Origin of the sequence: Streptomyces sp. C10-9-1 (assembly GCF_024497955.1) — a bacterium.
Classification (GTDB): Bacteria; Actinomycetota; Actinomycetes; order Streptomycetales; family Streptomycetaceae; genus Streptomyces; species Streptomyces sanyensis.
Map to the genome: position 1 here is coordinate 56,965 of NZ_JANHKP010000012.1, position 54,250 is coordinate 111,214.

Annotated in this window: 64 protein-coding genes and 4 tRNA genes (2 of these 68 running past the window's edge); 54 read left to right on the plus strand and 14 right to left on the minus strand. The window is 70.3% G+C overall.

Going from position 1 to position 54,250, the window contains the following annotated elements:
* The 4 genes from NPS70_RS18425 to NPS70_RS18440 form a co-directional block, all read right to left on the minus strand.
* Positions 1-512: the 5' end (the start) of an APC family permease gene (locus tag NPS70_RS18425; protein ID WP_256525406.1), read on the minus strand. The gene continues 736 nt to the left of window position 1, outside the view; 512 of the gene's 1,248 nt are visible here — the first part of the coding sequence; its start codon is at positions 510-512; its stop codon lies off the left edge, out of view.
* A gap of 58 nt (positions 513-570) precedes the next feature.
* On the minus strand, positions 571-1,230 hold the full coding sequence (locus tag NPS70_RS18430; RefSeq protein WP_256525407.1) for an alpha-ketoglutarate-dependent dioxygenase AlkB: 660 nt from the start codon (positions 1,228-1,230) through the stop codon (positions 571-573).
* Positions 1,227-1,733, minus strand: a complete 507-nt coding sequence (locus NPS70_RS18435; protein WP_256525408.1) for a methylated-DNA--[protein]-cysteine S-methyltransferase — start codon at positions 1,731-1,733, stop codon at positions 1,227-1,229. The genes NPS70_RS18430 and NPS70_RS18435 overlap by 4 nt, the downstream gene beginning before the upstream one ends.
* A gap of 184 nt (positions 1,734-1,917) precedes the next feature.
* Positions 1,918-2,406 carry a YajQ family cyclic di-GMP-binding protein gene (locus tag NPS70_RS18440; protein WP_256525409.1) on the minus strand — a complete coding sequence of 163 codons (489 nt, stop codon included), beginning with the start codon at positions 2,404-2,406 and terminating at the stop codon, positions 1,918-1,920.
* Between the two features lie 272 nt (positions 2,407-2,678).
* Between NPS70_RS18440 and NPS70_RS18445 the strand changes: the two genes are divergently transcribed.
* A tRNA-Tyr gene (locus NPS70_RS18445) sits at positions 2,679-2,760 on the plus strand.
* 350 nt (positions 2,761-3,110) lie between these two features.
* Here NPS70_RS18445 and NPS70_RS18450 read toward each other — a convergent pair.
* Entirely contained in the window at positions 3,111-3,341 is a 231-nt protein-coding gene (locus NPS70_RS18450; protein WP_256525410.1) for a winged helix-turn-helix domain-containing protein, read from the minus strand.
* 425 nt (positions 3,342-3,766) lie between these two features.
* Between NPS70_RS18450 and NPS70_RS18455 the strand changes: the two genes are divergently transcribed.
* Positions 3,767-4,096, plus strand: coding sequence for a hypothetical protein (locus NPS70_RS18455; RefSeq protein ID WP_256525411.1), 330 nt, complete (start codon positions 3,767-3,769; stop codon positions 4,094-4,096).
* 143 nt (positions 4,097-4,239) lie between these two features.
* Here the strand turns inward: NPS70_RS18455 and NPS70_RS18460 are convergent, their stop codons facing one another.
* The 4 genes from NPS70_RS18460 to NPS70_RS18475 form a co-directional block, all read right to left on the minus strand.
* Entirely contained in the window at positions 4,240-4,650 is a 411-nt protein-coding gene (locus NPS70_RS18460; protein WP_256525412.1) for a RidA family protein, read from the minus strand.
* Between the two features lie 116 nt (positions 4,651-4,766).
* Positions 4,767-5,387, minus strand: coding sequence for a hypothetical protein (locus tag NPS70_RS18465; protein WP_256525413.1), 621 nt, complete (start codon positions 5,385-5,387; stop codon positions 4,767-4,769).
* A 287-nt stretch (positions 5,388-5,674) separates the two neighbouring features.
* Positions 5,675-6,331: an SDR family oxidoreductase gene (locus NPS70_RS18470; RefSeq protein WP_256525414.1), complete on the minus strand. Its 657-nt coding sequence runs from the start codon at positions 6,329-6,331 to the stop codon at positions 5,675-5,677.
* Positions 6,332-6,423: 92 nt separating this feature from the next.
* The gene (locus NPS70_RS18475) at positions 6,424-7,653 is read right to left on the minus strand and encodes an amidohydrolase family protein (protein ID WP_256525415.1); all 1,230 of its coding nucleotides are present in this window, start codon (positions 7,651-7,653) and stop codon (positions 6,424-6,426) included.
* 264 nt (positions 7,654-7,917) lie between these two features.
* Here NPS70_RS18475 and NPS70_RS18480 point away from each other — a divergent pair.
* The 8 genes from NPS70_RS18480 to NPS70_RS18515 all read left to right on the plus strand — a co-directional run bounded on the left by NPS70_RS18480 (position 7,918) and on the right by NPS70_RS18515 (position 12,799).
* Positions 7,918-7,990, plus strand: a tRNA-Thr gene (locus NPS70_RS18480).
* Positions 7,991-8,032: 42 nt separating this feature from the next.
* Positions 8,033-8,105: transfer RNA gene (locus NPS70_RS18485), tRNA-Met, on the plus strand.
* Positions 8,106-8,195: 90 nt separating this feature from the next.
* On the plus strand, positions 8,196-8,360 hold the full coding sequence (gene rpmG / locus NPS70_RS18490; protein WP_003956487.1) for a 50S ribosomal protein L33: 165 nt from the start codon (positions 8,196-8,198) through the stop codon (positions 8,358-8,360).
* A 152-nt stretch (positions 8,361-8,512) separates the two neighbouring features.
* Positions 8,513-8,965: a MaoC family dehydratase N-terminal domain-containing protein gene (locus NPS70_RS18495; protein WP_256525416.1), complete on the plus strand. Its 453-nt coding sequence runs from the start codon at positions 8,513-8,515 to the stop codon at positions 8,963-8,965.
* Positions 8,965-9,393 (plus strand): MaoC family dehydratase, encoded by a 429-nt coding sequence (locus tag NPS70_RS18500; protein WP_256525417.1) that lies wholly within the window; start codon positions 8,965-8,967, stop codon positions 9,391-9,393. Before NPS70_RS18495 ends, NPS70_RS18500 begins: the two co-directional genes overlap by 1 nt.
* Before the next feature lie 88 nt (positions 9,394-9,481).
* Positions 9,482-10,048, plus strand: coding sequence for a TetR/AcrR family transcriptional regulator (locus tag NPS70_RS18505; RefSeq protein ID WP_256525418.1), 567 nt, complete (start codon positions 9,482-9,484; stop codon positions 10,046-10,048).
* 85 nt (positions 10,049-10,133) lie between these two features.
* The gene (locus NPS70_RS18510; protein ID WP_256525419.1) at positions 10,134-11,627 is read left to right on the plus strand and encodes a DHA2 family efflux MFS transporter permease subunit; all 1,494 of its coding nucleotides are present in this window, start codon (positions 10,134-10,136) and stop codon (positions 11,625-11,627) included.
* A 116-nt stretch (positions 11,628-11,743) separates the two neighbouring features.
* Complete coding sequence (locus NPS70_RS18515; RefSeq protein WP_256525420.1) at positions 11,744-12,799, plus strand: UDP-N-acetylmuramate dehydrogenase; 1,056 nt, start codon at positions 11,744-11,746, stop codon at positions 12,797-12,799.
* A gap of 27 nt (positions 12,800-12,826) precedes the next feature.
* Here the strand turns inward: NPS70_RS18515 and NPS70_RS18520 are convergent, their stop codons facing one another.
* Positions 12,827-13,855, minus strand: coding sequence for an adenosine deaminase (locus tag NPS70_RS18520; RefSeq protein WP_256525421.1), 1,029 nt, complete (start codon positions 13,853-13,855; stop codon positions 12,827-12,829).
* Between the two features lie 200 nt (positions 13,856-14,055).
* Entirely contained in the window at positions 14,056-15,282 is a 1,227-nt protein-coding gene (locus NPS70_RS18525; protein ID WP_256525422.1) for a pyridoxal phosphate-dependent aminotransferase, read from the minus strand.
* 217 nt (positions 15,283-15,499) lie between these two features.
* Here NPS70_RS18525 and NPS70_RS18530 point away from each other — a divergent pair.
* From NPS70_RS18530 to NPS70_RS18575, 10 genes are all read left to right on the plus strand, one after another.
* Positions 15,500-15,572 (plus strand) — tRNA-Trp (locus NPS70_RS18530).
* A 109-nt stretch (positions 15,573-15,681) separates the two neighbouring features.
* The gene (gene secE / locus NPS70_RS18535; RefSeq protein WP_256525423.1) at positions 15,682-15,966 is read left to right on the plus strand and encodes a preprotein translocase subunit SecE; all 285 of its coding nucleotides are present in this window, start codon (positions 15,682-15,684) and stop codon (positions 15,964-15,966) included.
* 74 nt (positions 15,967-16,040) lie between these two features.
* The gene (gene nusG, locus NPS70_RS18540; RefSeq protein ID WP_256525424.1) at positions 16,041-16,904 is read left to right on the plus strand and encodes a transcription termination/antitermination protein NusG; all 864 of its coding nucleotides are present in this window, start codon (positions 16,041-16,043) and stop codon (positions 16,902-16,904) included.
* A gap of 178 nt (positions 16,905-17,082) precedes the next feature.
* On the plus strand, positions 17,083-17,517 hold the full coding sequence (rplK, locus tag NPS70_RS18545; protein WP_256525425.1) for a 50S ribosomal protein L11: 435 nt from the start codon (positions 17,083-17,085) through the stop codon (positions 17,515-17,517).
* A 103-nt stretch (positions 17,518-17,620) separates the two neighbouring features.
* Positions 17,621-18,349 (plus strand): 50S ribosomal protein L1, encoded by a 729-nt coding sequence (gene rplA, locus NPS70_RS18550; protein ID WP_256525426.1) that lies wholly within the window; start codon positions 17,621-17,623, stop codon positions 18,347-18,349.
* A 207-nt stretch (positions 18,350-18,556) separates the two neighbouring features.
* Positions 18,557-19,504 (plus strand): hypothetical protein, encoded by a 948-nt coding sequence (locus tag NPS70_RS18555; RefSeq protein ID WP_256525427.1) that lies wholly within the window; start codon positions 18,557-18,559, stop codon positions 19,502-19,504.
* Positions 19,505-19,952: 448 nt separating this feature from the next.
* Positions 19,953-20,486: a 50S ribosomal protein L10 gene (rplJ, locus tag NPS70_RS18560; protein ID WP_256525428.1), complete on the plus strand. Its 534-nt coding sequence runs from the start codon at positions 19,953-19,955 to the stop codon at positions 20,484-20,486.
* 110 nt (positions 20,487-20,596) lie between these two features.
* Positions 20,597-20,986: a 50S ribosomal protein L7/L12 gene (gene rplL, locus NPS70_RS18565; RefSeq protein WP_256525429.1), complete on the plus strand. Its 390-nt coding sequence runs from the start codon at positions 20,597-20,599 to the stop codon at positions 20,984-20,986.
* Positions 20,987-21,527: 541 nt separating this feature from the next.
* The gene (gene rpoB / locus NPS70_RS18570; protein WP_256525430.1) at positions 21,528-25,013 is read left to right on the plus strand and encodes a DNA-directed RNA polymerase subunit beta; all 3,486 of its coding nucleotides are present in this window, start codon (positions 21,528-21,530) and stop codon (positions 25,011-25,013) included.
* A 95-nt stretch (positions 25,014-25,108) separates the two neighbouring features.
* Positions 25,109-29,011 (plus strand): DNA-directed RNA polymerase subunit beta', encoded by a 3,903-nt coding sequence (locus tag NPS70_RS18575; protein ID WP_256525431.1) that lies wholly within the window; start codon positions 25,109-25,111, stop codon positions 29,009-29,011.
* Between the two features lie 104 nt (positions 29,012-29,115).
* Here the strand turns inward: NPS70_RS18575 and NPS70_RS18580 are convergent, their stop codons facing one another.
* Together NPS70_RS18580 and NPS70_RS18585 are read right to left on the minus strand one after the other, a co-directional pair.
* The gene (locus tag NPS70_RS18580; RefSeq protein WP_256525432.1) at positions 29,116-30,216 is read right to left on the minus strand and encodes a hypothetical protein; all 1,101 of its coding nucleotides are present in this window, start codon (positions 30,214-30,216) and stop codon (positions 29,116-29,118) included.
* Positions 30,213-30,503 carry a hypothetical protein gene (locus tag NPS70_RS18585; RefSeq protein ID WP_256525433.1) on the minus strand — a complete coding sequence of 97 codons (291 nt, stop codon included), beginning with the start codon at positions 30,501-30,503 and terminating at the stop codon, positions 30,213-30,215. Before NPS70_RS18585 ends, NPS70_RS18580 begins: the two co-directional genes overlap by 4 nt.
* 1,203 nt (positions 30,504-31,706) lie before the next feature.
* On the opposite strand from NPS70_RS18585, the gene rpsL reads away from it, so the two are divergent.
* From rpsL to tuf, 4 genes are all read left to right on the plus strand, one after another.
* Positions 31,707-32,078 carry a 30S ribosomal protein S12 gene (rpsL, locus tag NPS70_RS18590; RefSeq protein WP_003948652.1) on the plus strand — a complete coding sequence of 124 codons (372 nt, stop codon included), beginning with the start codon at positions 31,707-31,709 and terminating at the stop codon, positions 32,076-32,078.
* Positions 32,079-32,080: 2 nt separating this feature from the next.
* On the plus strand, positions 32,081-32,551 hold the full coding sequence (rpsG, locus tag NPS70_RS18595; RefSeq protein WP_006347241.1) for a 30S ribosomal protein S7: 471 nt from the start codon (positions 32,081-32,083) through the stop codon (positions 32,549-32,551).
* Between the two features lie 38 nt (positions 32,552-32,589).
* On the plus strand, positions 32,590-34,716 hold the full coding sequence (gene fusA / locus NPS70_RS18600) for an elongation factor G (protein ID WP_256525434.1): 2,127 nt from the start codon (positions 32,590-32,592) through the stop codon (positions 34,714-34,716).
* Positions 34,717-34,865: 149 nt separating this feature from the next.
* The gene (tuf, locus tag NPS70_RS18605) at positions 34,866-36,059 is read left to right on the plus strand and encodes an elongation factor Tu (protein ID WP_256525435.1); all 1,194 of its coding nucleotides are present in this window, start codon (positions 34,866-34,868) and stop codon (positions 36,057-36,059) included.
* Positions 36,060-36,241: 182 nt separating this feature from the next.
* Here tuf and NPS70_RS18610 read toward each other — a convergent pair whose 3' ends face one another.
* Positions 36,242-36,964 (minus strand): trypsin-like serine protease, encoded by a 723-nt coding sequence (locus NPS70_RS18610; RefSeq protein ID WP_256525436.1) that lies wholly within the window; start codon positions 36,962-36,964, stop codon positions 36,242-36,244.
* A gap of 479 nt (positions 36,965-37,443) precedes the next feature.
* Between NPS70_RS18610 and NPS70_RS18615 the strand changes: the two genes are divergently transcribed.
* The 30 genes from NPS70_RS18615 to rpsK form a co-directional block, all read left to right on the plus strand.
* Positions 37,444-37,659 carry a hypothetical protein gene (locus NPS70_RS18615; protein WP_256525437.1) on the plus strand — a complete coding sequence of 72 codons (216 nt, stop codon included), beginning with the start codon at positions 37,444-37,446 and terminating at the stop codon, positions 37,657-37,659.
* Positions 37,660-38,254: 595 nt separating this feature from the next.
* The gene (locus NPS70_RS18620) at positions 38,255-38,977 is read left to right on the plus strand and encodes a YoaK family protein (protein WP_256525438.1); all 723 of its coding nucleotides are present in this window, start codon (positions 38,255-38,257) and stop codon (positions 38,975-38,977) included.
* Between the two features lie 523 nt (positions 38,978-39,500).
* Positions 39,501-39,809 carry a 30S ribosomal protein S10 gene (gene rpsJ / locus NPS70_RS18625; protein WP_003948644.1) on the plus strand — a complete coding sequence of 103 codons (309 nt, stop codon included), beginning with the start codon at positions 39,501-39,503 and terminating at the stop codon, positions 39,807-39,809.
* Between the two features lie 14 nt (positions 39,810-39,823).
* Complete coding sequence (gene rplC / locus NPS70_RS18630) at positions 39,824-40,468, plus strand: 50S ribosomal protein L3 (RefSeq protein ID WP_256525439.1); 645 nt, start codon at positions 39,824-39,826, stop codon at positions 40,466-40,468.
* An 8-nt stretch (positions 40,469-40,476) separates the two neighbouring features.
* Positions 40,477-41,130 (plus strand): 50S ribosomal protein L4, encoded by a 654-nt coding sequence (gene rplD, locus NPS70_RS18635; protein ID WP_256525440.1) that lies wholly within the window; start codon positions 40,477-40,479, stop codon positions 41,128-41,130.
* Complete coding sequence (gene rplW, locus NPS70_RS18640; RefSeq protein ID WP_256525441.1) at positions 41,130-41,453, plus strand: 50S ribosomal protein L23; 324 nt, start codon at positions 41,130-41,132, stop codon at positions 41,451-41,453. The genes rplD and rplW overlap by 1 nt, the downstream gene beginning before the upstream one ends.
* A gap of 51 nt (positions 41,454-41,504) precedes the next feature.
* Positions 41,505-42,341: a 50S ribosomal protein L2 gene (gene rplB / locus NPS70_RS18645; RefSeq protein ID WP_256525442.1), complete on the plus strand. Its 837-nt coding sequence runs from the start codon at positions 41,505-41,507 to the stop codon at positions 42,339-42,341.
* Between the two features lie 12 nt (positions 42,342-42,353).
* Positions 42,354-42,635 carry a 30S ribosomal protein S19 gene (gene rpsS / locus NPS70_RS18650; protein WP_003956461.1) on the plus strand — a complete coding sequence of 94 codons (282 nt, stop codon included), beginning with the start codon at positions 42,354-42,356 and terminating at the stop codon, positions 42,633-42,635.
* Between the two features lie 43 nt (positions 42,636-42,678).
* Entirely contained in the window at positions 42,679-43,026 is a 348-nt protein-coding gene (gene rplV / locus NPS70_RS18655; protein WP_009327087.1) for a 50S ribosomal protein L22, read from the plus strand.
* Entirely contained in the window at positions 43,026-43,850 is an 825-nt protein-coding gene (gene rpsC / locus NPS70_RS18660; RefSeq protein ID WP_256525443.1) for a 30S ribosomal protein S3, read from the plus strand. Before rplV ends, rpsC begins: the two co-directional genes overlap by 1 nt.
* 5 nt (positions 43,851-43,855) lie before the next feature.
* Positions 43,856-44,275, plus strand: a complete 420-nt coding sequence (gene rplP / locus NPS70_RS18665) for a 50S ribosomal protein L16 (protein WP_256525444.1) — start codon at positions 43,856-43,858, stop codon at positions 44,273-44,275.
* On the plus strand, positions 44,275-44,499 hold the full coding sequence (gene rpmC, locus NPS70_RS18670; RefSeq protein WP_017949657.1) for a 50S ribosomal protein L29: 225 nt from the start codon (positions 44,275-44,277) through the stop codon (positions 44,497-44,499). The genes rplP and rpmC overlap by 1 nt, the downstream gene beginning before the upstream one ends.
* Entirely contained in the window at positions 44,499-44,783 is a 285-nt protein-coding gene (gene rpsQ, locus NPS70_RS18675; RefSeq protein ID WP_256525445.1) for a 30S ribosomal protein S17, read from the plus strand. The genes rpmC and rpsQ overlap by 1 nt, the downstream gene beginning before the upstream one ends.
* Before the next feature lie 100 nt (positions 44,784-44,883).
* Positions 44,884-45,252, plus strand: coding sequence for a 50S ribosomal protein L14 (gene rplN, locus NPS70_RS18680; RefSeq protein WP_003956455.1), 369 nt, complete (start codon positions 44,884-44,886; stop codon positions 45,250-45,252).
* Between the two features lie 2 nt (positions 45,253-45,254).
* Positions 45,255-45,578, plus strand: coding sequence for a 50S ribosomal protein L24 (gene rplX / locus NPS70_RS18685; protein ID WP_005313570.1), 324 nt, complete (start codon positions 45,255-45,257; stop codon positions 45,576-45,578).
* Positions 45,578-46,135, plus strand: a complete 558-nt coding sequence (gene rplE / locus NPS70_RS18690) for a 50S ribosomal protein L5 (RefSeq protein WP_256525446.1) — start codon at positions 45,578-45,580, stop codon at positions 46,133-46,135. The genes rplX and rplE overlap by 1 nt, the downstream gene beginning before the upstream one ends.
* Before the next feature lie 5 nt (positions 46,136-46,140).
* The gene (locus NPS70_RS18695; RefSeq protein ID WP_003956452.1) at positions 46,141-46,326 is read left to right on the plus strand and encodes a type Z 30S ribosomal protein S14; all 186 of its coding nucleotides are present in this window, start codon (positions 46,141-46,143) and stop codon (positions 46,324-46,326) included.
* A 207-nt stretch (positions 46,327-46,533) separates the two neighbouring features.
* Positions 46,534-46,932: a 30S ribosomal protein S8 gene (gene rpsH, locus NPS70_RS18700; protein ID WP_188337378.1), complete on the plus strand. Its 399-nt coding sequence runs from the start codon at positions 46,534-46,536 to the stop codon at positions 46,930-46,932.
* Between the two features lie 21 nt (positions 46,933-46,953).
* Positions 46,954-47,493, plus strand: coding sequence for a 50S ribosomal protein L6 (gene rplF, locus NPS70_RS18705; protein ID WP_256525447.1), 540 nt, complete (start codon positions 46,954-46,956; stop codon positions 47,491-47,493).
* Between the two features lie 3 nt (positions 47,494-47,496).
* Positions 47,497-47,880, plus strand: a complete 384-nt coding sequence (rplR, locus tag NPS70_RS18710) for a 50S ribosomal protein L18 (RefSeq protein ID WP_256525448.1) — start codon at positions 47,497-47,499, stop codon at positions 47,878-47,880.
* Positions 47,881-47,923: 43 nt separating this feature from the next.
* The gene (gene rpsE, locus NPS70_RS18715; RefSeq protein WP_256525449.1) at positions 47,924-48,529 is read left to right on the plus strand and encodes a 30S ribosomal protein S5; all 606 of its coding nucleotides are present in this window, start codon (positions 47,924-47,926) and stop codon (positions 48,527-48,529) included.
* Positions 48,529-48,711, plus strand: coding sequence for a 50S ribosomal protein L30 (gene rpmD, locus NPS70_RS18720; RefSeq protein ID WP_005313525.1), 183 nt, complete (start codon positions 48,529-48,531; stop codon positions 48,709-48,711). Before rpsE ends, rpmD begins: the two co-directional genes overlap by 1 nt.
* A gap of 1 nt (position 48,712) precedes the next feature.
* Entirely contained in the window at positions 48,713-49,168 is a 456-nt protein-coding gene (gene rplO / locus NPS70_RS18725) for a 50S ribosomal protein L15 (protein WP_256525450.1), read from the plus strand.
* Between the two features lie 537 nt (positions 49,169-49,705).
* The gene (gene secY / locus NPS70_RS18730; protein WP_256525451.1) at positions 49,706-51,025 is read left to right on the plus strand and encodes a preprotein translocase subunit SecY; all 1,320 of its coding nucleotides are present in this window, start codon (positions 49,706-49,708) and stop codon (positions 51,023-51,025) included.
* Positions 51,025-51,690 (plus strand): adenylate kinase, encoded by a 666-nt coding sequence (locus NPS70_RS18735; RefSeq protein ID WP_256525452.1) that lies wholly within the window; start codon positions 51,025-51,027, stop codon positions 51,688-51,690. The genes secY and NPS70_RS18735 overlap by 1 nt, the downstream gene beginning before the upstream one ends.
* A 96-nt stretch (positions 51,691-51,786) precedes the next feature.
* Positions 51,787-52,629 carry a type I methionyl aminopeptidase gene (map, locus tag NPS70_RS18740; protein ID WP_256525453.1) on the plus strand — a complete coding sequence of 281 codons (843 nt, stop codon included), beginning with the start codon at positions 51,787-51,789 and terminating at the stop codon, positions 52,627-52,629.
* Positions 52,630-52,821: 192 nt separating this feature from the next.
* On the plus strand, positions 52,822-53,043 hold the full coding sequence (infA, locus tag NPS70_RS18745; protein WP_003956442.1) for a translation initiation factor IF-1: 222 nt from the start codon (positions 52,822-52,824) through the stop codon (positions 53,041-53,043).
* A gap of 57 nt (positions 53,044-53,100) precedes the next feature.
* Positions 53,101-53,214: a 50S ribosomal protein L36 gene (rpmJ, locus tag NPS70_RS18750; RefSeq protein ID WP_003956441.1), complete on the plus strand. Its 114-nt coding sequence runs from the start codon at positions 53,101-53,103 to the stop codon at positions 53,212-53,214.
* A gap of 193 nt (positions 53,215-53,407) precedes the next feature.
* Positions 53,408-53,788, plus strand: a complete 381-nt coding sequence (gene rpsM / locus NPS70_RS18755; protein WP_159688557.1) for a 30S ribosomal protein S13 — start codon at positions 53,408-53,410, stop codon at positions 53,786-53,788.
* A 99-nt stretch (positions 53,789-53,887) separates the two neighbouring features.
* Positions 53,888-54,250, plus strand: the 5' portion of a protein-coding gene (gene rpsK, locus NPS70_RS18760; protein WP_017949643.1) for a 30S ribosomal protein S11. Its footprint extends 42 nt past the window's final position; 363 of the gene's 405 nt are visible here — the first part of the coding sequence; its start codon is at positions 53,888-53,890; its stop codon lies off the right edge, out of view.

Sequence of the window (54,250 nt, forward strand, 5' to 3'; positions counted from 1 at the left end):
CGCGCCGGGTCCGCGGCGTCCGAGACCGCGAGCGTCACCGCGAGCGCGGCCAGCACGGCCAGCACCACGGCGACGATCACCCGGGTCACCAGCGCCGACTTCCGCACACCCCCGTAGTCGACCGCCGTCAGCACCACCACCGCGGCCACCGCCACGGCACGGGAGTGCTCCGGCCATGCGTAGCTGCCCACCGTCAGCGCCATCGCGGCGCACGACGCCGTCTTGCCGACGACGAAGGCCCACCCCGCCAGATAGCCCCAGAAGTCGCCCAGCCGCTCCCGGCCGTAGACGTAGGTGCCCCCCGACGAGGGGTACAGCGCCGCCAGCCGGGCCGAGGACATCGCGTTGCAGTAGGCCACCGCGGCGGCCAGGGCCAGCGCGACGAGCAGCCAGGACCCGCCCGCGGCGGCCGCCGGGCCGAGCGCCGCGAAGATGCCCGCGCCGACCATCGAGCCCAGACCGATCACGACGGCGTCGAAGACCCCCAGGGTCCGGCGCAGTTCCGGTGTCATGCGCCGAACCCTACTGAGCCGCGCAGGCGGGGCCGAGGGCACCCTGCCCGACAGGCCGTCAGCGGAGCCCCGTCTCCCGCAACGTGATGTTGAGCCGTCCGCGGGGCAGCCCCGCCGACGGGTCGCCGGACTCCGCCAGCACCCTCGGCACCCCGTGGTACGCCAGCCGGGAGGGGCCTCCGAAGACGAACAGGTCGCCGGAGCGCAGCTCCACGTCGGTGTAGGGCCGCCCCCGGTTCGCGGTGTTGCCGAAGCGGAAGACGCAGGCGTCCCCGATGCTGAGCGACACCACCGGCGCCGGGGAGCGCTCCTGGCGGTCCTGGTGCATGCCCATCCGCGCGGCGGGGTCGTAGAAGTTCACCAGGGCGGTGTCCGGCGCGTAGCGGCGGCTCTCCGGTCCGTCCCCGTAGGCCGCCGCGAGCGCCTCGCGCCCCAGCTTGGCCAGCCACCCGGGGAAGTCCGCCACCCGGGCGCCGTTCACGTCGTCCGCGGTACGGGAGTAGCGGTAGGGCTGCCAGTGCCAGCCCACGCACAGTGTCCGCACCGACATCGCACCGCCGCCCGGCAGCACGGTGTGCCGCAGCGGCACCGGGCCGCGGGCCCAGGCGCGGCAGGCGTCCACCAGGGCCCGGCGCCGCTCCGGCGGCAGCCAGTCGGGGACATGGACCGCGCCGTCCGCGACCACCTCCCGATCCCGGGGGAAGAGCGTTCCGCTCACTCCGCGAGCGCTCCCTCCAGCCGCAGCAGCGCGGCCTTGGCCGCCAGCCCGCCCGCGTACCCGCGCAGGGCACCGTCCGCGCCGACCACCCGGTGGCAGGGGCGTACCACCAGCAGAGGGTTGCGGCCGATGGCCGTGCCGACGGCGCGCACCCCTGTGCCCGGGGCGCCGACCCGGGCCGCGATCTCCCCGTAGCTGGTGGTCCGTCCGAACGGGATCTCCTCCAGCGCCTGCCACACCCGGCGCTGGAAGTCCGTGCCCGCGGGAGTGTGCGCCACCGAGAAGCGGGTCAGCCCGCCGGAGAAGTAGGCCGAGAGCTGCTCGCCGATCGCCCGGAAGGCGCCGGGATCGCGACGGGCGCCCTCTCCCACGACCGCCCCGCCCTTCTGGCCGGGGAGCGAGAGCGAGGCGAGGGCCGTCCCGCCCGGTGCCGAGGGCGACTCCTCGCCGACCAGCAGCAGCTCGCCCAGCGGGCTGCCGACGATGTCGTAGACGGTGGCCATGACCGGTGTCCTCCTCGGTGCCGTGGTGCGGGGCGTTCGGCTCGCCCCGAGGTCGAGTGTGCCCCTCCCGGGGCCCCACGGCTGGCGGGAATCCGACATGGCAACCGGACGGCCGGTGCCCGGCGAAGCCTCTGGGGGCGGGACGGCCCGGCCGTCCCGCCCCCAGGGCATCCGCGTGGGTGGGTCAGCGGTAGTTGACGAACTGGAGCGCGAAGTCGAAGTCCTGCTCGCGCAGCAGCGCCTGCACGGCCTGGAGGTCGTCGCGGCTCTTCGAGCTCACGCGCAGCTCCTCGCCCTGCACCTGCGCCTTGACGCCCTTGGGGCCCTCGTCGCGGATCACCTTCGCCACCTTCTTGGCGTTCTCCTGGGAGATGCCCTCCTCGATCGAGGCGAAGATCTTGTACTCCTTGCCGGACAGCTGGGGCTCGCCCGCGTCCAGCGCCTTGAGGGAGATGCCGCGCTTGACCAGCTTCGTCTGGAAGACGTCCAGGATCGCGTTCACGCGCTCCTCGGAGTTCGCCTGCATCAGGATCTTCTCGCCGGACCAGGAGATCGAGGCGCCGACGTTCTTGAAGTCGTAGCGCTGGGTGATCTCCTTGGCGGCCTGGTTGAGGGCGTTGTCGACCTCCTGCCGCTCGACCTTCGAGACGATGTCGAAACTGGAGTCGGCCATGTCCTGTGGCTCCTTGTATCGGGTCGTGTGGGGTGTCCGGCGGACCGGACGGCAGGCCCCAGCCTAAGGGCTCCGCCGCCGCCTCCCGGAGGGTGCGGCGGGGGCCGCGCACCCTCCGGGAGGCCGCGTGCGCCGGGCCGGTCCGGCCCTCCGTGGCCACCGGTCGCCCCCTGATCAACCGGGTGGCGAAGCACCCCGGTGCATCAGGTATCGTTTACGTCGTTGCCAGGGAGCAGCGCCCCACCGGGGCGGGTTTCCGGCGGCAATCCCATGGCGGTGTGCCCGAGTGGCCAATGGGAGCGGACTGTAAATCCGTCGGCTTAGCCTACCCAGGTTCGAATCCTGGCGCCGCCACGCGATGGAACGGCCCCTGATCTGCGGAAACGCGATCAGGGGCCGTTCTGCGTGCACGGGATCGAGGCTCGCCGAGAACGCACTGGACAACCGGGGCCCTGTCCGCGGCGGTGAGAGTGGTCGCGACTCCCGGTCGGCGCGGCCGTGAGGCACCCGCGCCGAGGAACCCAACTGGTCGAAGGTGGCGGGAGTCCCGGGGGCACACCGGGGCCCTGCGCGGGTGGGAGCCTCCCGTGCTGCTCCGCCGCTGCGGTGCGGGCAGGGTCGAACGCCGAGCTGTGGAGGCGGTGTACGCCCCGACCGGCAGGCGCTGGTCGCGTCCCATGCCGGCCCGGCCTGCGGCGCTTCTGCTACGCGTCATCCTTCACGAACGAGCCCTGTCCGAGGATCGTGTAGAGCCGTCCCTCTCTCCGGAGAGCGGCCACGGCCTTCTGTGCCGTGGACTGGCTCACGTCGAACTCGGCGGCGATGTCCACCGTGCCGGGGAAGCGCTCACCAGGCTTGTACCGCCCAGCGTCCAGCCGTCGGCGCAGCTCATCCGCTACCTGCGGCCACACGGGAACGGAGCGATCAAGATCCATGGTCTCAGGGTGCGCGGTTTCGCGTCATCCAGCTATCGCGGTAGTGCGGTAGTGCGTATTCGCGATGTCGCGTAATCTCGGTGGTGCAGAGCACAGCAGAAGACCCCGGCGGCCGATGCAAGCGGCCCCGGGGCACGGTCCGCACTGACAAGGAGCGCAGACGTGCGAATTCTATTGGCCCTCATCCTCTTGTGGCTCACGCCCGCTCAGGGCGTGCGCCGTGCCGGTTCTGAGCAAGCGTCGATGGCGTCGACGGCTGGTGTGGAGCCGGACGTACCTGTCCGGCTCCTGATCGACGCACGCCGTCCTCCCCGTCCTCCCCGTCTGCCTGAGTTCGTGCGTGGGGAGGACGTGGCGCTCGTCCGCCCGTATGTCATCGACTACGAGCGAACGCCATGCCTCTACTGCTCCCAGGGGGCGGCCGCATGACCACCCCTCCCGCGCACGTCCGGCTCCTGCCCTGGCCGGGGCCCGAGGGCAAGCCTGCACACCTGGTGACGGACGGGACTCGGACCTTCCTCTCCCGGCTCGCCGACACCGTCGAGAGCCGCCAGGTCGATGCGGCGGCCGTGATCCTGAGCCTGGCCAAGCCGATGGTCGAGGACGGTGCGGACCTGACGGCTCCTGAGCTCCGCTGGATCGCGCGCCGTCTCGTCGAGAGCCTGGCGGACGTTCTGAACATCGCCGAGTCGCGCGGCCTACGCCTCCCGTCGTACGAGGCCGAGGCGGAGGGGGAACAGCCACCGCGCTCCTGAGAGCACGAGAGCACGAGAGCACGGCCGCTCGGGGCGAGTGCCGGGCTTCTCCGCCGGGTTCGGGCACCGTCGCGGAGCGGACGCGTGCGCGCCGGCGCCCCGGGTCGAACCCGCCGCCCGCAGGGCCCGGCCGGCGGGCTTCCTCAGGCGTCGAGGACGGCGGCGACCGCCTCGATCTCCACCAGCTGGTCGTCGTAGCCGAGGACCGTGACGCCCATGAGGGTGCTGGGGACGTCGTGTGCGCCGAAGGCGTCCCGTACCACCTCCCATGCCGCCACCAGGTCGGCCTGGCGGTCGGAGGCGACGAGCACACGGGTGCTGATGACGTCCCGCAGATCGGCGCCCGCGTCCTTGAGCGCGGTGCGCAGGTTCTCCACCGACTTGGCGGCCTGCCCGGCCACGTCGCCGACGGCCACGGTGGAGCCGTCCTCGGCGAGCGGGCAGGAGCCGGCGAGGAAGATCAGCCGGGACTCGGCCGGAGCGGTGGCGGCGTAGGCGTACTCGGCCACGTCCGACAGGGACGCGGAGCGGATCAGGGTGACGGCTCGGGGCACGGGGTTCGTTCCTTCCGGAGGGAGACCGTCACACCCTCTCAACGATCTCTTTCGGGTGGGAAACGGATTCTTCCGGAGCACGGGCCGCATCGGCTCCGGGGCGGCCGGCCCGAGGCTCAGTCCTCCTCCCCGGTCCTGCCGCCCGGCCCCTCCGGCAGGCGCGGCAGCCCGGCCCGGCCCAGGACCACCGGGTCGTAGCCGGGCAGCGTCGCACGGGCCGTCATGGCCTCGGCGAGCGCCAGGGCGTAGGCGCCTCCCTCGCGGGCGACCTCGATCCGGGTACGGGAGCGCATCGCCTCGATGCGCTCCGCATGCCCGTGGTCCTCGCGCTTCTCCGTCATCCGCCGCTCGAAGGCCGTCGAGGCGCGGCGCTCGGCACGCCAGTGGCGCACCGCGAGCGCGTAGGCCACGGCCGTGGCGACGGCCCACAGCAGCAGCGGCAGCGACAGACCGTCGGCGTAGCCCGCGACACCGGCCAGGGCCAGGCCCCCGGAGGTGGCGAAGGCGAACCCCGCGAGGACGCCGTCCCCCGCCCGCCCGAGGACGGAGCAGACCCCGGCCGCGGCAGCGGCGGTGGCCAGAACGGTCATCAGGACGGCGTTGCCGAGGGAGTGTTCGGCGCCGTTGGCGTTCCAGACGCGCCCGAGGACGAGGAGGGCGGTGGTGGCCAGGGCGGGCGCGATACGCGGGGCGGCGACGGCGAGCGGATGGCGGACCGTGAGCGGCGGCTGGTTCATCGGGCACTCCTGGACGCAGACCGTGCGGATCTGCCTCGATGACAGCGCCGCCGGTCCTCCCCGGTCCGTCGGCCGCGCCGGTGGGGGCGCGGGAAGAACCCGAATGCGGCAGGTCTCCGGCTGCCCCGCCCGTGCGCTCCCGTACCGCGTGCCGCCTCGCCGCCACGCCCCCGACGCCGGCCCCGGGGGCCGGCTCCGGCCTGCCGGCCGGTGCGGGCGGGGGCGTGAACGCCCTTGCCGGACCCGCTCGCCGGGACCGCTCACCGCGGACCCGCCTACCGGAACCGTCAGTTGCCCGCCACGTCGCGCACGGCCACCGCGACCGGCACGCCGCCGGACACCAGTTCCAGGGTGAGACCCGCCGTCGCGTCGGACTCCGCCAGCTCCGCGAGCACCGCGGCCACGTCATCGCGCGACACCGGGCCCCGTCCCGTGGACGCCTCCAGCCGCACCAGACCGGTCCCGAGTTCGTCGGTCAGCTGGCCGGGGCGCAGCACGGTCCACCGCAGGCCGGACTTGCCGCGCACGTGGTCGTCGGCCGCGCCCTTGGCCCGCAGGTAGACGTCGAACACCTCGTCGCCCGGGTGCCCGGCGTCGGCGCCCATCGACGACACCGCGATGTACCGGCGCACGCCCGCCCGTTCGGCCGCGTCGGCGAACAGGACCGCCGCGCCGCGGTCGACGGTGTCCTTGCGGGCGGTGCCGCTCCCCGGGCCGGCCCCGGCGGCGAAGACCGCGGCGTCGGCGCCCTCCAGCACGGCCGCGACCTCCTCCAGGGAGGCGGATTCGAGGTCGAGGAGCACCGGTTCGGCCCCGGCCTCCCGCAGGTCGGCCTCGTGTGCGGGGTTGCGGATGACGCCCGCGACCCGGTGTCCGGCCGAGGAGAGCAGGCGTTCGAGTCGGAGTGCGATCTGGCCGTGTCCGCCAGCGATGACGATGCGCATGCCCCGACGGTACGTCCGTGCGGCGACCGGCGGCGGCAAGGGCTCCGTGTCGCGGCGTGTGCGCGGCGCGGTCCCGGTTCGCCGCCCCGCCCCTACGGGCCGCCGTCCGCCCGCCCCTGGCGCGGCAGTTCGAGCGCCGCCGCCGAGTCGCAGTACTCGCGCACCGCGCTGGTGCGGGCCACGACCCGGCCGCGGTGGATGACGATCCGGCTGTAGGCGAGGGAGAGGGCGGTCCGGACCCGCTCGCCCCGCACGGCCAGCAGCTCCGCGGGGAAGCCGGCCTCCACCCGCACCTCGGGCAGGCCCATGACCTCACGGGCCGTGGCGGCGACGCGGTCGTAGGCGTCCTCGGGCACCAGTCCGGCCTGGGAGGCGAGCAGGTACGCGGCCTCCAGGGGGTCGCCGCGTCCCACCGGGTTGCACACGGCGTCGCGCAGGGCCCCGCTGCCCGCGGCGATGCGCACCCCCGCCGCCCGCAGCAGCCGTACCGGGGCCGACCCGCGGTGCCCGACCCCGGCGCAGCCGCCCTGGGGCAGGCAGACGACGCCGACGTCCGAGGCCGCGAGCCGGTCGGCGGCCCGGGCGGCGAGCTCGCGGGGGAGGAGGGCGAGCCCCGCGCAGGGTCCGAGGGTGACCCGCTGGCGCAGCCCGCCCGCCATGGCGGCGAGCCGGGTGAGCCGGGCGGGGTCGTCGCCGTGGGTGTGCAGGTCGACGGGGCGGCCGTGTTCGTCCGCCGCCTCCAGCGCGGCCTCCGCGAACCCCGCCGGGTCGGGGTCCTCGTCCGGGCAGCCGCCGACCACGGCGGCCCCCATCTTCATCGCGTCGTGCAGCAGTGCGAGACCCTCGGCGCCGGCCGTGCCCGTCAGCACCCGGGGCACCGCCACCGCGGTCAGGTCCGCCAGCCCGCGCAGCGACCGCCGTGCGGCCAGCACCGCCTCCAGCGCGCCGAGCCCCTGGACGTCGCCGATCCGCACGTGGCAGCGCAGGGCGGTGGCGCCGTGGCCGAGCTGGAGGAGCGCCGCCTCGGTGGCCCGCCGCTGGATGTCGGCGGGGGTGTAGGAGACGGGGCCGGACGTCTCGGCGGTGAGGGCGGTGTCGCCGTGCGCGTGGGGTTCCGCCGGTGCGGGGAGCAGCAGGTGCCCGGTGAGGTCCAGCCGGGACGGGTGCGGGGGCAGGCTGCCCGCGGTGCCGACCGCCTCGATGCGGCCGCCGCCGATCCGGACGTCGACGACCCGGCCGTCGGCGAGCCGGGCGCCGCACAGCAGCAGTGCGGTGGGATCCGCGGCGGCACGGTCGCGGGGAGGCGGCTGGCTGTCGGGCATCGGGCTCCTGTGCGGCTGCGGCCGGGACCGGGGCGACGGCTCGGTGGCCCCCGGTACGGGTCGAGACTAGGGCGGCCCGCGGTGCGCTTCGCGGAGGAGGCCAATAGTCGTACCGGGCAGGTCGCGGGTGGTGCCGACGGTGCGCGGGGGCCCGTCGTGAACGGGGGGACGGCCCGGGTCGCGGGAGGCCGCGCGGGGCGGCCCGGGGGCCGGGCAAACGGATTTGGGACATCGGTGGGCGAGCGTGTAATGTCTTCCTCGCTCGCCCCAATAGCTCAGTCGGCAGAGCGTCTCCATGGTAAGGAGAAGGTCTACGGTTCGATTCCGTATTGGGGCTCTGGTGTGAAGGACCCGCCTTCGGGCGGATCCGGAACATCAAAGCGGTGTAGCTCAGTCGGTAGAGCAAGCGGCTCATAATCGCTGTGTCACCGGTTCAAGTCCGGTCACCGCTACTTACGGTAGCCGATTGTGGGGTCGGTCCTGCGATCGGCTACTCTTTCCTGCGTTCATCCATTCCCATCCGTCCGTCAAGGAGCACTCACGTGGCTGCCACCGACGTCCGCCCGAAGATCACGCTGGCCTGCGTGGAGTGCAAGGAGCGGAACTACATCACCAAGAAGAACCGGCGCAACAACCCGGACCGTCTTGAGATGAAGAAGCACTGCCCGCGTTGCAACTCGCACACGGCGCACCGCGAGACGCGCTGAATCAGGCTCGTACACGAGGCCGCCCCCGCACGGGGGCGGCCTCGTGTCGTTGCACGCCGGGCGGGGACTCCCGCCGGTCGTCGGGCCGCGGCCCGACCGCACGCCGTAACCGCCGACCCCATGCAGTCGCCCCACCAGGAGGGAGCCAGCCCATGGCGCTCGACCAGTCCTTCGTCGGGCGGACATACCCGCCCACCTCGCCGTACGAGGTGGGCCGGGAGAAGATCCGCGAGTTCGCCGAGGCCATCGGCGACGCCAACCCCGCGTACACCGACCGCGGTGCCGCCGCCGAGCTGGGCCACCCGGACGTGATCGCCCCGCCGACGTTCGTCTTCGCCATCACCTTCAAGGCGGCCGGCGAGGTGGTGCGGGACCCCGGGCTGGGTCTCGACTACAGCCGGGTCGTGCACGGGGACCAGCGGTTCGCCTACGTGCGCCCGGTCCGGGCGGGGGACCGGCTGACGGTCACCTCCACCATCGAGGCGATCAAGTCCCTGGCGGGGAACGACGTCCTGGACATCCGCGGCGAGGTGCACGACGAGGCCGGGGAGCACGTGGTGACGGCGTGGACGAAGCTGGTGGCGCGGGCCGCCGAGGAGGCGTGATGGCAGCGGGGATCGCATTCGCGGACGTCGAGGTCGGCACCGAGCTGCCGCCGGCGTCCTTCCCGGTGACGCGCGCCACGCTGGTGCGGTACGCGGGTGCCTCGGGCGACTTCAACCCGATCCACTGGAACGAGCGCTTCGCCGTGGAGGTCGGCCTGCCCGACGTCATCGCGCACGGCATGTTCACCATGGCCGAGGCCGCCCGGGTGGTGACCGACTGGCTGGGCGACCCCGGTGCGGTCGTCGAGTACGGAGTCCGCTTCACCCGGCCGGTCGTCGTGCCGAACGACGACGAGGGCGCCGTGATCGAGGTCAGCGGCAAGGTCGCGGCCCTGCTGGACGACAAGAGGGTCCGGGTCGACCTGACGGCGACCAGTGCGGGGCAGAAGGTGCTCGGCATGGCCCGGGCGGTCGTGCAGCTCGCCTGACCCCGGTGCTCCGGCTCCCGCCCCGCGGCGGGAGCCGGAGCCGTTTCCGGGCTTGCCAGTTTAGTAATTGGTCACTAACTTGGTTCCCATGGTCAGGATGAGTGCGGAGGAGCGGCGCGAGAGCGTCGTCAGGGCGGCGGTCACCGAGTTCGCGCGTGCCGGGTACCAGGGCACCTCGACGGAGGCGATCGCCCGCCGGGTCGGTGTCTCGCAGCCGTACCTCTTCCGCCTTTTCCCGAACAAGGAGGCGATCTTCCTCGCCGCCAGCGAACGCTGCCTCTCGGACACCCGCCGGGTCTTCGAGGAGGCGTCCGACGGGCTCGCCGGGGAGGAGGCGCTCGCCGCCATGGGGGCGGCCTACCAGCGCCTCATCGCCGACGACCCCGACAAGCTGCTGATGCAGATGCAGATGTACGTCGCGGTGGCCGCGGCCGAGGCGGCGGGTGACCACGCGTTCGGCGAGCGGGTCAGGGCGGGCTGGGTGGCCCTGTGGGACGCGGTCCACGCGCCCCTGGGGGCGGACGTGGGGGAGACGACGACGTTCCTCGCCTACGGCATGCTCATCAACGTCCTGGTCTCGATGGGCTTCCCGCCCGGACACCGGCTCTGGTCGGGCCTCCGCGGCCCCGCGTCCGCGTGCCCCGAAGGGGAGTGAGGCGCGCGCCCGGGCGGGGCGCGCCTCCCGGGGCGCACTCTGCCCGCGAAAGTTAGTAATCAATAAATAACCCTCTGGGGGAGCAGTGAACGAGCACCACGCACCACGCGGCCTCGCCGCCTGGACGATCGTCATCACCAGCGTCGCCGGATTCATGGCGGCCCTCGACAACCTCGTCGTCACCACCGCGCTGCCGTCCATCCGGGCCGACCTCGGAGGCTCGCTGGAGGACCTGGAGTGGACGGTGAACGCCTACACGCTCACCTTCGCCGTCCTGCTCATGCTGGGTGCCGCACTCGGGGACCGCTTCGGCCGCCGACGGCTCTTCATGGCCGGGCTGACGGTCTTCACCGGAGCCTCCGCGGCCGCCGCGCTCGCCCCCGGCATCGACGCCCTGGTCGCCGCACGCGCCGTCCAGGGCGTCGGGGCGGCGATCATGATGCCCCTCACCCTCACCCTGCTGACCGCGGCCGTCCCCGCCGCCCGGCGCGGAGCCGCCCTCGGCGTCTTCGGCGCCGTCACCGGCCTCGCCGTGGCCAGCGGGCCCCTCATCGGAGGCAGCCTGACGGAGCACATCGCCTGGCAGTGGATCTTCTGGCTCAACGTCCCGGTCGGACTGGTCCTGCTGCCCCTGGCCCGGCTGCGCCTCGCCGAGTCCCACGCACCCGACGCCCGTCTCGACCTCCCCGGCACGCTCCTGGTCAGCGGCGGCCTCTTCGGCGTCGTCTACGGACTGGTCAACGGCAACGCCCACGGCTGGACCGGCACCCGGGTCCTCCTCGGCCTGGCCGGCGGCACGGTGCTGCTCCTGGCCTTCGTCCGGCACGGCTTCACCGCGCGCCGTCCCATGCTGCCCATGCGGCTCTTCCGCGAGCGGGCCTTCTTCGGCATCAACATCGCCAGCCTGCTGATGTTCCTCGGGATGTTCGGGTCGATCTTCCTGCTGAGCCAGTTCCTCCAGGTCGTCGCCGGCTACTCGCCCACCGAGGCGGGGCTGCGGATGCTCCCCTGGACGGGCATGCCGCTGCTGGTCGCGCCCGTCGCCGGCATCCTCTCCGACCGGATCGGCGGCCGGCCGGTCGTCGTCGCCGGACTGGCCCTCCAGGCCCTCGGCCTGGCGGCCTTCGCCCTCGTCCTCGAACCCGGTGTCTCCTACACCGCCCAGCTCCCCGCCCTGATCCTCAGCGGCATCGGCATGGCCCTGTACTTCGCCCCCGCCGCCAACGTGGTCATGTCCAGCGTCCGCCGCGAGGAGCAGGGCATCGCCTCCGGCGCCAACAACGCCCTGCGCGAGGTCGGCGGCGCCCTCGGCATCGCGGTGCTCGGCGCGGTCTTCGCCGCCCGCGGCGGCTACGCCGACGGCCGGCAGTTCACCGACGGCACCGTCCCCGCCCTGTGGATCGGCGCGGGCGCGGTCGCCCTCGCCGCCCTGGCCGCCCTGCTGATACCCGGCGGCCGGCCGGCCCCCCGGGACACCCAGGACGCACCTCCCGCACGGGCGGCGGAGCCCGGCTCCGGTGCCCCGGCGGAGGCGGAGCGCCCGGCGGGGCACGCCCCCCGCCCGGTCGGGGCGGCCTGAGCACCGGACCCGCCGGGGGCACGGGCCCGCGCCCGCGCCCCCGGGAGGGACCGTCCGGCCGGGGGTCCACCACCGGGGATCCGGGCGGTGCACCGGCGGACCGTACTCTTGTCCCCGTGCAGGTACTCCACGACGCCCCCCTCGCCCCCCTGACCACCTTCCGGCTCGGCGGCCCCGCCACCCGGCTGGTCACGGCCACCACCGACGACGAGGTCGTCGCCGCCGTACGCGAGGCGGACGACACCGGGACCCCGCTGCTGGTCATCGGCGGCGGCAGCAACCTGGTGATCGGTGACAAGGGCTTCGACGGGACCGCGCTGCGCATCGCCACCACCGGCTTCACCCTCGACGGCACCCGCCTGGAGCTCGCCGCGGGGGAGGTCTGGTCGGACGCGGTCGCCCGCACCGTCGCCGCGGGCCTCGCCGGGATCGAGTGCCTCGCGGGGATCCCCGGCTCGGCCGGTGCCACCCCGATCCAGAACGTCGGGGCCTACGGCCAGGAGGTCTCCGGCACGATCACCGAGGTCGTCGCCTACGACCGGGTGCGGCGCGAGACGGTGGTGCTCTCCGGCGAGGAGTGCGCCTTCTCCTACCGCCACAGCCGCTTCAAGGCACGCCCCGACCGCCATGTGGTGCTCCGGGTGCGCTTCGCCCTGGAGGACGCCGGCGGCCTGTCCGCACCCGTGCGCTACGCGGAGACGGCCAGGGTGCTCGGGGTCGAGGCCGGCGAGCGGGTCCCGCTCGCGACCGCCCGGGAGACCGTGCTCGCCCTGCGCGCGGGCAAGGGCATGGTCCTCGACCCGGAGGACCACGACACCTGGTCGGCCGGGTCCTTCTTCACCAACCCCCTGCTCGGCCCCGCCGAGCACGAGGCGTTCCTCGCCCGCGTGCGCGAGCGCCTCGGCGAGGGCGTCCTCCCGCCCGCCTACCCGGCCGCCGACGGCATGACCAAGACCTCGGCCGCCTGGCTGATCGACCGGGCCGGCTTCACCAAGGGCTACGGCTCCGGTCCGGCGAGGATCTCCACCAAGCACACCCTCGCCCTCACCAACCGCGGCGAGGCCACCACCGAGGACCTGCTCGCCCTCGCCCGCGAGGTGGTCGCCGGGGTGCGGGACGCCTTCGGAGTGACCCTGGTCAACGAGCCGGTGACCGTCGGCGTCTCCCTCTGAGGCCGCGGGCGGCGTCCGCCGCGCGGCCTACCCGGGGGGCGCCGCCAGCCAGTCGTCCACCCCGCCGAGCAGCTTCTCCTTCACGTCCTCCGGCGCGGCCGAACCGCGCACCGACTGACGGGCCAGCTCGGCCAGCTCCTCGTCCGTGAACCCGTGGTGCCGGCGGGCCAGCTCGTACTGGGCGGCCAGCCGGGAGCCGAACAGCAGCGGGTCGTCCGCCCCCAGCGCCATCGGCACCCCCGCGTCGTACAGGGTCCGCAGGGGGACGTCCTCCGGCCGCTCGTACACCCCGAGAGCCACGTTCGACGCCGGGCAGACCTCGCAGGTGACCCCGCGCTCGGCCAGCTTGCGCAGCAGCCGCGGGTCCTCCGCGGCCCGCACCCCGTGTCCGACGCGCGCCGCGTGCAGGTCGTCCAGGCAGTCGCGGACCGAGGCCGGGCCCGTCAGCTCGCCCCCGTGCGGAGCGGCCAGCAGGCCACCCTCCCGGGCGATGGCGAACGCCCGGTCGAAGTCGCGGGCCATGCCGCGCCGCTCGTCGTTGGAGAGCCCGAAGCCGACGATGCCCCGGTCCGCGTAGCGCACCGCCAGCCGGGCCAGCGTCCGCGCGTCCAGCGGGTGCTTCATCCGGTTGGCGGCGACCAGCACCCGCATCCCCAGCCCGGTCTCCCGGGAGGCGCTGTCCACCGCGTCCAGGATGATCTCCAGCGCCGGGATCAGGCCGCCCAGGCGCGGGGCGTAGGAGGTGGGGTCGACCTGGATCTCCAGCCAGCCCGAGCCGTCCCGGATGTCCTCCTCGGCCGCCTCGCGCACCAGCCGCCGGATGTCCTCCGGGTCCCGCAGGCAGGAGCGGGCCATGTCGTACAGCCGCTGGAAGCGGAACCAGCCGCGCTCGTCGGTGGCGCGCAGCTGCGGCGGCCGGCCGCCGGTGAGCGCCTCCGGGAGGTGGACGCCGTGCTTGTCGGCCAGTTCGAGCAGCGTGGCGGGCCGCATGGATCCGGTGAAGTGCAGGTGCAGGTGGGCCTTGGGGAGAAGGGAGAGGTCGCGTACGTGCTCCATTGGGAGATCCTGCCTCAGCGGACGCCCGCGCGGCAGGGGGTTTCCCCGATCAGGCGCCTGCCCGAACGGACGACGCAGCACTCCGCGGCTCCCGCGCGCCTGCGGAGGCGCCCCTCCCACGACGAGGGGCGGCGCCCCCTCCGTCTCCGGGAGGGGCGCCGCCCCGCTGTCGTCGGCCGTGCGGCGTGCGCCGCCCCGGCTCAGGCCTTCGCCTCGGCCAGCAGCTTCTGGATCCGGGACACGCCCTCGACCAGGTCCTCGTCGCCGAGCGCGTACGACAGGCGCAGGTAGCCGGGGGTGCCGAAGGCCTCACCCGGGACCACGGCGACCTCGACCTCGTCGAGGATCAGCGCGGCGAGCTCCACGGAGCTCTGCGGGCGCCTGCCCCGGATCTCCTTGCCCAGCAGGCCCTTCACCGAGGGGTAGGCGTAGAAGGCGCCCTCGGGCGTCGGGCAGACCACGCCGTCGATCTCGTTGAGCATCCGGACGATGGTCAGACGGCGGCGGTCGAAGGCCGTGCGCATCTCCGCCACCGCGTCCAGGTCCCCCGAGACCGCGGCGAGCGCGGCGGCCTGCGCCACGTTGGAGACGTTGGAGGTGGCGTGCGACTGGAGGTTGGTCGCGGCCTTGACCACGTCCTTGGGGCCGATGATCCACCCCACGCGCCAGCCGGTCATCGCGTAGGTCTTCGCCACGCCGTTGACCACGATGCACTTCTCGCGCAGCGCGGGGACCAGCTTGGGAAGGGAGGTGAAGACGGCGTCGCCGTAGACGAGGTGCTCGTAGATCTCGTCGGTCAGCACCCACAGGCCGTGCTCCGCGGCCCACTCGCCGATCGCGCGGGCGTCGGCCTCGCTGTAGACCGCGCCGGTGGGGTTGGACGGGGAGACGAACAGGACGACCTTGGTCTTCTCCGTGCGCGCGGCCTCCAGCTGCTCCACCGACACCCGGTAGCCGGTGGTCTCGTCGGCGACGACCTCCACCGGCTCGCCGCCCGCGAGGCGGATCGACTCGGGGTAGGTGGTCCAGTACGGCGCGGGGACGATGACCTCGTCGCCCGGGTCGAGGATCGCGGCGAACGCCTCGTAGATGGCCTGCTTGCCGCCGTTGGTGACCAGGATCTCGGCCGGGTCGACCTCGTAGCCGGAGTCGCGCAGCGTCTTGGCCGCGATCGCCTTCTTCAGCTCGGGCAGCCCGCCCGCCGGGGTGTAGCGGTGGTACTTCGGGTTGCGGCACGCCTCGACGGCCGCCTCGACGATGTAGCCGGGCGTCGGGAAGTCGGGCTCGCCGGCGCCGAAGCCGATCACCGGCCGCCCGGCGGCCTTGAGGGCCTTGGCCTTGGCGTCGACGGCGAGGGTCGCGGACTCGGAGATCGCACCGATGCGCGCGGAGACCCGGCGCTCGGTGGGAGGGGTAGCAGCGCTCATGCGGCCATGCTGTCAGACGGCGAACCGGCGTGACACACAGGTTCCGGAGAGCGGACAACAACGGTCAGAACCGGACCCCGCCCACCCCGGCGGCGGATCCTGTTCGACGCCGGGCCGGGGAACACGTACACTCAACCGTCGTTGGCCCTCACCGGCCGCACACGCACCGGGCACTTAGTGCATCGGGTCGGATGCGGTAGGTTGGGGAACACCGCAAAGGGTCGTAGCTCAATTGGTAGAGCACTGGTCTCCAAAACCAGCGGTTGGGGGTTCAAGTCCCTCCGGCCCTGCTACACACACCTATCGCCAGGATGTGTGCGCATGTACGTACTTCCATGCACCGCCGTGCGGCTCCACCGGGCGCGGCACGGCCACGACCCGGGAATCAGGTGAGACATCGTGACGGACGCCGTGGGCTCCATCGACACGCCTGATGCCGAGGACGAGTCGCCGGAGTCGAAGAAGGCCCGCAAGGGCGGCAAGCGGGGCAAGAAGGGCCCGCTGGGGCGCCTCGGCCTCTTCTACCGCCAGATCGTCGCCGAGCTGCGCAAGGTCGTCTGGCCGACCCGTAGCCAGCTGACGACCTACACCACTGTGGTGATCATCTTCGTTGTCATCATGATCGGCCTCGTGACCGTGATTGACTTTGGCTTCCAGGAAGCAGTCAAGTACGTCTTCGGCTGATCCGCGGAGGGCGCCGTCACCGGCGCCCCTTTCGCATGTTCCACCCCATCTGTATCCAGGAAGAAGCAGCCACCGTGTCTGACCCGAACCTGAACGACGCCGCGCACTCCGGCGAGAGCTCCGAGTCCGTGAAGGACGAGCTCGACATCGTCGAGGCGGCGGACGCGGTGGAGCCCGACCAGGCCGAGGCGGCCGACGCCGCCGCCGAGCCCGCCGAAGAGGCCGCGCTGCACGTGGAGGACGAGGGCACCGAGGCGGAGGACGAGGCCCCGGCGGAGGACGAGCCCGCCGCCGAGGAGCCGGCCGAGCCCGAGGCCCCCGCCGACCCGATCGCCGCCCTGCGCGACGAGCTCCGGGGCCTGCCGGGCGAGTGGTACGTCATCCACACCTACGCGGGCTACGAGAAGCGCGTGAAGGCCAACCTGGAGCAGCGTGCCGTCTCGCTGAACGTCGAGGACTTCATCTACCAGGCCGAGGTCCCCGAGGAAGAGATCGTCCAGATCAAGAACGGCGAGCGCAAGAACGTCCGGCAGAACAAGCTGCCCGGCTATGTGCTCGTCCGCATGGACCTGACGAACGAGTCCTGGGGCGTCGTCCGCAACACCCCCGGTGTCACCGGCTTCGTGGGCAACGCCTACGACCCGTACCCGCTGACGCTGGACGAGATCGTCAAGATGCTCGCCCCCGAGGCCGAGGAGAAGGCCGCCCGCGAGGCCGCCGAGGCCGAGGGCAAGCCGGCTCCGGCCCGCAAGGTCGAGGTCCAGGTGCTGGACTTCGAGGTCGGCGACTCGGTCACCGTCACCGACGGCCCGTTCGCGACCCTCCAGGCCACGATCAACGAGATCAACGCCGACTCGAAGAAGGTCAAGGGCCTCGTCGAGATCTTCGGCCGCGAGACCCCGGTCGAGCTGAGCTTCGACCAGATCCAGAAGAACTGACGCCTCGGGCCCCCGAGACGCCGCAGCGCTTCCGAGCAGGTCAGACCGCCCCGCGCAGGGTGTCTGACCTGCTCGGTTTTTGGCCGCACATGGATACCCGTTATCGTGGTGCGGTATGCCTCCATCCGGATGATCGGCTGGAGTGCTGGAAACTCTCACTAGGACCCGGAGAGAGCACATGCCTCCCAAGAAGAAGAAGGTCACGGGGCTGATCAAGCTCCAGATCCAGGCCGGCGCGGCCAACCCGGCTCCGCCGGTCGGTCCCGCCCTGGGTCAGCACGGCGTCAACATCATGGAGTTCTGCAAGGCCTACAACGCCGCGACCGAGTCGCAGCGTGGCATGGTCGTGCCGGTGGAGATCACGGTCTACGAGGACCGCTCCTTCACCTTCGTGACCAAGACTCCGCCGGCCGCCAAGCTGATCCTCAAGGCCGCGGGTGTGAACAAGGGCTCCAGCGAGCCGCACAAGACCAAGGTCGGCAAGCTGACGCGCGACCAGATCCGTGACATCGCCACCACCAAGATGCCGGACCTGAGCGCCAACGACCTGGACGCCGCCGAGAAGATCATCGCCGGTACCGCCCGCTCCATGGGCATCACCGTCGAGGGCTGACGGCTCCCGTAAGACCTCAGTGGCAGGGCCAGCGCCGGCCCGGACCACGACTCCACACCCGCCGCGCGGCGAGACCGCGCGGTTGACTCCCACAGGAGAAGAAGTGAAGCGCAGCAAGGCACTCCGCGGCGCGGACGCCAAGGTCGACCGGGGCCGCAACTACGCCCCGCTCGAGGCCGTCCGTCTCGCCAAGGACACCGCCGCCACCAAGTTCGACGGCACCGTCGAGGTCGCCTTCCGCCTGGGCGTCGACCCTCGCAAGGCCGACCAGATGGTCCGCGGCACCGTCAACCTTCCGCACGGCACCGGCAAGACCGCCCGGGTCCTGGTCTTCGCGACCGGTGAGCGTGCTGCGGCAGCGGAGGCCGCCGGCGCCGACATCGTCGGCTCCGACGAACTGATCGACGAGATCTCCAAGGGCAACCGCCTGAACGAGTTCGACGCGGTCGTCGCCACCCCGGACCTCATGGGCAAGGTCGGCCGCCTCGGCCGCGTGCTCGGTCCCCGTGGCCTGATGCCGAACCCGAAGACCGGCACCGTCACCATGGACGTCGCCAAGGCCGTCACCGAGATCAAGGGCGGCAAGATCGAGTTCCGCGTCGACAAGCACTCGAACCTGCACTTCATCATCGGCAAGGTCTCCTTCGACGAGACGAAGCTGGTCGAGAACTACGCGGCCGCGCTGGAGGAGATCCTCCGTCTGAAGCCGTCCGCCGCCAAGGGCCGCTACATCAAGAAGGCGACCCTGACCACCACGATGGGCCCCGGCATCCCGCTGGACTCCAACCGCACCCGCAACCTCCTCGTCGAGGAGGACCCGGCCGCCGTCTGACACTGACGGCGACCGCGGGCCGCGCCCCGTCGCACCACGGAACGGCCCTTCCTGCTCCTCGGAGCCGGAAGGGCCGTTCCTGTCGTTACGGGCCGGTACGGCCCGCGATATCCGGTGCCGGGCTGTCAGTCGTGTGGGTTACCGTTCAAGAGAACGCACAGGGCGCCCGCGTTCCTCGGGGGTGCGCACGATCATCAGGGGTGGGGAATGAAGACGGTGGCGATCAGGCGTGCGGGTGCGGCTGCGGTGGCTCTCGCGGCGGTCGTCGGCATCGCCGGCTGCACGGGCGGGGACGACAAGGCCGCGGAGGCTCCGGCCAAGGCTCCGGCCAAGGCCAAGCTCCAGAGCCGGGAGGCGGCCACCGAGGCCCTGACGACCGCGTTCTCCAAGACCAGCGAGGCCAAGTCCGCCAGGGTCTACATGACCATGACCCTGCCCGGCCCCGCCGCCGTGGGCTCCATGGAGATGGACGGCGTCCTCGGCTGGAACCCCGGCGCGATGGACCTGACCGTCACCCGTGAGTCCTTCGAGGAGAACCCGTCCGCCCCCGGCGAGGCGCGCATGATCATGCAGGACGGCGTCATGTACCTGGACATGGGGGCCGACGCCGCGGCCGGCATGGACGGCAAGCGCTGGATGAAGCTGGACATGGCCGCGCTCGCGGAGCAGTCCGGTGACAAGGACCTCCAGAAGCAGCTCACCGGCGGCCTGGACAACCTGAACCAGGACCCGGCGGCCCAGCTGGCGATCCTGCTCGACTCGCCGAACCTGAAGCACGTGGGCTCGGAGAAGATCGGCGACGTGGACACCGAGCACTACGAGGGCTCGCTCACGGTCGCCGAGATGCTGGAGGCCAACTCCTCCCTCGACGTCCTCACCCCCGAGCAGCGCGAGGAGCTGCTCGGCAGCGTCGAGCAGTCCGGCATCGAGAACTACGACATCGAGGTCTGGGTCGACGGGGACGGCTACCCGGCCCGGATGAACATGGGCATGGACACCCCCGAGGGAGTCATCGCCATGACCGCCGAGTACTCGGACTACGGCGCCGAGATCGCCGTCGAGACGCCTCCGGCGGACCAGACCGTCGACCTCGCGGAGATGCTCGCCGAGCTCGGTGCCGCCATGGAGGAGTCCACCGGCGGCGCGGGCGTCTGACCCGCCCGCTCCCGCCCGCGCCGAGGCCCCGGACCCCCGACCCGCCCTGTGCGGGCCAGCGGCCCGGGGCCGTCCGCGTACGGCCCCGGCGCCCGCCGCGCTTCCGGCGGGGCGTGTACGGCGGGGTCAGCGCCCGCCGGGGCGCCCGGCGCCCACGGGCACCGGGCGCGGAACGGGCCGCGCGGAGCGGATTTGCCCGTCGGGGGCCGCTTCCCGTACGCTTCCACGGAAGCCAAAGACCGCTGGTCGTTGCCGTGCTCTCCTCCCGAGGGTCCGGTGGCCGAAGGATCCGCTCAGCAGCGGACGTCCCGCGCAGGTGACTGTGGAACACGCTCCCGGACGGCATGTCCGCCCGGTCGAGCCACGCCCCGTGCACCTGTGCCCGGGGCGTTCGTGTTGTTCAGCCCCTTCTGAGCGGTCCTCATCACCCGGAAGGAGGCCGACGCTCATGGCAAGGCCCGACAAGGCTGCCGCGGTGGCCGAGCTCGCGGAGCAGTTCCGCAGCTCGAACGCCGCCGTGCTGACCGAGTACCGGGGTCTCACCGTGGCTCAGCTCAGGGAGCTGCGCCGTGCCCTCGGTGAGAACACCCAGTACGCCGTGGTGAAGAACACGCTGACCAAGATTGCGGCCCGTGAGGCCGGGATCGACACGCTCGAGGACCAGCTTTTCGCGGGTCCGACGGCGGTCGCCTTCGTCACCGGTGACCCGGTGGAGTCGGCGAAGGGTCTTCGTGACTTCGCCAAGGAGAACCCGAACCTCATCATCAAGGGCGGCGTCCTCGACGGCAAGGCGCTGTCCGCCGATGAGATCAAGAAGCTCGCGGACCTCGAGTCCCGCGAGGTTCTGCTCGCCAAGCTGGCGGGCGCCATGAAGGGCAAGCAGTCCCAGGCTGCCGCGCTCTTCCAGGCGCTTCCCTCGAAGTTCGTCCGCACCGCGGAGGCGCTTCGTGCCAAGAAGGCCGAGCAGGGCGGTGCCGAGTAACTCGGCTCGCGCATTGACCGCCGCCTGAGGCGACGGTCGCAGCGGGCCGACAGTACGCCCGCCTGACACACACACCCGGCACCTGCCGATCTAGTGGAAGGACCGCCATCATGGCGAAGCTCTCTCAGGAAGACCTGCTCGCGCAGTTCGAGGAGATGACCCTCATCGAGCTCTCCGAGTTCGTGAAGGCGTTCGAGGACAAGTTCGACGTCACCGCCGCCGCCCCGGCCGCCGTCGTGGCCGCCGCCCCGGGCCAGGGTGGTGGCGACGCCGCCGCCGTCGAGGAGCAGGACGAGTTCGACGTCGTCCTCACCGGCGCCGGCGACAAGAAGATCCAGGTCATCAAGGTCGTGCGCGAGCTGACCTCCCTGGGTCTGAAGGAGGCCAAGGACCTCGTCGACGGCACCCCGAAGCCGGTCCTCGAGAAGGTCAGCAAGGAGGCCGCGGACAAGGCCAAGGCCGCCCTTGAGGGCGCCGGTGCGGCCGTCGAGGTCAAGTGACCCCGCGAGTCCGATGACTCCGCGCGTGTAACGCTCGCGCACTGAAGGGCGATCACCCAATGGGTGGTCGCCCTTCGGCATGGCCGGGGCGGGTGCCTTGCCTCCCGCCGTGCGGGGAGTATGGTGATCAACGCCGTGCGCCCCCTCGCGGCCGTCCCGGGCAGCCGGAACGGCAGCTCAGGGCAGGGGGCCTTGACGAACCGCACGCAGCGCGCAATTCTCAGGACGCGTCGTCACAACGATCCGTATCCGAGGCATGGATCGACGACCGAACGGGCAGTATCGATGTGCGCCTCAGGGCGCACGGGGTCGCGGAGATGAGAACAACGAGGGTCTCGAGAACCCGCACTGGACATCAGTGTGCCAAGTGGCTACACTGACCCTTTGCGCTGCCTGTTAGCTGCCCTCTGCCCGTCACCAGGGGCATGCCCATATCTGAGCATCGAGCGAAGGAACGGCCCTGACCTGGGCTTTCCCTCTCCGTGCACAGGATGGGACCGGCACGCGCGTAGTGAGTCCGAGCCCTCGGAAGGACCCCCTCTTGGCCGCCTCGCGCAACGCCTCGACCGCGAATACGAACAACGGCGCCAGCACCGCCCCGCTGCGCATCTCCTTTGCAAAGATCAAGGAGCCCCTCGAGGTTCCGAACCTCCTTGCGCTCCAGACCGAGAGCTTCGACTGGCTGCTCGGCAACGCCGCATGGAAGGCTCGTGTCGAGGCGGCTCTGACAAGCGGACAGGACGTCCCCACCAAGTCCGGTCTGGAGGAGATCTTCGAGGAGATCTCCCCGATCGAGGACTTCTCCGGGTCGATGTCGCTGACCTTCCGCGACCACCGCTTCGAGCCTCCGAAGAACTCCATCGACGAGTGCAAGGAGCGCGACTTCACGTACGCCGCGCCGCTCTTCGTCACGGCCGAGTTCACCAACAACGAGACCGGCGAGATCAAGTCCCAGACGGTCTTCATGGGCGACTTCCCGCTCATGACCAACAAGGGCACCTTCGTGATCAACGGCACCGAGCGTGTCGTGGTCTCGCAGCTGGTCCGTTCGCCGGGCGTGTACTTCGACTCCTCCATCGACAAGACGTCCGACAAGGACATCTACACCGCCAAGATCATCCCCTCCCGGGGTGCCTGGCTGGAGATGGAGATCGACAAGCGCGACATGGTCGGTGTGCGCATCGACCGCAAGCGCAAGCAGTCCGTCACCGTCCTGCTCAAGGCGCTCGGCTGGACCACCGAGCAGATCCTGGAGGAGTTCGGCGAGTACGAGTCCATGCGCGCCACCCTGGAGAAGGACCACACCCAGGGCCAGGACGACGCGCTGCTCGACATCTACCGCAAGCTGCGCCCGGGCGAGCCGCCGACCCGTGAGGCCGCGCAGACGCTGCTGGAGAACCTGTACTTCAACCCGAAGCGCTACGACCTGGCCAAGGTCGGCCGCTACAAGGTCAACAAGAAGCTCGGCGCGGACGAGCCGCTGGACGCCGGCGTGCTCACCACCGACGACGTCATCGCCACGATCAAGTACCTGGTCAAGCTGCACGCCGGCGAGACCGAGACGATCGGCGAGAACGGCACGGAGATCGTCGTCGAGACCGACGACATCGACCACTTCGGCAACCGCCGCCTGCGCAACGTCGGCGAGCTGATCCAGAACCAGGTCCGCACGGGTCTCGCCCGTATGGAGCGCGTCGTGCGCGAGCGCATGACCACCCAGGACGTCGAGGCGATCACGCCGCAGACCCTGATCAACATCCGGCCGGTCGTCGCCTCCATCAAGGAGTTCTTCGGCACCAGCCAGCTGTCGCAGTTCATGGACCAGAACAACCCGCTGTCGGGTCTCACCCACAAGCGCCGCCTCTCGGCGCTCGGCCCGGGTGGCCTCTCGCGTGAGCGGGCCGGCTTCGAGGTCCGTGACGTGCACCCCTCGCACTACGGCCGCATGTGCCCGATCGAGACGCCCGAAGGCCCGAACATCGGTCTGATCGGCTCGCTCGCCTCCTACGGCCGCGTCAACGCCTTCGGCTTCGTGGAGACCCCGTACCGCAAGGTCGTCGACGGCCAGGTCACCGACGAGGTCGACTACCTGACCGCCGACGAGGAGGACCGCTTCGTCATCGCCCAGGCGAACGCCACCCTGGGCGAGGACCTCCGCTTCGCCGAGGCCCGCGTCCTGGTGCGCCGCCGCGGCGGCGAGGTCGACTACGTGCCGCCGGCCGAGGTCGACTACATGGACGTCTCGCCGCGCCAGATGGTGTCCGTCGCGACCGCGATGATCCCCTTCCTGGAGCACGACGACGCCAACCGCGCGCTCATGGGCGCGAACATGATGCGCCAGGCCGTCCCGCTCATCAAGGCGGAGGCCCCGCTCGTCGGCACCGGCATGGAGTACCGCTGCGCCACCGACGCCGGCGACGTCATCAAGGCCGAGAAGGACGGTGTCATCCAGGAGGTCTCGGCCGACTACGTCACCGTCGCCAACGACGACGGCACGTACACCACGTACCGGGTCGCCAAGTTCTCCCGCTCCAACCAGGGCACCTCGGTCAACCAGAAGGTCGTCGTCTCCGAGGGCGACCGCGTGATCGAGGGCCAGGTCCTGGCCGACGGCCCAGCCACCGAGAACGGCGAGATGGCGCTCGGCAAGAACCTGCTCGTGGCGTTCATGCCGTGGGAGGGCCACAACTACGAGGACGCGATCATCCTGTCGCAGCGCCTCGTGCAGGACGACGTCCTCTCCTCGATCCACATCGAGGAGCACGAGGTCGACGCCCGCGACACCAAGCTGGGCCCCGAGGAGATCACCCGGGACATCCCGAACGTCTCCGAGGAGGTCCTCGCCGACCTCGACGAGCGCGGCATCATCCGCATCGGTGCCGAGGTCGTCGCCGGCGACATCCTCGTCGGCAAGGTCACCCCGAAGGGCGAGACCGAGCTGACCCCCGAGGAGCGCCTGCTCCGCGCGATCTTCGGCGAGAAGGCGCGCGAGGTCCGCGACACCTCGCTGAAGGTGCCCCACGGCGAGACCGGCAAGGTCATCGGCGTGCGCGTCTTCGACCGCGAGGAGGGCGACGAGCTGCCCCCGGGCGTGAACCAGCTGGTCCGCGTCTACGTCGCCCAGAAGCGCAAGATCACCGACGGCGACAAGCTCGCCGGCCGCCACGGCAACAAGGGCGTCATCTCCAAGATCCTCCCGATCGAGGACATGCCCTTCCTGGAGGACGGCACCCCGGTCGACATCATCCTCAACCCGCTGGGTGTCCCCTCCCGAATGAACCCCGGGCAGGTCCTGGAGATCCACCTCGGCTGGCTCGCCAGCCGCGGCTGGGACGTCTCCGGCCTCGCGGACGAGTGGGCGCAGCGCCTCCAGGCGATCGGCGCCGACGACGTCGCCCCCGGCACCAACGTCGCGACCCCGGTCTTCGACGGTGCCCGCGAGGACGAGCTGGCCGGTCTGCTCCAGCACACCATCCCGAACCGCGACGGCGAGCGCATGGTGCTCCCGTCCGGCAAGGCGCGCCTGTTCGACGGCCGCTCCGGCGAGCCGTTCCCGGACCCGATCTCCGTCGGGTACATGTACATCCTCAAGCTCCACCACCTGGTCGACGACAAGCTGCACGCGCGCTCGACCGGTCCCTACTCGATGATCACCCAGCAGCCGCTGGGTGGTAAGGCCCAGTTCGGTGGCCAGCGATTCGGTGAGATGGAGGTGTGGGCGCTGGAGGCGTACGGCGCCGCCTACGCGCTCCAGGAGCTGCTGACGATCAAGTCCGACGACGTGACCGGCCGTGTGAAGGTCTACGAGGCCATCGTCAAGGGCGAGAACATCCCCGAGCCCGGCATTCCCGAGTCCTTCAAGGTGCTCATCAAGGAAATGCAGTCGCTCTGCCTCAACGTGGAGGTGCTGTCCTCGGACGGCATGTCCATCGAGATGCGTGACACGGACGAGGACGTCTTCCGCGCCGCGGAGGAGCTCGGTATCGACCTGTCCCGGCGCGAGCCGAGCAGCGTCGAAGAGGTCTGACGGGCCCGGCGGGGGCTCCGGGAGGAGCCCCCGCCGCCCCGGGACCGTTCAGACCATGATTGAGACACGACCCCGAAAGAGGGATTGACGAAAAAGTGCTCGACGTCAACTTCTTCGACGAGCTGCGGATCGGCCTGGCCACCGCGGACGACATCCGGACCTGGTCCCACGGTGAGGTCAAGAAGCCGGAGACCATCAACTACCGCACCCTGAAGCCGGAAAAGGACGGGCTCTTCTGCGAGAAGATCTTCGGCCCCACCCGGGACTGGGAGTGCTACTGCGGCAAGTACAAGCGCGTCCGCTTCAAGGGCATCATCTGTGAGCGCTGCGGCGTCGAGGTGACCCGCGCCAAGGTGCGCCGTGAGCGGATGGGCCACATCGAGCTGGCCGCCCCCGTCACCCACATCTGGTACTTCAAGGGCGTCCCGTCGCGCCTGGGCTACCTGCTGGACCTGGCCCCGAAGGACCTGGAGAAGGTCATCTACTTCGCGGCGTACATGATCACGTACGTCGACGAGGAGCGCCGCACCCGCGACCTGCCCTCGCTGGAGGCCCATGTCTCCGTCGAGCGCCAGCAGATCGAGAACCGCCGCGACGCCGACCTGGAGGCCCGCGCCAAGAAGCTCGAGACCGACCTGGCCGAGCTGGAGGCCGAGGGCGCCAAGGCCGACGTGCGCCGCAAGGTGCGCGAGGGCGCCGAGCGCGAGATGAAGCAGCTGCGCGACCGCGCCCAGCGCGAGATCGACCGTCTCGACGAGGTGTGGAACCGCTTCAAGAACCTCAAGGTCCAGGACCTGGAGGGCGACGAGCTGCTCTACCGCGAGCTGCGCGACCGCTTCGGCACCTACTTCGACGGCTCGATGGGCGCCGCGGCGCTGCAGAAGCGCCTGGAGTCCTTCGACCTGGACGAGGAGGCCGAGCGCCTCCGCGAGATCATCCGGACCGGCAAGGGCCAGAAGAAGACCCGGGCGCTCAAGCGCCTCAAGGTCGTCTCCGCCTTCCTCCAGACCTCCAACAGCCCCAAGGGCATGGTCCTGGACTGCGTCCCGGTGATCCCGCCGGACCTGCGTCCGATGGTGCAGCTGGACGGTGGCCGCTTCGCGACCTCCGACCTGAACGACCTGTACCGCCGGGTCATCAACCGCAACAACCGCCTGAAGCGCCTGCTCGACCTCGGTGCCCCCGAGATCATCGTGAACAACGAGAAGCGGATGCTCCAGGAGGCGGTCGACGCCCTCTTCGACAACGGCCGCCGCGGCCGCCCGGTCACGGGCCCCGGCAACCGCCCGCTGAAGTCCCTCAGCGACATGCTGAAGGGCAAGCAGGGCCGCTTCCGCCAGAACCTCCTCGGCAAGCGCGTGGACTACTCCGCGCGTTCCGTGATCGTCGTCGGTCCGCAGCTGAAGCTGCACCAGTGCGGTCTGCCGAAGGCGATGGCGCTGGAGTTGTTCAAGCCCTTCGTGATGAAGCGCCTGGTGGACCTGAACCACGCGCAGAACATCAAGTCGGCCAAGCGCATGGTCGAGCGCGGCCGCACCGTGGTGTACGACGTCCTCGAAGAGGTCATCGCCGAGCACCCGGTGCTGCTGAACCGTGCGCCCACGCTGCACCGCCTCGGCATCCAGGCCTTCGAGCCGCAGCTGGTCGAGGGCAAGGCCATCCAGATCCACCCGCTCGTCTGCACCGCGTTCAACGCGGACTTCGACGGTGACCAGATGGCCGTGCACCTGCCGCTCTCCGCGGAGGCGCAGGCCGAGGCCCGCATCCTGATGCTGTCCTCGAACAACATCCTCAAGCCGGCCGACGGCCGCCCGGTCACCATGCCCACCCAGGACATGGTGCTCGGCCTCTTCTTCCTCACCACGGACGAGGAGGAGCGCGAGGTCAAGGGCGAGGGCCGGTCCTTCGGCTCCACCGCCGAGGCGATCATGGCCTTCGACGCCCGCGAGCTGTCGCTCCAGGCGAAGATCGACATCCGCTTCCCGGTGGGCACCATCCCGCCGCGCGGCTGGACCCCGCCCGCGCCCGAGGAGGGCGAGGAGCAGAACTGGCAGCAGGGCGACAGCTTCCGCCTGAAGACCACGCTCGGCCGTGCGCTCTTCAACGAGCTGCTGCCCGAGGACTACCCGTTCGTCGACTACTCGGTGGGCAAGAAGCAGCTCTCCGAGATCGTCAACGACCTCGCCGAGCGCTACCCCAAGGTCATCGTGGCGGCGACGCTCGACAACCTGAAGGCGGCCGGCTTCTACTGGGCCACCCGCTCCGGTGTCACCGTGGCCATCTCCGACGTCGTCGTCCCCGAGGCGAAGAAGGAGATCGTCGCGGGCTACGAGGCGCAGGACGAAAAGGTCCAGAAGCAGTACGAGCGCGGTCTGATCACCAAGGACGAGCGCACCCAGGAGCTCATCGCGATCTGGACCAAGGCGACCAACGAGGTGGCCGAGGCGATGAACGCGAACTTCCCGAAGACCAACCCGATCTTCATGATGGTCAACTCGGGCGCGCGCGGAAACATGATGCAGATGCGTCAGATCGCCGGTATGCGCGGTCTGGTGTCGAACGCCAAGAACGAGACCATCCCGCGTCCGATCAAGGCGTCCTTCCGCGAGGGCCTCTCCGTGCTGGAGTACTTCATCTCCACGCACGGTGCCCGTAAGGGTCTGGCGGACACCGCCCTGCGTACCGCCGACTCGGGTTACCTCACCCGTCGTCTGGTGGACGTCTCGCAGGACGTCATCATCCGCGAGGAGGACTGCGGCACCGACCGCGGCCTCAAGCTGCGGATCGCCGACCGCGGCGCCGACGGCGTGCTGCGCAAGGCGGAGGACGTCGAGACCTCCGTGTACGCGCGGATGCTCGCCGAGGACGTCGTGGTGGACGGCAAGGTCATCGCGCCGGCCAACGTCGACCTCGGTGACGTGCTCATCGACGCCCTGGTCGGCGCCGGGGTCGAGGAGGTCAAGACCCGCTCGGTCCTGACCTGCGAGTCCGCGGTCGGCACCTGTGCCTTCTGCTACGGCCGCTCGCTGGCCACCGGCAAGCTGGTCGACATCGGCGAGGCGGTCGGCATCATCGCCGCCCAGTCCATCGGTGAGCCCGGCACCCAGCTGACGATGCGCACCTTCCACACCGGTGGTGTGGCCGGTGACGACATCACCCAGGGTCTGCCGCGTGTCGTCGAGCTCTTCGAGGCCCGTACCCCGAAGGGTGTCGCCCCGATCTCCGAGGCCGCCGGCCGCGTGCGGATCGAGGAGACCGAGAAGACCAAGAAGATCATCGTCACGCCGGACGACGGCAGCGACGAGACGGCCTTCCCGATCTCCAAGCGCGCCAAGGTGCTCGTCCGCGAGGGCGACCACGTCGAGGTCGGCCAGAAGCTCACCTTCGGTGCGACCAACCCGCACGACGTGCTGCGCATCCTCGGCCAGCGTGCGGTCCAGGTCCACCTGGTGGGCGAGGTCCAGAAGGTCTACAACTCGCAGGGCGTGTCGATCCACGACAAGCACATCGAGATCATCATCCGGCAGATGCTCCGCCGTGTGACGATCATCGAGTCCGGCGACGCCGAGCTGCTGCCCGGCGAGCTGGTGGAGCGCTCGAAGTTCGAGACCGAGAACCGTCGTGTGGTCACCGAGGGCGGTCACCCCGCCTCCGGCCGTCCGCAGCTGATGGGTATCACCAAGGCCTCGCTGGCGACCGAGTCGTGGCTGTCGGCGGCGTCCTTCCAGGAGACGACCAGGGTCCTGACCGACGCGGCGATCAACGCCAAGTCGGACTCCCTGATCGGCCTCAAGGAGAACGTCATCATCGGTAAGCTCATCCCGGCCGGTACGGGCCTGTCCCGCTACCGCAACATCCGGGTCGAGCCGACCGAGGAGGCCAAGGCCGCGATGTACTCGGCCGTCGGCTACGACGACATCGACTACTCGCCGTTCGGCACCGGCTCCGGCCAGGCCGTCCCGCTGGAGGACTACGACTACGGTCCGTACAACCAGTAAGCGGGTCGTCCCAGACGACGAGAGGGGCGGTCACTCCCGGCAGGGGGTGACCGCCCTTCCCGCGTTCCCGGCCCGTCCACCGTGCTCGCGCGGCCCCGGTTCCGTCAGGGGCCCTCGGCGGCGTCGGACGCCGGGGCGACGGGCGCAACGGTCCACGGGCCCCCGGCCTCGACGACGAGCGCCGCGACCCCGTGCAGACCGAGCAGCAGCGAGCAGCGGCCCCGGCCCTCGGCGATCGCCCGCCCCGCGCGGGGGGCGTCGGCGAGCAGCTCGCGCACGGTGAACGGCCCGTCGCCGAGGTGCACGAAGGTCGCCGCACCGTGGCGGGCCCGGTTCAGCACGACCTCGGTCGCACTCCCGTGCACGGTGCCGGACAGCGGGCGGGCTTCCCGGGCGGGCACCAGCGCCGCACGCCAGGCACCCGCGGTGACGATCTCCACCGTCAGCGCGCCGGCGAACGGCGCGGGCGCCGGCACCCGGACGCGGGCCGGGCCGTGGTCGCGGTGCGCGAGGCGCACCGCCCGGCGCCGCCGGTCGCCGCGTCCGTGCCGGGCGCGCACCAGGAAGCCGCCCGGCGCCTCGCCCTCGAAGACCAGCAGGCACCTGCCCGTCCGCCCCGGCGGGGGAGGCATCCGCAGCACCGCCGGTCCGCTGCCCTCGCTCCAGAGGGCCGGATGCTCCTCTTCCAGACGGTCGTCGGCCGCCGCGGAGGACAGCCTCTCCAGGGCGGCCTGCCCCTCGGCGACGGCCTCCGGCACCAGGCCCGGGTCCACGCGCTTCGCCCGTTCGTAGGCGTCCAGGGCGAGCCGCCAGTCCTCGGCGGTCGTGGCGTCGACCGGCAGCGGGGTGCGGGCGATCCGTTCGCCGTAACGGGTGACCGCCGCCTCCGCGGCCCCCTGGAGGCTGCGTGCGGGTGCGGGTGCGGGTGCGGGTGCGGGTGCGGGCGGCAGCGGCGCCGTGCCGTGCTTCGTGCCGCCCGCCGGCCGGCGGGCCAGCGACACCGCGGTGACGAGGCAGACGCCCCCGACGGCCGCCGCCGAGGCGGCGGAGGGCTCCACCACGGTGGCGAAGGCCAGCAGGGCGGCCCCGGCCCCGACCGCGTGGGCCGCGGCGGTGCGGACGGCGGCCGCGCCCCGCCGGGGGCCCGGCGTCCGCACCGCCGGTGTTGCCGGGGCGGCTTCCGCGCCCGCGGGGCGCCCGGTCACGGCTCCTCCCGCCGCTGCGACGCGCCGAGCAGCGCCAGATGGACCCGGCGCAGGGCCCGTGCACCGACGCCCAGCACCGGGGGGACGTCGGGATCCGGGAGCGTGTGGACGAGTGCCAGGACGTCCATGACGACGGCGTAGTCCTCCGCGGCGCTCGGGGGCGCGCCGGGCGCGGACACCGCGGCCTCGTATCCGCGCGCGATCTCGGCGTACTCGATCACGGTCAGACGGACGTCGATCGCGGTGTCGTCCATCGCACGAACGGTGCGGGCGTGCGGGTCGGCCATGGCGGGCCTCCTCTACCGGACGGGTCGGCTCACCGCATTGTGCGGATGCTGGGGACCTCCGGTCAGGGGCCGGAGGCGGCCGTCCTGGACGTCGCTTCGTTGCCGGAAGTCGGCAACAGGGCGGCGGGCGGGGGTGGTTGAGGCGCGAGGGGCTCCGGTGGCACCGCCGCGGCCCGGTGCCCGCTGCGGGGGCTGCGGTGACCCCGCGGCGGTGGCCGCCCCGCAGGGCCGCCGCGCCCCTGCGGGCCCCGCGCCGTCGGTGGTCCGCGGCGGTCCCGCGCGGGTCCCGGGGGACTGCCCCGCCGGGGGCCGGACCGGGGACGGAGGCGGCGGCCGCGCCGCTCGGACGGCCCCGGAGCCGTGCCGGTCCGTGCCGGTCAGGGGCGGCCCGGGCGGTCCGGTGGAGCGGGTACTCCCCGGCGTGCTCCCCGACCCGTCCGGTGGTCCCGGTGCCGGGGTGCTGCGGTGCTTCGGTGCCCCGCCTCCGGTGGCACGGCAGCGGGGAACCTCCCGGGCGCGGGCCGCCGACCGCCTTCGCCGCGTGCCGGACCGTGCGCAACGGGCGGCTCACCCGGGCGCGGGCCGCCGGTCGGGTGACGGAGCTGCTCCGTACGGCTGCCACGGGCGCGCGAGCCGCCCCGTGCGCCGTCCGGCGCGTTCGGGGCGGCGCCTTCGGCGCGCGTCCCGGAGGCGGGTCCCACGTGCACGCCCCCGCGCGCGGCGGGGGCCTCGCACGGGCGGGAGCGCGCAGGCCCGTAAGCCCGCGCACGCCCCCGGCGGGGTGGGCCACCGGCCCGGGCGGTCCGGGGCCCCGTGAGCCGCCGCTCCGGGTCCCCGCGGCCCCGGGCCCGGCTCCGCCGGGGGTGCGGCGGACGTGCCCCTCCCGGCCGGACCGCGACGGGCGGTGACCACGTCTGACTCCCTGCTCGCGGCCCGGTTCCGGAGGGCGCGGGCCGACTCCGTCGCGCCGGGGCATTTGTTTTGACCGATGTCCGTACGGTAGGTACGCTCAGACCTTGTGCCTGGGGTGTGCCCGGGCTCGTGTGCGTGTCCTCAGCCGCAGTGCGAGTCCGACGAAGGCCACCGCAATCTGCGTCCGTTGCCGCTTTCCGCGGGCGTCCGCAGTATTCGACACACCCGACCGCGTGGGTCGGCAACGTTCCAGGTTAGCTTCACTGACGGCACACAGAAACCGGAGAAGTAGTGCCTACGATCCAGCAGCTGGTCCGCAAGGGCCGGCAGGACAAGGTCGAGAAGAACAAGACGCCCGCACTCGAGGGTTCCCCTCAGCGCCGCGGCGTCTGCACGCGTGTGTTCACGACCACCCCGAAGAAGCCGAACTCGGCCCTCCGTAAGGTCGCGCGTGTGCGTCTGACCTCCGGTATCGAGGTCACGGCCTACATCCCGGGTGAGGGACACAACCTGCAGGAGCACTCCATCGTGCTCGTGCGCGGCGGCCGTGTGAAGGACCTGCCGGGTGTTCGCTACAAGATCATCCGCGGCTCCCTCGACACCCAGGGTGTCAAGAACCGCAAGCAGGCCCGCAGCCGCTACGGCGCCAAGAAGGAGAAGTAAGAATGCCTCGTAAGGGCCCCGCCCCGAAGCGCCCGGTCATCATCGACCCGGTTTACGGCTCCCCTCTGGTGACCTCGCTCATCAACAAGATCCTGCTGAACGGCAAGCGCTCCACCGCCGAGCGGATCGTCTACGGCGCCATGGAGGGTCTTCGCGAGAAGACCGGCGCCGACCCGGTCATCACCCTGAAGCGCGCCCTCGAGAACGTCAAGCCCTCGCTCGAGGTCAAGTCCCGCCGTGTCGGTGGTGCCACCTACCAGGTGCCGATCGAGGTCAAGCCCGGTCGCGCCTCCACCCTCGCGCTGCGCTGGGTCGTCGGCTACTCCCGCGCCCGTCGCGAGAAGACCATGACCGAGCGCCTGATGAACGAGCTGCTGGACGCCTCGAACGGCCTCGGCGCCTCGGTCAAGAAGCGCGAGGACACGCACAAGATGGCCGAGTCCAACAAGGCCTTCGCGCACTACCGCTGGTAGTCGCACCCACATCGAGACCGAGAGAAGACTGAAGCCTTATGGCTACCACTTCGCTTGACCTGGCCAAGGTGCGCAACATCGGCATCATGGCCCACATCGACGCGGGCAAGACGACGACCACCGAGCGCATCCTGTTCTACACCGGTGTGAGCTACAAGATCGGTGAGGTCCACGACGGCGCCGCCACGATGGACTGGATGGAGCAGGAGCAGGAGCGTGGCATCACGATCACGTCCGCTGCGACCACCTGTCACTGGCCGCTCGCCAACGTCGACCACACGATCAACATCATCGACACCCCGGGTCACGTCGACTTCACGGTCGAGGTGGAGCGTTCGCTCCGCGTGCTCGACGGTGCCGTGACCGTGTTCGACGGTGTGGCCGGCGTGGAGCCGCAGTCCGAGACGGTGTGGCGCCAGGCCGACCGCTACGGCGTGCCCCGCATCTGCTTCGTCAACAAGCTCGACCGCACCGGTGCCGAGTTCCACCGCTGTGTCGACATGATCAGCGACCGCCTGGGCGCGGTGCCGATCGTCATGCAGCTCCCGATCGGTGCCGAGGCCGACTTCAAGGGCGTCATCGACCTCGTGACGATGAAGGCCCTCGTCTGGTCCGCCGAGGCGACGAAGGGCGAGATGTACGACACCGTCGACATCCCGGCCACGCACGCCGAGGCCGCCGAGGAGTGGCGCGGCAAGCTCCTGGAGACGGTCGCCGAGAACGACGAAGAGATCATGGAGCTGTACCTGGAGGGCAACGAGCCCACCGAGGAGCAGCTGTACACCGCGATCCGTCGTATCACCATCGCGTCCGGCGTCTCCAAGGACGCCACCGTCACCCCGGTGTTCTGCGGCACCGCGTTCAAGAACAAGGGCGTCCAGCCCCTGCTCGACGCGGTCGTGCGCTACCTGCCGTCGCCCCTGGACGTCGAGGCCATCGAGGGCCACGACGTCAAGGACGCGGACACGGTCGTCAAGCGCCGTCCGTCCGACGAGGAGCCGCTGTCGGCCCTCGCGTTCAAGATCGCGAGCGACCCGCACCTCGGCAAGCTCACCTTCGTCCGGATCTACTCCGGTCGCCTGGACTCCGGCACCGCGGTGCTGAACTCCGTCAAGGGCAAGAAGGAGCGCATCGGCAAGATCTACCGCATGCACGCGAACAAGCGTGAGGAGATCGAGTCGGTGGGCGCCGGCGACATCGTCGCCGTCATGGGCCTGAAGCAGACCACCACCGGTGAGACGCTGTGCGACGACAAGAACCCGGTGATCCTGGAGTCCATGGACTTCCCGGCGCCGGTGATCCAGGTCGCGATCGAGCCCAAGTCCAAGGGTGACCAGGAGAAGCTGGGTGTCGCCATCCAGCGTCTCGCGGAGGAGGACCCCTCCTTCCAGGTTCACTCGGACGAGGAGACCGGCCAGACCATCATCGGCGGTATGGGCGAGCTGCACCTCGAGGTGCTGGTCGACCGCATGCGCCGTGAGTTCCGGGTCGAGGCCAACGTCGGCAAGCCGCAGGTCGCGTACCGCGAGACGATCCGCAAGGCCGTCGAGCGCGTGGACTACACCCACAAGAAGCAGACCGGTGGTACCGGTCAGTTCGCCAAGGTGCAGATCGCGATCGAGCCCATCGAGGGCGGCGACGCCGCGTACGAGTTCGTCAACAAGGTCACCGGTGGCCGCATCCCCAAGGAGTACATCCCCTCGGTGGACGCGGGTGCGCAGGAGGCCATGCAGTTCGGCATCCTGGCCGGCTACGAGATGACCGGCGTGCGCGTCACCCTCATCGACGGTGGCTACCACGAGGTCGACTCCTCCGAGCTCGCGTTCAAGATCGCCGGTTCGCAGGCCTTCAAGGAGGCCGCGCGCAAGGCCAGCCCCGTGCTCCTGGAGCCGATGATGGCCGTCGAGGTCACCACGCCCGAGGACTACATGGGCGAGGTCATCGGCGACATCAACTCCCGCCGTGGACAGATCCAGTCCATGGAGGAGCGGATGAACGCCCGGATCGTCAAGGGCCTCGTGCCGCTCTCGGAGATGTTCGGCTACGTCGGAGACCTCCGCAGCAAGACCTCGGGTCGCGCAAGCTACTCGATGCAGTTCGACTCCTACGCCGAGGTTCCCCGGAACGTCGCCGAGGAGATCATCGCGAAGGCCAAGGGCGAGTAACCCACCCGGGTTCACGCTTTAGGCTTGACACCGTCCGCCGGGGTTCGCCCCGAGACCTTCGGGTCGAACCCCCGGCGGTCGGCTTCCCAGCAAAGATCACCTGGCGCCGATGAGTAAGGCGTACAGAACCACTCCACAGGAGGACCCCAGTGGCGAAGGCGAAGTTCGAGCGGACTAAGCCGCACGTCAACATCGGCACCATCGGTCACATCGACCACGGTAAGACGACCCTCACGGCCGCCATTACCAAGGTGCTGCACGACGCGTACCCGGACCTGAACGAGGCCTCGGCCTTCGACCAGATCGACAAGGCTCCCGAGGAGCGCCAGCGCGGTATCACCATCTCCATCGCGCACGTCGAGTACCAGACCGAGTCGCGTCACTACGCCCACGTCGACTGCCCCGGTCACGCGGACTACATCAAGAACATGATCACCGGTGCCGCGCAGATGGACGGCGCCATCCTCGTGGTCGCCGCCACCGACGGCCCGATGCCGCAGACCAAGGAGCACGTGCTCCTGGCCCGCCAGGTCGGCGTTCCGTACATCGTCGTCGCCCTGAACAAGGCCGACATGGTGGACGACGAGGAGATCCTGGAGCTCGTCGAGCTCGAGGTGCGTGAGCTCCTCTCCGAGTACGAGTTCCCGGGCGACGACGTCCCGGTCGTCAAGGTCTCGGCGCTCAAGGCGCTCGAGGGCGACGCCGAGTGGGGCAAGTCCGTCCTCGACCTGATGAAGGCCGTCGACGAGGCCATCCCGCAGCCCGAGCGCGACGTCGACAAGCCGTTCCTGATGCCGATCGAGGACGTCTTCACGATCACCGGTCGTGGCACCGTCGTCACCGGTCGTATCGAGCGTGGTGTCCTGAAGGTCAACGAGACCGTCGACATCGTCGGTATCAAGCAGGAGAAGACCACCACCACGGTCACCGGCATCGAGATGTTCCGCAAGCTGCTCGACGAGGGCCAGGCCGGTGAGAACGTCGGTCTGCTCCTCCGTGGCATCAAGCGCGAGGACGTCGAGCGCGGCCAGGTCATCATCAAGCCCGGTTCGGTCACGCCGCACACCGAGTTCGAGGCCCAGGCCTACATCCTGTCGAAGGACGAGGGTGGCCGCCACACCCCGTTCTTCAACAACTACCGCCCGCAGTTCTACTTCCGTACCACGGACGTGACCGGCGTCGTGACCCTCCCCGAGGGCACCGAGATGGTCATGCCGGGCGACAACACCACCATGACCGTCGAGCTGATCCAGCCCGTCGCCATGGAGGAGGGCCTGAAGTTCGCCATCCGTGAGGGTGGTCGGACCGTGGGCGCCGGCCAGGTCACCAAGATCACCAAGTAAGTCCCGGTGTTCTGACCCGGCAGCTCGCCCGAGCTGTGGGAGGGCCCCGCACCCTGTTGGGTGCGGGGCCCTTCGCCGTGCGCGTGCGGCGGCGCCCTGTGCGCCCCGCGGCCGGGCGCACAGGGGCCGGGCCCCGCATCCGTGTGGGTGCGGGGCCCGGCCGTCCTGCCGTGCCGGGGGGATCAGACGCCGGCGACCGACTGGATCCAGGAGCGGTACGCCGTGACGTTGGTGTAGGCCGTCGTGGTCTGCCGGTCGCTGGTGGAGGCCACGCCGACCTGGACGCCGTTGAGCATCATCGGGCCGCCCGAGTCGCCGCCCGCGGTGATGCCGTCCCCGCGGCGGGCGCAGATCGCGGAACCGCCGTAGGCGTCGCCGCAGCCGTGGGTCACCGTCACGTTCGCGACCTTGAGGTAGCGGGACTGGCAGTTGGCCTCGGAGCCGCACCGGGAGGTCGCGCCCCAGCCGTAGACCTGCACGTTCTGGCCGACGCGCACGGTGCCCGGCTGGCCCAGCCGGGCGTAGGTCGCGGACACGGAGCGGTCGAGCCGCACCAGCGCGAGGTCCGCGCCGTGGGTGTACGTCCGGACGCCGTTGGCCACGGTGCCGCCGCTGTGCTGGTCGAGGCTGCCGATGCGGAAGGACAGCCCGCCGCCGGTGACGCAGTGCTTGGCCGTGAGGATCCACGTCGGGGCGATGATCGTCGCCGAGCAGGTCTCCCGGCCGTTCGAGAACAGGCGGGCGGCCCAGGGGCCGCTCTGCGCGTAGCCCCCGCCGATGATGGGCTGGGGGGCCTTGGCCGTCGGGGGCACGGGCGCCGGTGCCGCGGTGGCGGCAGGAGCCAGAAGCGCGAGGACGGAGACCACGGCTGCCAGGAGCGCGGGGATGAGCCTTGATATGCGCAAGGTTCCTCGATTCGAAGGCACGCTGGGTGGGCGTGCGTGTGTGGGGGTTGGCGGCCCCTGGGGGCCGCGTCCGCACCGGACTCCCGGCTGTGGGGCGGGAGTTCGTCATGGACATGTCCCAGAATTCCCGAGGAACGGTGAACGGGGTACTAACGCTTGGCCATAGCACGGTGCTATAGCCCCCGCGCCCGTGCCGGTGCGGCGGCATCCGGGGGTGGCGGGGCTGTGGAGCGCCGTCCGCAACCGACGGCACGCCACCGGCTCCCTGCACCGCGGGGCGGGCGGGACCACTCCGCCCGCTCTCCCGTCCAACCGGGCCGGGGAGAGGGCCCGTCGGGCGACGGCCTGCCGCGGGTTCAGGGGTGGTGTCCGCCCCCTACAATCCCCTCACCGGCCTTGCTCCTCGGCGCCGAGCCCCCGATCCACGGGGGTCGGTGGCCGCGGACAGCGGAGGGCGCATCTCTCGGGGGGAGAGACCGATGAAGGACGACAGGAAGCCGCTGGTCGGGCTGCTGGCGCCGTGGGGCGTAGTGGCCCTGACCCTGCTGATCGACATGGAGCACCACAGTTGGGGCAGCGTTCTCGACTGGGTTTCGCTCGTCCTTTTCGCGGTTCTCACCGGCTGGGTGGCCCGGGAGCTCTCCCGCCGTGTCCGACGGCGCGGCCCGGGAGGGAAGCGCGAGGGGCACCCATAGGGGGCGGGGGGAGCACGGGACCGTGCCGGCGGTTCCGGAGCGCCTTCTGCTCCGTCACGGACACGGCTCGCCGCCCGCCGTCGTTCCCGGGCGCAGCCGCCCGGGAGGGGGCGGGTGCCCGGAGGCTGCACGCGGTCGCCGAGTCCGCAGGCGCGGGGCCGTGTTGTGGAGAGACCGGGTGGCCGGTGCGAGGGCAGGACATGGCGAGGGGGCGGGCGTGGAGGGACCGTGGAGTGTTGTGCTTCGCCTGGTACATGCCGTCCTCGGGGGGATCGCCGCCTTCTTCGAGTGGATGAACCTGCGGGAGGGGTACCGCCTCTTCGGGCGCGATGTGCGAAGAGCCCGGAGGAAGGGCGGGGGCCGGTAGTCGTGGGCATGCTGCGGGGGCGCGTGCTGCGCACGCCATGAACCGGGGACGACCGGGTGACGCGAGCGGCGCGCCCGGGAGGAGCCCGCCCCGGTCCGGTCGGCCGGTGGCGCCCCGGCCCCGGGCGGGTGCCGTGGGGGAGCCCGCCCGACGCGGATGTTGCCCCAGCGGGGTGAGGCGTGCCCAGCGGTACGCCCGGCACCTCGTGCGCGCCCCTATCGTCCCGGTATGAGACCCAGGACCGGTCGGGCGCTGACCTCCGTGATGGTGCTGCTCACGCTGACCACCGGGATGGTCGAGGCGGTGTCCTTCCTGGTGCTCGGTCCGGTCTTCGCGGCGGTCCAGACGGGCAACCTGCTGCTGCTCGGGTTCGCGATCGCCGGGGCGCCGGGGATCTCGGCGACGGTCTCGGGGGTCTCCCTCGCCGGGTTCGCCTTCGGTGCCATCGCGGGATCCCGCCTGGAGTCGGCGATCGACGCCCGCGGCCGGCGCTGGTTCGCCGCGGCCCTGGTGGGGGAGGGGGTCCTGCTGGGTGCGGCGGCCCTGGTGATCTGGCGTGCCGGTATCGAGAGCGCTCCGCAGGGGCAGGTGGGCGGCCGGCACCTGGCGGCGATCGCGATGGTGGCGTGCGCCATGGGGGTGCGCAACGTGACCTCGCTGCGGGCGCCGGTCGCCGACGTCCCCACCACGGTGTCGACCCGGGCCCTCACCGGTCTGCTGATCGCGCTGCCCCCGCTGGCGTCGGACTCCCGGGTGGGCGGCGGTGGGGGCAGGGAGCTGCGGCGGATGGCGTCCGTCGCCGCGATGTTCGCCGGGGGGCTGCTCGGTGCGTGGTTCCTGGAACGCGCGACCCACCCCGCCCTCGCCCTCGCCGTCCCCGCGGCCCTGGTGCTGGCCCTGGGGCTCGGCCTCGTCGCCCTCCGGCGCGGACGCATCTCCGTCCCGGGCTGACGGGCCCCGCGCGTGTCCGTCCGTGTGATCCGCCCCTCGGCGGAACGGCGTTCCGGGGGCCGGCCGGTCGGCGGCGCCGGCGGCCCGGCGGCACTCCCCGCGCGCGCCCCTGTTTGACACGCACCCCCCGAGGGGTACTCTCTTGGGCTCGATTGGCCAGGCGCGTGCCTCGTGTGGCAGACTGTCCGGGTTGCTCGGTTGAGTGCCGATGCTGCGCGCCTCCCGCCGGGAGGACCGGAAGCGAGTCCCACAGTACTCGTCGTCCCACGCGATGTGCCGTGAGGTGCAGGGGCGGACGTACGGGAATCTTCCGGGAAGTGTCAGCGGGGTACCGGCCAGGCGCCCGGTGGGATTTCTTCCCCCGTCCCGCGGTCCTTCGGCCCGCACCCCCTTGGTTGGGATCTCCCTATGCGGAGATTTTCGTAGAGGGGATGCGACACGCCCGACCGCGTGGGTCGGAGAAGAGAGCAGGACCCGCCGGGTACCAGAGCGTTCATACGAGAGACAGGACTACGAAGTAGCCATGGCGGGACAGAAGATCCGCATCCGGCTCAAGGCCTACGACCACGAGGTCATCGACTCCTCGGCGAAGAAGATCGTCGAGACGGTGACCCGCACTGGTGCGTCGGTCGCGGGCCCGGTGCCGCTGCCCACTGAGAAGAACGTGTACTGCGTCATCAAGTCGCCGCACAAGTACAAGGACTCGCGCGAGCACTTCGAGATGCGCACGCACAAGCGCCTGATCGACATCCTCGACCCGACGCCCAAGACCGTTGACTCGCTGATGCGCCTGGACCTTCCGGCCGGCGTTGACATCGAGATCAAGCTCTGAGAGGCGCGGAAGAGATGGCTAAGCAGATCAAGGGCGTCCTGGGCGAGAAGCTCGGCATGACCCAGGTCTGGGACGAGAACAACCGTGTCGTCCCGGTGACCGTCGTCAAGGCCGGACCCTGCGTCGTTACCCAGGTCCGTACGAACGACACCGACGGCTACGAGTCGGTCCAGATCGCCTTCGGCGAGATCGACCCGCGCAAGGTGAACAAGCCCCTCAAGGGCCACTTCGCCAAGGCCGACGTGACCCCCCGCCGCCACCTGGTGGAGCTCCGCACCTCCGACGCCAGCGAGTACACGCTCGGCCAGGAGATCACCGCCGAGGTGTTCGAGTCCGGCGTCAAGGTCGACGTCACGGGCAAGAGCAAGGGCAAGGGCTTCGCCGGTGTCATGAAGCGCCACAACTTCCGTGGCCTCGGCGCCGGTCACGGCACCCAGCGCAAGCACCGCTCCCCCGGCTCCATCGGTGGCTGCGCCACCCCGGGCCGCGTGTTCAAGGGCCTCCGCATGGCTGGCCGCATGGGCAACGAGCGGGTCACCACCCAGAACCTGACCGTTCACGCCGTTGACGCGGAGAAGGGCCTGCTGCTCATCAAGGGCGCGGTTCCTGGTCCGAACGGCGGCCTCGTCCTGGTCCGTACCGCGGCCAAGGGGGCCTGAGGTAACCGATGAGCACCATTGACATCCTTTCGCCGGCAGGCGACAAGGCCGGGACCGTCGAGCTCCCCGCGGAGATCTTCGACGCCAAGGTCAGCGTTCCGCTGATCCACCAGGTCGTCGTCGCGCAGCTGGCCGCTGCCCGTCAGGGCACGCACAAGACCAAGACCCGTGGCGAGGTCCGCGGCGGTGGCAAGAAGCCGTACCGCCAGAAGGGCACCGGCCGCGCCCGCCAGGGTTCGACCCGTGCGCCGCAGTTCGCCGGCGGTGGCGTCGTCCACGGCCCCGTGCCGCGTGACTACTCGCAGCGGACCCCGAAGAAGATGAAGGCCGCCGCCCTCCGCGGTGCCCTCACCGACCGGGCCCGCCACTCCCGCATCCACGTCGTCTCCGGCGTGGTCGACGGCGCGGTCTCCACCAAGTCCGCCAAGTCCCTGCTGGGCAAGATCTCGGAGCGCAAGAACCTGCTCCTGGTCGCCGAGCGCTCGGACGAGGCCGCGTGGCTGTCCGCCCGCAACCTGCCCCAGGTGCACATCCTGGAGCCGGGCCAGCTGAACACGTACGACGTGCTCGTCTCCGACGACGTGGTCTTCACCCAGGCCGCCTTCGAGTCCTTCGTGTCCGGCCCCAAGGCCGCCAACGACACCGAAGGGAGCGAGGCCTGATGTCCGAGGCCACGATCACGAGCAAGACCTTCACGGACCCGCGCGACGTCCTCGTCAAGCCGGTCGTGTCCGAGAAGAGCTACGCGCTGCTCGACGAGAACAAGTACACGTTCATCGTCGCGCCCGGCGCCAACAAGACCCAGATCAAGCAGGCCGTCGAGGCGGTCTTCTCGGTCAAGGTCACCGGGGTCAACACGATCAACCGGCAGGGCAAGCGCAAGCGCACCCGCACCGGTTTCGGCAAGCGCGCCAACACCAAGCGCGCCATCGTGACCCTTGCCGAGGGCGACCGCATCGACATCTTCGGCGGTCCGACCGCCTGACGGCGGTCGGAATCGTCCAGAAGTCCGGAATCATCCGAGGACTGAGACACAATGGGTATCCGCAAGTACAAGCCGACGACCCCGGGCCGTCGTGGCTCCAGCGTCGCCGACTTTGTCGAGATCACGCGGTCCACGCCGGAGAAGTCGCTGGTCCGCCCGCTGCACAGCAAGGGTGGCCGTAACAACACCGGTCGTGTGACCGTCCGTCACCAGGGCGGTGGCCACAAGCGCGCCTACCGCGTGATCGACTTCCGTCGTCACGACAAGGACGGCGTGCCGGCCAAGGTCGCTCACATCGAGTACGACCCCAACCGCACCGCGCGCATCGCGCTCCTGCACTACGCCGACGGCGAGAAGCGCTACATCATCGCGCCGCGCGGCCTGGGCCAGGGCGACCGCGTCGAGAACGGCCCCGGGGCCGACATCAAGCCGGGCAACAACCTGGCGCTGCGCAACATCCCGGTCGGTACGACCATCCACGCCATCGAGCTGCGGCCCGGCGGCGGCGCGAAGTTCGCCCGCTCCGCGGGTGCCTCCGTGCAGCTGCTCGCGAAGGAGGGCCAGATGGCCCACCTGCGCATGCCGTCCGGCGAGATCCGCCTGGTCGACGTCCGCTGCCGCGCCACCATCGGCGAGGTCGGCAACGCCGAGCAGTCGAACATCAACTGGGGCAAGGCCGGCCGCAAGCGCTGGCTCGGCGTCCGCCCGACCGTTCGCGGTGTGGCGATGAACCCGGTTGACCACCCGCACGGTGGTGGTGAGGGCAAGACCTCGGGTGGTCGCCACCCGGTCTCCCCGTGGGGTCAGAAGGAGGGTCGTACTCGTTCTCCCAAGAAGGCGAGCAACAAGTACATCGTCCGCCGCCGCAAGACGAACAAGAAGCGCTAGGAGCGGGTTTAGATGCCGCGCAGTCTCAAGAAGGGGCCCTTCGTCGACGACCACCTGATCAAGAAGGTGGATGTCCAGAACGAAGCCGGCACCAAGAACGTCATCAAGACCTGGTCCCGTCGCTCGATGATCGTCCCGGCCATGCTCGGCCACACGATCGCGGTGCACAACGGCAAGACCCATGTCCCGGTGTTCGTCACCGAGTCCATGGTCGGCCACAAGCTCGGCGAGTTCTCGCCGACTCGCACCTTCCGCGGCCACGTCAAGGACGACCGGAAGTCGAAGCGCCGCTAGACGCGGGGTGGAACGACTCATGACTTACACCGAAGGGACAACCATGGAAGCCAGGGCCCAGGCGCGGTACATCCGCGTCACGCCCATGAAGGCCCGCCGCGTGGTGGACCTCATCCGTGGCATGGATGCCACGGAGGCTCAGGCGGTCCTGCGTTTCGCCCCGCAGGCCGCGAGCGTGCCGGTCGGCAAGGTGCTGGACAGCGCCATCGCCAACGCCGCGCACAACTACGACCACACGGACGCCTCGTCGCTGTTCATCAGCGAGGCGTACGTGGACGAGGGCCCGACCCTGAAGCGGTTCCGTCCGCGTGCCCAGGGCCGTGCCTACCGGATCCGTAAGCGGACCAGCCACATCACCGTGGTCGTCAGCAGCAAGGAAGGAACCCGGTAATGGGCCAGAAGGTAAACCCGCACGGGTTCCGGCTCGGCATCACCACGGACTTCAAGTCCCGCTGGTACGCCGACAAGCTGTACAAGGACTACGTCAAGGAAGACGTCGCCATCCGTCGGATGATGACGTCCGGCATGGAGCGCGCCGGCATCTCCAAGGTCGAGATCGAGCGCACCCGTGACCGCGTCCGTGTGGACATCCACACGGCCCGTCCGGGCATCGTCATCGGCCGCCGCGGCGCCGAGGCCGACCGCATCCGCGGCGACCTGGAGAAGCTCACCGGCAAGCAGGTCCAGCTGAACATCCTCGAGGTCAAGAACCCCGAGGTCGACGCTCAGCTCGTGGCCCAGGCCGTCGCCGAGCAGCTGTCCTCCCGCGTCTCCTTCCGCCGTGCCATGCGCAAGAGCATGCAGTCGGCGATGAAGGCCGGCGCCAAGGGCATCAAGATCCAGTGCGGTGGCCGCCTCGGCGGCGCCGAGATGTCCCGCTCGGAGTTCTACCGCGAGGGCCGTGTGCCGCTGCACACGCTCCGCGCGAACGTCGAGTACGGCTTCTTCGAGGCCAAGACCACCTTCGGCCGCATCGGCGTGAAGGTCTGGATCTACAAGGGCGACGTCAAGAACATCGCCGAGGTCCGCGCGGAGAACGCCGCCGCCCGTGCCGGCAACCGTCCGGCCCGCGGCGGTGCGGACCGCCCGGCCGGCCGCGGTCGCGGTGGCGAGCGTCGTGGACGCAAGCCGCAGCAGGCTCAGGCTGCCGAGGCCCCCAAGGCCGAGGCCGCCGCCGCCGCTCCGGCTGCTGAGAGCACCGGAACGGAGGCCTGACCGACATGCTGATCCCCCGTAGGGTCAAGCACCGCAAGCAGCACCACCCGAAGCGCAACGGCATGGCCAAGGGTGGCACGCAGGTTGCGTTCGGCGAGTACGGCATCCAGGCCATGACTCCGGCGTACGTGACCAACCGCCAGATCGAGGCGGCCCGTATCGCCATGACCCGCCACATCAAGCGTGGCGGCAAGGTCTGGATCAACATCTACCCGGACCGCCCGCTGACCAAGAAGCCGGCCGAGACCCGCATGGGTTCCGGTAAGGGTTCGCCGGAGTGGTGGGTCGCGAACGTGAAGCCCGGTCGGGTGATGTTCGAGCTGTCCTACCCGAACGAGAAGATCGCGCGTGAGGCGCTGACCCGTGCGGCTCACAAGCTGCCGATGAAGTGCAAGATCGTCAAGCGCGAGGCAGGTGAAGCGTGATGTCGGCCGGAACCAAGGCGTCCGAGCTGCGCGAGCTGGGCAACGAGGAGCTTGTTGCCAAGCTCCGCGAGGCCAAGGAAGAGCTGTTCAACCTCCGCTTCCAGGCGGCGACGGGCCAGCTCGAGAACCACGGCCGGCTGAAGGCCGTCCGCAAGGACATCGCCCGGATCTACACCCTGATGCGTGAGCGTGAGCTGGGCATCGAGACGGTGGAGAGCGCCTGATGAGCGAGAACAACGTGACTGAGCAGAAGACCGAGCGCAACGCCCGCAAGACCCGCGAGGGTCTGGTCGTCAGCGACAAGATGGACAAGACCGTCGTCGTCGCCGTTGAGGACCGCGTCAAGCACGCGCTGTACGGCAAGGTCATCCGCCGTACGAACAAGCTCAAGGCCCACGACGAGCAGAACGCCGCCGGCGTCGGCGACCGCGTCCTCCTGATGGAGACCCGGAAGCTGTCCGCCACCAAGCACTGGCGCGTCGTCGAGATCCTCGAGAAGGCCAAGTAATCGCTCGAAGGGGTAACCCTTCGAGTTCGTTCCGCCAGGCTCGGCGGGGGTCTCCAGCGGAGACCCCCGCCGGGAACCGGCAGACAATCAGGAGATAGACGTGATCCAGCAGGAGTCGCGACTGCGCGTCGCCGACAACACTGGTGCCAAGGAGATCCTTTGCATCCGTGTTCTCGGTGGCTCCGGTCGCCGCTACGCGGGCATCGGTGACGTCATCGTCGCCACCGTCAAGGACGCGATCCCCGGTGGCAACGTGAAGAAGGGTGACGTCGTCAAGGCGGTCATCGTTCGCACCGTCAAGGAGCGCCGCCGCCAGGACGGCTCGTACATCCGCTTCGACGAGAACGCCGCCGTCATTCTGAAGAACGACGGCGACCCTCGCGGCACCCGTATCTTCGGCCCCGTCGGCCGTGAGCTGCGCGAGAAGAAGTTCATGAAGATCATCTCGCTCGCGCCGGAGGTGCTGTAAGCATGAAGATCAAGAAGGGCGACCTGGTTCAGGTCATCACCGGCAAGGACAAGGGCAAGCAGGGCAAGGTCATCGCGGCCTTCCCCCGCGAGGACCGCGTCCTGGTCGAGGGTGTCAACCGGGTCAAGAAGCACACCAAGGCCGGCCAGACCGCCCGTGGTTCGCAGACCGGTGGCATCGTGACCACCGAGGCTCCGATCCACGTGAGCAACGTCCAGCTCGTCGTCGAGAAGGACGGCAAGAAGGTCGTGACCCGCGTCGGCTTCCGCTTCGACGACGAGGGCAACAAGATCCGCGTTGCCAAGCGGACGGGTGAGGACATCTGATGGCTACCACCACCACTCCGCGTCTCAAGACGAAGTACCGCGACGAGATCGCCCCGAAGCTGCGTGAGGAGTTCTCCTACGAGAACGTCATGCAGATCCCGGGCCTCGTCAAGATCGTGGTCAACATGGGTGTCGGCGACGCCGCCCGCGACTCGAAGCTGATCGACGGAGCCATCCGCGATCTCGCCACGATCACCGGTCAGAAGCCGGCCGTCACCAAGGCCCGCAAGTCCATCGCGCAGTTCAAGCTGCGCGAGGGTCAGCCGATCGGTGCCCACGTCACGCTCCGTGGCGACCGCATGTGGGAGTTCCTGGACCGCACCCTGTCGCTCGCGCTCCCGCGCATCCGCGACTTCCGCGGCCTGTCCCCCAAGCAGTTCGACGGCCGTGGCAACTACACCTTCGGTCTCACGGAGCAGGTCATGTTCCACGAGATCGACCAGGACAAGATCGACCGCGTCCGGGGTATGGACATCACCGTGGTCACCACGGCGACCAACGACGACGAGGGCCGTGCCCTTCTGCGTCACCTCGGCTTCCCGTTCAAGGAGGCGTGAGCGAGATGGCGAAGAAGGCTCTGATTGCCAAGGCTGCTCGTAAGCCCAAGTTCGGTGTGCGTGCCTACACCCGCTGCCAGCGCTGTGGCCGTCCGCACTCCGTGTACCGCAAGTTCGGCCTCTGCCGCGTGTGCCTTCGTGAGATGGCTCACCGTGGCGAGCTGCCGGGCGTGACCAAGAGCTCCTGGTAATCCCCTCGTTGGGATTCCCCGGAGTCTCTCGGTAAGCACCTGGACGGCGGCCGCCCTCCCGCATGCCGTAGGCTTGCAGGGTTGGGCGTCCGCCGCCCTACCGACTTACTACGCCGTAGGTCCCCGCGCCGCACCCGTCCCGCCCCTGTGTGGGGAGAGGGATGGCGCATACAGGAAACCCCGGCGAGAGAGGCCGAAGGCCAATTCATGACCATGACTGATCCGATCGCAGACATGCTGACGCGTCTGCGTAACGCGAACTCGGCGTACCACGACACCGTGGCGATGCCGCACAGCAAGATCAAGTCGCACATCGCCGAGATCCTCCAGCAGGAGGGTTTCATCACCGGCTGGAAGGTCGAGGACGCCGAGGTCGGCAAGAACCTCGTCCTGGAGCTGAAGTTCGGCCCGAACCGTGAGCGTTCGATCGCCGGCATCAAGCGCATCTCCAAGCCGGGTCTGCGTGTTTACGCGAAGTCCACCAACCTGCCGAAGGTCCTCGGCGGCCTGGGCGTGGCGATCATCTCCACGTCCCACGGTCTCCTGACCGGCCAGCAGGCGCAGAAGAAGGGCGTGGGTGGGGAAGTCCTCGCCTACGTCTGGTAGTCGGGAACGGAGGAACAGCTCATGTCGCGTATCGGCAAGCTCCCCATCCAGGTTCCCGCCGGTGTGGACGTCACCATCGATGGCCGCACGGTCGTCGTGAAGGGTTCCAAGGGCACCCTCACGCACACCGTCGCCGCGCCGATCGAGATTGTGAAGGGCGAGGACGGCGTTCTCAACGTCACCCGTCCGAACGACGAGCGTCAGAACAAGGCCCTGCACGGCCTGTCCCGCACGCTGGTGGCGAACATGATCACCGGCGTGACCCAGGGGTACACCAAGGCGCTCGAGATCAGCGGTGTCGGTTACCGCGTCGCCGCGAAGGGCTCCAACCTGGAGTTCCAGCTCGGCTACAGCCACCCGATCCTGGTGGAGGCCCCCGAGGGCATCTCCTTCAAGGTCGAGTCGCCGACCAAGTTCTCGGTCGAGGGCATCGACAAGCAGAAGGTCGGCGAGGTCGCCGCGAACATCCGCAAGCTGCGCAAGCCCGACCCGTACAAGGCCAAGGGCGTCAAGTACGCGGGCGAGGTCATCCGCCGCAAGGTCGGAAAGGCGGGCAAGTAAGCCATGGCATACGGCACGAAGATCGCCAAGGGCGACGCTTACAAGCGCGCCGCGAAGCAGCGTCGTCACATCCGTATCCGCAAGAACGTGTCGGGTACGGCCGAGCGTCCGCGCCTGGTCGTCACGCGTTCGAACCGCAACATCGTCGCGCAGGTCATCGACGACCTCAAGGGCCACACCGTGGCGTCGGCGTCCACTCTGGACGTCTCGATCCGCGGTGGCGAGGGCGACAAGTCCGCGCAGGCCAAGCAGGTCGGCGCCCTGGTCGCCGAGCGTGCCAAGGCCGCCGGTGTCGAGGCTGTCGTGTTCGACCGTGGTGGCAACAGGTACGCCGGGCGCATCGCCGCCCTGGCCGACGCCGCCCGCGAAGCCGGGCTCAAGTTCTGAGCCCGTCGCAGCGTAGCTAGCGGAAAAGAGAGAGGTAAATCCAATGGCTGGACCCCAGCGCCGCGGAAGCGGTGCCGGTGGCGGCGAGCGGCGGGACCGGAAGGGCCGTGACGGCGGCGCAGCTGCCGCCGAGAAGACCGCGTACGTCGAGCGCGTCGTCGCGATCAACCGAGTCGCCAAGGTCGTGAAGGGTGGTCGTCGCTTCAGCTTCACCGCGCTGGTCGTGGTGGGCGACGGTGACGGCACCGTGGGTGTCGGTTACGGCAAGGCCAAGGAGGTGCCGGCCGCCATCGCCAAGGGTGTGGAGGAGGCCAAGAAGCACTTCTTCAAGGTCCCCCGTATCCAGGGCACCATCCCGCACCCGATCCAGGGTGAGAAGGCTGCCGGCGTCGTCCTGCTCAAGCCCGCCGCCCCCGGTACCGGTGTGATCGCCGGTGGCCCGGTGCGTGCCGTGCTGGAGTGCGCGGGCGTGCACGACATCCTGTCGAAGTCGCTCGGCTCGGACAACGCGATCAACATCGTGCACGCGACCGTGGAGGCCCTGAAGGGCCTTCAGCGTCCCGAGGAGATCGCGGCCCGCCGCGGTCTGCCCCTCGAGGACGTGGCCCCCGCGGCCCTGCTGCGTGCGCGTGCGGGGGCGGGTGCGTAATGGCTCGCCTCAAGATCACGCAGACGAAGTCGTACATCGGCAGCAAGCAGAACCACCGCGACACCCTGCGTTCGCTCGGGCTGAAGCGCCTGAACGACGTGGTCGTCAAGGAGGACCGCCCCGAGTTCCGCGGCATGGTGCACACCGTCCGCCACCTCGTGACGGTCGAGGAGGTCGACTGACATGGCGGAGCAGAACCCGCTGAAGGTCCACAACCTCCGTCCCGCCCCGGGCGCCAAGACCGCCAAGACCCGTGTGGGTCGTGGTGAGGCGTCGAAGGGTAAGACGGCCGGTCGTGGTACCAAGGGCACCAAGGCCCGTTACCAGGTTCCGGAGCGCTTCGAGGGTGGGCAGATGCCCCTCCACATGCGTCTTCCGAAGCTCAAGGGCTTCAAGAACCCCTTCCGCACCGAGTACCAGGTCGTGAACCTGGACAAGCTCGCGGCCCTGTACCCGCAGGGTGGCGAGGTCACCGTGGCCGACCTGGTCGCCAAGGGTGCCGTGCGCAAGAACCAGCTCGTCAAGGTCCTCGGCCAGGGCGAGGTCTCCGTGGCGCTGCAGGTGACGGTCGACGCCGTCTCCGGCTCCGCCAAGGAGAAGATCACCGCCGCCGGCGGCACCGTGACCGAGCTCGTCTGAGTCTCGGACGCTTTTGCGGCCTGGGCCGTCCCTCCAGGGGGGCGGCCCAGGCCGTTGCCGTAGGCCGCCGTACGGTGCCTGCGGCCGCACGCCGCCCGCTCCGGGACCTCCGGTCCCGCCGGGCCTTCCTCGCCGCCCTCGGGGCCCGTCCCGTCCGGTGGTCACCACATCGTGTGGAACCCGGCCCCGGCGCACCGCTGGACGGACCGCGCGGACAGTGGTACAGCAGACACCGCCCACCGGCCCCCGCTCTACCGCAAGCCTGCCCAGACCGGGCACCGCAAGGGGGTTGACGGGGTCGCGCGACCGGTCGTCTTTGCGGCATACCCCGGCTGGATGGTTGTTCCAGGAGGGGCGGTCGCCGGTAAGGTGGCGTGCACTGTTGCTCTGCTCCTGGAGGTCGTTGACAGTAGCGGCGAAACCGCTGGCCTCCAGAACACGCCGCCCGGTGCGCCGGGCGGTTCTGGCTGAATACGTATTCGTCGATCCTCAAGACCGTCACCTCTGACGCTTAGCGCGGGGGTCGCAGGAGGCACCGTGCTCACCGCGTTCGCCCGGGCGTTCAAGACGCCCGACCTGCGCAAGAAGCTGCTCTTCACCCTGGGCATCATCGTTCTGTACCGCCTCGGGTCACAGATCCCGATTCCGGGCGTGAGTTACCAGAACGTCCAGATCTGTGTGGATGCAGCCTCGCAGGGCAATAACAGCCTGTTCGGGCTGGTGAACATGTTCAGCGGCGGTGCGCTGCTGCAGATCACCATCTTCGCGCTCGGCATCATGCCGTACATCACCGCGAGCATCATTCTCCAGCTGCTGACGGTGGTGATCCCGCGGCTGGAGGCCCTCAAGAAGGAGGGCCAGTCCGGCACCGCCAAGATCACGCAGTACACCCGCTACCTGACCGTGGCGCTCGCCGTCCTGCAGGGCACCGGCATCGTGGCCGCCGCCCGCAGCGGCGCCCTGTTCAGCGGCTGCCGCGTGGGCGACCAGATCGTGCCCGACCAGTCGATCTTCACCACCGTCGTCATGGTCATCACCATGACCGCGGGCACCGCGGCCGTCATGTGGCTCGGCGAGCTCATCACCGACCGCGGCATCGGCAACGGCATGTCGATCCTGATGTTCATCTCGATCGCCGCCGGCTTCCCGGGCGCCCTGTGGGCCATCAAGGAGAGCGGCAAGCTCGCCGGCGGCTGGATCGAGTTCGGCACCGTCATCCTGATCGGCTTCGTGATGGTCGGCCTCGTCGTCTTCGTCGAGCAGGCCCAGCGCCGGATCCCGGTCCAGTACGCGAAGCGCATGATCGGCCGCAGGTCCTACGGCGGTACGTCCACGTACATCCCGCTCAAGGTGAACCAGGCGGGTGTGATTCCCGTCATCTTCGCCTCGTCGCTGCTCTACATCCCGGCGCTGGTCGCCCAGTTCTCCACCTCGCAGTCCGGCTGGAAGACCTGGATCGAGACCCACTTCGTCACGGGAAGCCACCCCTACTACATCGCGACCTACTTCCTCCTGATCGTGTTCTTCGCCTTCTTCTATGTGGCGATCTCGTTCAACCCCGAGGAAGTCGCGGACAACATGAAGAAGTATGGTGGCTTCATCCCGGGCATCCGGGCTGGTCGTCCTACTGCCGAGTACCTGAGCTACGTGCTCAACAGGATCACTTGGCCGGGCTCGCTGTACCTGGGTCTGATTGCTCTTGTCCCGACGATGGCGTTGGCAGGCTTCGGAGGCGCGAACCAGAACTTCCCGTTCGGCGGGACGAGCATCCTCATCATCGTGGGTGTGGGTCTGGAGACCGTGAAGCAGATCGAGAGCCAGCTCCAGCAGCGTAATTACGAAGGGTTCCTCCGCTGATGCGTATCGTCCTCGTCGGACCGCCCGGTGCCGGGAAGGGAACGCAGGCCGCCTTCCTCGCGAAGAACCTGTCGATCCCGCACATCTCCACGGGTGACCTCTTCCGTGCCAACATCTCGCAGGGCACGGAGCTCGGCAAGCGCGCCAAGTCCTACATGGACGCGGGCAACCTGGTGCCGGACGAGGTGACCATCGGGATGGCCCGGGACCGCATGGCCCAGGCCGACGCCGAGGGCGGCTTCCTGCTCGACGGCTTCCCGCGCAACGTGGGCCAGGCCGAGGCGCTGGACGGGATGCTCCGCGGTGAGGGCGTCGCCCTGGACGCGGTGCTCGACCTGGAGGTCCCCGAGGACGAGGTGGTCAAGCGCATCGCCGGCCGCCGGGTGTGCCGCAACAGCAGCGCGCACGTCTACCACGTGGTCTACACCCCGCCGAAGGCGGAGGGCGTCTGCGACGAGTGCGGCGGCGAGCTGTACCAGCGCGACGACGACTCCGAGGAGACGGTCCGCAAGCGGCTGGAGGTCTACCACACGCAGACCGAGCCGATCATCGACTACTACAAGGCCCAGGGCCTGGTGGTCACGATCTCCGCGCTGGGCAAGGTCGCCGAGGTGACCGCCCGAGCGATGGAGGCCCTCCAGGTCGACGAGGCCGCACAGGGCTGATCCCGCACGAACCAGACGAGGCCGCGGTGTCCGGTGGACGCCGCGGCCTTATCGTTGACACACCCCTCCGTTCCCCCCAGAAAGGCGCCCGCTGCAATGGTGCAGATCAAGACCCCCGAGCAGATCGCGAAGATGCGCGAGGCGGGACTTGTCGTCGCCGCCATCCACGCGGCCACGCGGGAGGCCGCCGTGCCCGGCGCGACCACCCGCGACCTGGACGAGGTCGCCCGCAAGGTGATCGCCGACCACGGCGCCAAGTCGAACTTCCTGGGCTACGGGGGCTTCCCGGCCACCATCTGCACCTCGGTCAACGAGGTCGTGGTCCACGGCATCCCCGACGAGAAGACCGTCCTGAAGGACGGGGACGTCATCTCGATCGACTGCGGTGCGATCATCGACGGCTGGCACGGCGACGCCGCGTACACCGCCTTCGTGGGCACCGGCCACTCCCAGGAGCTCGTGGAGCTCTCCCGGGTGACCGAGGAGTCGATGTGGGCGGGGATCGCGGCGATGCGCAACGGTGCCCGGCTGGTGGACGTCTCCCGCGCCATCGAGACCTACATCCGCCGCCAGCCCCGGCCGGCGACGGGCAGGTACGGGATCATCGAGGACTACGGCGGCCACGGCATCGGGACCGAGATGCACATGGACCCCCACCTGCTGAACTACGTCTCCCGCAAGCGCGGGCGCGGACCGAAGATCGTGCCCGGCTTCTGCCTGGCGATCGAGCCCATGGTGTCGCTGGGCACGCCCCACACCGAGGTCCTCGCCGACGACTGGACGGTGGTCACCACCGACGGCACCTGGTCGGCGCACTGGGAGCACTCCGTGGCGCTGACGGAGGAGGGCCCGCTGGTGCTGACCGCCCCCGACGGCGGCAAGGCCAAGCTGGCGGAACTGGGGATCACCGCGGCGCCGGACCCGGCCGCCTCGGCCTGAGCCGCCGCCGGGCCCTCCGGGCGGTGCGCGCCCGGAGGGCCCCGCCCGCATAACGATCTACGCCGCTGGGCAGACTTGACGGATTCGTCTTTTCGGGACCCCTGACGTAGACTGATGCGTCGGTTCTCGTGCATCCGTGTGCCCGCACCCGGGTGGAGAGCCGATCAAGGTAGCCGATTCGAAGGGCATAGCGTGGCCAAGAAGCAAGGTGCCATCGAGATCGAGGGCACCGTGATCGAGTCCCTCCCGAACGCCATGTTCAAGGTGGAGCTCCAGAACGGTCACAAGGTCCTCGCGCACATCTCCGGCAAGATGCGCATGCACTACATCCGCATCCTCCCGGACGACCGGGTCGTGGTGGAGCTCTCTCCCTACGACCTGACGCGTGGGCGGATCGTCTACCGCTACAAGTAGATCTTGCCGTGCCCCGTCCCCGGGGCGACGGCACTGACCCGGAGAACCTCACATCCCATGAAGGTCAAGCCGAGCGTCAAGAAGATCTGCGACAAGTGCAAGGTGATCCGCCGCCACGGCCGGGTCATGGTCATCTGCGACAACCTGCGCCACAAGCAGCGCCAGGGCTGACGCACGACCACCTGCACGACTCGCGGATCCTCGCGCGACGCACGTAACACCATGTACATACGCAGAGTCCGCCTGACCACGGTCGGCGACACCTCCGGTGGAGGCCGGAGACCTGGTCCGTACCACCCCGTGACGGGGTCGGCGGCCACGGAACGGCTCTGCGGAAGACCTCCGACTACATCAGGAGCCATGAATGGCACGCCTTGAAGGCGTTGACCTTCCGCGCGACAAGCGCATCGAGGTCGCCCTCACCTACGTCTTCGGCATCGGGCGCACGCGGTCCCAGGAGACCCTCGCCGCCACCGGTGTCGACCCCAACGTCCGCGTTCGTGACCTCGCCGAAGAGGACCTGGTCAAGATCCGCGAGTACGTGGACGTCAACTTCCAGACCGAAGGTGACCTCCGCCGCGACATCCAGGCCAACATCCGCCGCAAGGTCGAGATCGGCTGCTACCAGGGTCTGCGGCACCGTCGCGGCCTGCCGGTCCACGGCCAGCGCACCAGCACGAACGCGCGTACCCGCAAGGGCCCGCGTCGCGCCATCGCCGGCAAGAAGAAGCCGGGCAAGAAGTAGTCCTCAGCAGGACGCCGCGGGCCGGCGGGGAACTCCCGCCACCCGTGATACCAGCGGTCTTCGCTGGAGGACCGACCACCTCCCGTAGGAGTTTGAGAGATGCCCCCCAAGGGACGTCAGGGCGCCGTCAAGAAGGTGCGCCGCAAGGAAAAGAAGAACGTCGCTCACGGCCACGCGCACATCAAGAGCACGTTCAACAACACGATCGTCTCGATCACGGACCCCTCGGGCAACGTGATCTCCTGGGCCTCCGCCGGCCACGTCGGCTTCAAGGGCTCGCGCAAGTCCACCCCCTTCGCCGCGCAGATGGCCGCCGAGTCGGCCGCCCGCCGCGCGCAGGAGCACGGCATGCGCAAGGTCGACGTCTTCGTCAAGGGTCCCGGCTCCGGCCGTGAGACCGCGATCCGCTCGCTCCAGGCCACCGGCCTGGAGGTGGGCTCGATCCAGGACGTCACCCCCACC

Coding starts and splice junctions, on each gene's coding strand:
- NPS70_RS18435 (WP_256525408.1), bottom strand. CDS start 1,733: ATGGCCACCGTCTACGACATCGTCGGCAGCCCGCTGGGCGAGCTGCTG.
- NPS70_RS18440 (WP_256525409.1), bottom strand. CDS start 2,406: ATGGCCGACTCCAGTTTCGACATCGTCTCGAAGGTCGAGCGGCAGGAG.
- NPS70_RS18450 (WP_256525410.1), bottom strand. CDS start 3,341: ATGGATCTTGATCGCTCCGTTCCCGTGTGGCCGCAGGTAGCGGATGAG.
- NPS70_RS18455 (WP_256525411.1), top strand. CDS start 3,767: ATGACCACCCCTCCCGCGCACGTCCGGCTCCTGCCCTGGCCGGGGCCC.
- NPS70_RS18465 (WP_256525413.1), bottom strand. CDS start 5,387: ATGAACCAGCCGCCGCTCACGGTCCGCCATCCGCTCGCCGTCGCCGCC.
- NPS70_RS18470 (WP_256525414.1), bottom strand. CDS start 6,331: ATGCGCATCGTCATCGCTGGCGGACACGGCCAGATCGCACTCCGACTC.
- NPS70_RS18475 (WP_256525415.1), bottom strand. CDS start 7,653: ATGCCCGACAGCCAGCCGCCTCCCCGCGACCGTGCCGCCGCGGATCCC.
- NPS70_RS18495 (WP_256525416.1), top strand. CDS start 8,513: ATGGCGCTCGACCAGTCCTTCGTCGGGCGGACATACCCGCCCACCTCG.
- NPS70_RS18500 (WP_256525417.1), top strand. CDS start 8,965: ATGGCAGCGGGGATCGCATTCGCGGACGTCGAGGTCGGCACCGAGCTG.
- NPS70_RS18505 (WP_256525418.1), top strand. CDS start 9,482: ATGGTCAGGATGAGTGCGGAGGAGCGGCGCGAGAGCGTCGTCAGGGCG.
- NPS70_RS18520 (WP_256525421.1), bottom strand. CDS start 13,855: ATGGAGCACGTACGCGACCTCTCCCTTCTCCCCAAGGCCCACCTGCAC.
- NPS70_RS18525 (WP_256525422.1), bottom strand. CDS start 15,282: ATGAGCGCTGCTACCCCTCCCACCGAGCGCCGGGTCTCCGCGCGCATC.
- rplK (WP_256525425.1), top strand. CDS start 17,083: ATGCCTCCCAAGAAGAAGAAGGTCACGGGGCTGATCAAGCTCCAGATC.
- NPS70_RS18555 (WP_256525427.1), top strand. CDS start 18,557: ATGAAGACGGTGGCGATCAGGCGTGCGGGTGCGGCTGCGGTGGCTCTC.
- rplJ (WP_256525428.1), top strand. CDS start 19,953: ATGGCAAGGCCCGACAAGGCTGCCGCGGTGGCCGAGCTCGCGGAGCAG.
- rplL (WP_256525429.1), top strand. CDS start 20,597: ATGGCGAAGCTCTCTCAGGAAGACCTGCTCGCGCAGTTCGAGGAGATG.
- NPS70_RS18585 (WP_256525433.1), bottom strand. CDS start 30,503: ATGGCCGACCCGCACGCCCGCACCGTTCGTGCGATGGACGACACCGCG.
- rpsG (WP_006347241.1), top strand. CDS start 32,081: ATGCCTCGTAAGGGCCCCGCCCCGAAGCGCCCGGTCATCATCGACCCG.
- fusA (WP_256525434.1), top strand. CDS start 32,590: ATGGCTACCACTTCGCTTGACCTGGCCAAGGTGCGCAACATCGGCATC.
- NPS70_RS18615 (WP_256525437.1), top strand. CDS start 37,444: ATGAAGGACGACAGGAAGCCGCTGGTCGGGCTGCTGGCGCCGTGGGGC.
- NPS70_RS18620 (WP_256525438.1), top strand. CDS start 38,255: ATGAGACCCAGGACCGGTCGGGCGCTGACCTCCGTGATGGTGCTGCTC.
- rpsJ (WP_003948644.1), top strand. CDS start 39,501: ATGGCGGGACAGAAGATCCGCATCCGGCTCAAGGCCTACGACCACGAG.
- rplC (WP_256525439.1), top strand. CDS start 39,824: ATGGCTAAGCAGATCAAGGGCGTCCTGGGCGAGAAGCTCGGCATGACC.
- rplD (WP_256525440.1), top strand. CDS start 40,477: ATGAGCACCATTGACATCCTTTCGCCGGCAGGCGACAAGGCCGGGACC.
- rplW (WP_256525441.1), top strand. CDS start 41,130: ATGTCCGAGGCCACGATCACGAGCAAGACCTTCACGGACCCGCGCGAC.
- rplB (WP_256525442.1), top strand. CDS start 41,505: ATGGGTATCCGCAAGTACAAGCCGACGACCCCGGGCCGTCGTGGCTCC.
- rpsS (WP_003956461.1), top strand. CDS start 42,354: ATGCCGCGCAGTCTCAAGAAGGGGCCCTTCGTCGACGACCACCTGATC.
- rplV (WP_009327087.1), top strand. CDS start 42,679: ATGGAAGCCAGGGCCCAGGCGCGGTACATCCGCGTCACGCCCATGAAG.
- rpsC (WP_256525443.1), top strand. CDS start 43,026: ATGGGCCAGAAGGTAAACCCGCACGGGTTCCGGCTCGGCATCACCACG.
- rplP (WP_256525444.1), top strand. CDS start 43,856: ATGCTGATCCCCCGTAGGGTCAAGCACCGCAAGCAGCACCACCCGAAG.
- rpmC (WP_017949657.1), top strand. CDS start 44,275: ATGTCGGCCGGAACCAAGGCGTCCGAGCTGCGCGAGCTGGGCAACGAG.
- rpsQ (WP_256525445.1), top strand. CDS start 44,499: ATGAGCGAGAACAACGTGACTGAGCAGAAGACCGAGCGCAACGCCCGC.
- rplX (WP_005313570.1), top strand. CDS start 45,255: ATGAAGATCAAGAAGGGCGACCTGGTTCAGGTCATCACCGGCAAGGAC.
- rplE (WP_256525446.1), top strand. CDS start 45,578: ATGGCTACCACCACCACTCCGCGTCTCAAGACGAAGTACCGCGACGAG.
- NPS70_RS18695 (WP_003956452.1), top strand. CDS start 46,141: ATGGCGAAGAAGGCTCTGATTGCCAAGGCTGCTCGTAAGCCCAAGTTC.
- rpsH (WP_188337378.1), top strand. CDS start 46,534: ATGACCATGACTGATCCGATCGCAGACATGCTGACGCGTCTGCGTAAC.
- rplF (WP_256525447.1), top strand. CDS start 46,954: ATGTCGCGTATCGGCAAGCTCCCCATCCAGGTTCCCGCCGGTGTGGAC.
- rplR (WP_256525448.1), top strand. CDS start 47,497: ATGGCATACGGCACGAAGATCGCCAAGGGCGACGCTTACAAGCGCGCC.
- rpsE (WP_256525449.1), top strand. CDS start 47,924: ATGGCTGGACCCCAGCGCCGCGGAAGCGGTGCCGGTGGCGGCGAGCGG.
- rpmD (WP_005313525.1), top strand. CDS start 48,529: ATGGCTCGCCTCAAGATCACGCAGACGAAGTCGTACATCGGCAGCAAG.
- rplO (WP_256525450.1), top strand. CDS start 48,713: ATGGCGGAGCAGAACCCGCTGAAGGTCCACAACCTCCGTCCCGCCCCG.
- NPS70_RS18735 (WP_256525452.1), top strand. CDS start 51,025: ATGCGTATCGTCCTCGTCGGACCGCCCGGTGCCGGGAAGGGAACGCAG.
- map (WP_256525453.1), top strand. CDS start 51,787: ATGGTGCAGATCAAGACCCCCGAGCAGATCGCGAAGATGCGCGAGGCG.
- rpmJ (WP_003956441.1), top strand. CDS start 53,101: ATGAAGGTCAAGCCGAGCGTCAAGAAGATCTGCGACAAGTGCAAGGTG.
- rpsM (WP_159688557.1), top strand. CDS start 53,408: ATGGCACGCCTTGAAGGCGTTGACCTTCCGCGCGACAAGCGCATCGAG.